A 57110-nucleotide genomic window follows, 5' to 3' on the forward strand; every position below is an offset into this window, starting at 1 on the left:
CCTGTTCGTGCTGTACCCGGCGGGGTTCGGCGAGTTCCGGCTGGCGTCGCTGTGGCTGAACCCGGATTACGTCGAAGCGGTGGTGCGCGATCCGTTCGTGCTGCTGTACGTGTCGTTCGGGGCGCTGGCCGCGCTGATCCCGGCGGTGATGCTGGCCGTGCTGTGGGCGCAGCGGCGGAGCCCGCGGCAGCTCATCGGCGTGACCGGGCGGATGCGCTGGCGGTGGCTCGGCGAATGCCTGCTGGCCGCGGTGGCCGTGTTCGCCGTGGCGTTCGCGATCTCCGCGGTGCTGACCTGGGCCGCCGGGCGCTCCAGCGGACCGGGTTTCCCGGGCTGGGCCGACTACGCGCGGATCGTGGCGCTGGCGGTCCTGATCGTGCCGTTCCAGAGCGCGGCGGAGGAGTTCGCCTTCCGCGGTTTCCTGCTCCAGACCCTGACCGCGTGGTTCCGCACGCCGTGGCCCGCGATCGTGATCACCTCGGTGCTGTTCCTGCTCGGCCACGGCTACACCGATCCGCTGGTGTGGTGCGAGCTGCTGGTGATGGCCGTCGCGATGTGCTGGCTGACGCTGCGCACCGGCGGCCTGGAGGCGGCGATCGCGCTGCACGTGGCGAACAACAGCCTCAGCGTGCTGGTCAGCGGCCTGTCCGGGGTGCCGGGCATCGAGCAGGCCGGTGACTTCGCGGTGGGCGACGTGCTGCCGTTCATCGCGGCGGTGCTGGCGTACGGCTGGTGGGTGGACCGCAGGGCGGCGCAGCGGGGGGAGTGGACCGTCACCGGCGGGCGGGTGCCGCTGAACCCGTGGTCGTTGCGCGCGGAGACCCAAGACGATCTCCGGGCCGGGGTGACGAGGTAGCCTGGAGGCAGGGACGATAGGGGACGAATCGGGCCCTTGCCGATCCTGCTAGGTAGTGCGCTCCACGGAGGTGTCAGCGGTGTCTTCCCCGTTTTCCGGCTCGGCTCGGCCGGCGCCGGGTTCACCGAGCAGCATGCCCATCCCGCCGACGGGATGGCCGATCGGCTCGTACGGCACGTACGAGGAAGCGCAGCGCGCTGTCGACCACCTCGCCGGCTCCGACTTCCCGGTCCGGGAGGTCACCATCGTCGGCGTCGACCTGATGCTCGTGGAGCGGATCACCGGCAAGCTCACCTGGGGCAAGGTGATCGCGGGCGGCGCCGCCTCCGGAGCGTGGATCGGCCTGCTCATCGGCCTGGTCATGAGCATCGCGACACCGCCCGGCACGGGCGCGCTGAGCTCGATGCTGGCCGGCCTGGGAGGTGGCGTCGTGATCGGCATCGGCTTCGCCGTCGCCGGGTACCTCGCGATGCGGGGGCGCCGGGACTTCTCCTCGGCGAGCCAGCTCGTCGCGGGCCGCTACGACGTGCTCGCCCAGCCCCGCCACGCCGAGCACGGCCGCAACCTGCTGGCCCACCTGGCGATGCGGCCGCAAACCTCCCAGTGAGCCGGGCCGGGGTCAACCGCCGTAGTGGTAGCGGCACGCGGCGATCTGGATCTGGTCTTCTTGCAGCCGGTACACGAGGCGGTGTTCGTCGGTGATCCGGCGTGACCAGAACCCGTGGAAGCCGTGCTTGAGCGGCTCCTGCTTACCGATTCCCTCATTGCCGTTCCGCTCCACGTCCTTCAGCAGCGTGTTGATCCGCTTGAGGACTTTGCGGTCTTGAGTCCGCCACCAGACGTAGTCGTCCCAGGCGTTCTCATCCCAGACCGACTTCATTCGATGAGTTCCCGAGTCGTGCCCCCGCCGTGTTCGAGGCGATCGATGGAGGCGAGCAGACGACGCGCGTTCTCCGGGCTCTTGAGCAGGTAAGCCGTTTCCTTCAGCGACTCGTAGTCATCGAGCGCGACCATGACCACTGGTTCGTGTCCGGATCGGGTGATCACCACTTCCTCGCGATCGTCGACAACGGAGTTGAGGGTCTAGGCGTACTTCGCGCGCGACTCCGAGTACGACATCGTCTTCACAAGCCACCTCCTATGCGTACGGAAAGTTGTACTCCTGGGGTGGGGCTGGGCGGAAGCGTCGGTGTCGAGCGGTGTTCCCGCGTCCTGGCCCGCTCCGCGCCACCGGCCGTCCTCACCACCGCTGGAATGCGGGTTCGCTGCGCCGATAGGGGTATTGCCGGAGTCGATCAACGCGCCTAGGTTGCTCTCACCCGCACCGGGCCGCCGGTGTGGTCCGTTGCGTGCGATGGGGCGCGGGCGTTCGGCCTCAGCCGCACCGGCGCGAGACGTCTGGGAGGCCGACGACGGTGAGGGTGCGAGAACGCGATCGGGGCGCGGTCCGGCGGGCCGTGGCGTTGGGGCTGGCGGTGGCCGCCGCGGCGGGCGTGACGGCGTGCGCGCCGCCGCAGAGCGCGAACACGGTGAACCTCTACTACGCGCCCGAGGAGAACCTGCAGACGGTCGTCGACAAGTGCAACGACCAGGCCCAGGGCCGTTTCAAGATCGTCTACCACAAGCTGCCGCGCGACGCGGACGGGCAGCGCGAGCAGATGGTGCGCAGGCTCGCCGCGCAGGACGACGGGATGGACGTCCTCGGCCTGGACACCACGTGGACCGCCGAGTTCGCGCGGGCGGGCTGGGTCCGGGAGTGGACCGGCGAGGACCGGGAGCAGGCCGAAGCGGGCACGCTCGCCGGACCGCTGGAATCCGCGCGCTACGGCGGGAAGCTGTTCGGGGCGCCGAAGAACACCAACGTCCAGCTGCTCTGGTACCGCTCGGACGTGGTGCGGACACCCCCGCGGACCTGGGACGACATGATCGAGCAGGCGCGGCGGCTGAAAGCCGAGGGCCGTCCGTCGACGATCCTGATCCCCGGCGCCCAGTTCGAGGGCTACGTGGTGCAGTACAACACGCTGCTGGCCTCCGCCGGGGGCAGGCTCATCTCCGACGACGGCACCCGCGCCGTCGTCGACGAGGGCGCGGTCCGGGCGTTGGAGCAGCTCAAGGCGCTCGCCGACTCCGGGCTGACCAGCCCGTCCATGTCCAACGCGCAGGAAGACGACATCCGGCTCGAATTCCAGCAGGGCGAGGCGGCGTTCCAGCTCAACTGGCCGTTCGTCTACCCGTCCATGCAGGAGGACGCGCCGGACGTCGCCCGCAACGTCCACTGGGCCCGCTACCCGAGTTCTGATCCGGACCGGCCAAGCAAGGTGACCATCGGCGGGTTCAACCTCGCGGTCAGCAGGTACTCGCCGCGCCCGGCGGCCTCCTTCGACGCCGCGCTGTGCCTGCGCAGCGCCGAGAGCCAGCGGTTCTCCGCGGTCGAGGACGGACTGCCGCCCACCATCGAATCGGTCTACTCCGGACCGGAGATGGCCGCGGAGTACCCGATGCGCGACACCATCCTGGAGGAGTTGCGGGATCCGGCGATCCGCCCGATCACCCCGGCGTACCAGAACGTCTCGACGGTGCTGTCGAAGCTGCTGTCCCCGGCTTCGGCGATCGACCCGCCGCGCACCGCCGAGCGGATGCGCACCGAGGTGCAGAACGCCCTCGACTCGCAGGGAGTGATGCCCTGATGTCCACGACGGACGCGGCCGGGCGCGCGGAGCGCAGGCTGGGCTGGGCGTTGTGCGCGCCGGCCGCGCTGGTGATGGTCGCCGTCACCGGCTGGCCGATCCTGTACGCGGTGTGGCTCTCGTTCCAGCGCTACGACCTGAAGTACCCCGACCAGCGCGAGTTCGTCGGCCTGGACAACTACGTCACGGTGCTCGGCAACCAGTACTGGTGGACGGCGTTCGGCGTCACCGTGCTCATCACGGTCGCCCAGCTGGTGATCGAATTCGTGCTGGGCATGGCGCTGGCGCTGATCATGCACCGGGCGCTGATCGGCCGGGGACTGGTGCGCACGGTCAGCCTCATCCCGTACGGGATCGTCACCGTCGTCGCCGCGTTCAGCTGGCGCTACGCGTGGACACCGGACACCGGGTACCTGGCGAACCTGTTCACCGACGGCGCGCCGCTGACCGAACGGGCCTCCGCGCTGGCGATCATCGTCGTCGCCGAGGTGTGGAAGACGACGCCGTTCATGGCGCTGCTGCTGATGACCGGGCTCGCCCTGGTGCCGGAGGACATGCTGGAGGCGGCGCAGATCGACGGCGCCTCGCGGTGGCAGCGGTTCACCCAGGTCATGCTGCCGGTGATGAAGCCGGCGATCCTCGTCGCGCTGCTGTTCCGCACGCTCGACGCGTTCCGCGTCTTCGACAACATCGTGGTGCTCACCGACGGGGCGCAGGACACCTCCTCGGTGTCGGTGCTGGCCTACAACAACCTGATCAAAGGACTCAACCTCGGCATCGGCTCCACGATGTCCGTGCTGATCTTCCTCGCGGTGGCGCTGATCGCGTTCCTGTTCGTGAAGCTGTTCGGCACCGCCGCGCCCGGCGCCGACGACGACGGGAGGCGCTGATGACCCGCCGTGCGAGGAAACCCGCCGACACGGCCAAGTGGACCGTGCTCAACGCGGTCGTGGTGCTCTACGCGCTGGTGCCGGTGCTGTGGATCGTGTCGCTGTCGTTCAAGACCTCCGCCGGTCTCAGCGACGGCAGGTTCATCCCGGCCGAGTGGACGCTGGAGAACTACGCGGCGATCTTCCGGACGGGGGAGTTCCTGCGCGCGCTGCTGAACTCCATCGGCATCGCGCTGATCGCCACCGCGATCGCCGTGGTCCTGGGCACCATGGCCGCGTACGCGATCGCGCGGCTGACGTTCCCCGGCAAGCGCCTGCTGGTCGGGGTGTCGCTGCTCATCGCGATGTTCCCGCAGGTGTCGCTGGTGTCGCCGCTGTTCGAGATCGAACGGGCGCTCGGGCTGTTCGACACGTGGCCCGGCCTGATCCTGCCGTACATCACGTTCTCGCTGCCGCTGGCGATCTACACGCTCTCGGCGTTCTTCCGGGAGATCCCGTGGCAGCTGGAGGAGGCGGCCACCATGGACGGGGCCACTCCGGGGCAGGCGTTCCGGAAGGTGATCGCGCCGCTGGCCGCGCCGGGCGTGTTCACCACGGCGATCCTGGTGTTCATCTTCTGCTGGAACGACTTCCTGTTCGCCATCTCGCTCACCTCCACCGAGGCGTCCCGCACGGTGCCGGTGGCGTTGCAGTTCTTCACCGGCGACTCGCAGTTCGAGGACCCGACCGGGACGATCGCCGCCGCGGCCGTGGTGATCACGATCCCGATCATCCTGTTCGTGCTGTTCTTCCAGCGCAGGATCGTCTCCGGCCTCACCTCGGGAGCCGTCAAGGAGTGAGCCGGCGGACCGTTCGTCCCACGAGAAGGGGCGAACGGTCCGTTCACTCCGGCACTGTCGATCAGGGACCTGCGAACTCTTGGACCCAGTAGTGGCCGTAGCTGCTGTTCGGGTCGAAGGCGTGCCCCACGCCGATCCGGGTGTAGGCGCAGTTCTGGATGTTCGCCCGGTGACCGGGGCTGGTCATCCACTGGTGGAACGTCGCGGCGGGCGAGGCGTTGCCCGCGGCGATGTTCTCCGCCGTCGCGCCGCTGAGCCGCGCGAGCACCCGCCCGGCGGCGTCGGAGTGGGCGAAGAAGTCGTGCACGGCCATGTCGACGGCGTGCGCCTGCGCCGAGCGTTCCAGGTCGGGGAACGGGGCCAGCGGCCCGCACCCGGCTTCGGCGCGGGCCGCGTTCGTGCGGTCCACGACCTCCGCGGTGACGACGTCCATCCGGTCCGCGTGCGCGGACGGGACGACCATCGCGGAGGCGCTCAGCAGCGCGCACAGCAGGATCGGCCGGACGGAGCCGCGCCAGCGGAAGGCGGGCGAGCCGGGCATCGACCGGGGAAGAACGAACATCCGCACCACTCCTCGAAGACAGCGGTCCCAGGTGCGGACAGTTCTAACCTGCTTTTCGGCGTGCCGGTCCGGGAATCCACGCAACGGGTGATCCGCGCTGCGCGGCGGATCACCCGAACGGGATTCGGAAAATCGTCGTCCACAGTGGACGAATCGGATCACATCTGCTGCGCGATGATGATGAACAGCGTCAGGATCCAGCCCATGATCAGAGTGGTGAGCACGGCGAGCTTGTTGGTGGCGAGACGAGTCATGGCGGTGCCTCCCGGCAGCGTGAGAAATGATCGAGAACGAGCTGTCGTCTCACGATGTGGGGGCGGCGACGCCGCAACGAGGGTCAGCGCATGGAGCCCATGCGCGGCGAGGCGGACATCGCGTCCCACATCGCGCCGGGTTTTCGCCCCCGGCGCGGCACGGGACTTCGCCCCGGAGCCACGTTCCCCGAACCGGTCACGGGCAGCCTGCGGGTGAACACCCGGCGCCCCATCGCGCTGCGACGCGGTCCGTTGAACCGCACGACGATCGGCATGGCCACCTCCTCACTTCTCCCGACGCGCACCGGAGTCAGCACGGTGGCGGTTGTTCGGCGGGAACGCTCGCGGTGGGAAACCGCGGCCGTCGAACCTCTGCGCACTACATCGCTCGAATGATCGAAAACGTTACAGCGCACCATCAGAGCCACTTGTTCCTGCGGAATATCTTGAACAGCGTCAAGCAGGCCAGCATCATCACCAGCAGCGTCGCCGGATATCCGAATTTCCACTGCAATTCGGGCATCACGTCGAAGTTCATCCCGTAGATCCCGGCGATCATCGTCGGCGTCGACACGATCGCGACCCACGCCGAGATCTTGCGCATGTCGGTGTTCTGCTGGAGCGTGATCTTGGCCAGGGTCGCGTCGACCAGCGTGGTCAGCAGCTCGTCGAAGGACGCCACCCGCTCCGAGACCGTCGTCAGGTGGTCCTCGACGTTGCGGAAGTAGGAGCGGACCTCCTCCGGCACCATCGGCGTATAGCCCTCGGCGAGCCGCTGCAGCGGCCGGGCCAGCGGCATCACGGCGCGCCGCAGCTCCATGACCTCGCGCTTCATCAGGTAGATCTGCTCGGCCTCGATCTTGGTGCGCGGAGCGAAGACCGCCGCTTCCATGTCGTCGATGTCGTCCTGGATGGCCTCGGTGACCTCCAGGTAGGTGTCCACGACGTGGTCGGCGATGCCGTGCAGCACCGCGGCGGGCCCCAGCTGCAACTGCTCCGGATCGGTCTCCAGCTGCGCGCGCACCTGCCCGAGGCTGGCGTGCTTGCCGTGCCGCACCGTGATCACGAAGTCGCGGCCGACGAAGGCCATCAGCTCGCCGCTCTCGACGATCTCGCTGGTGGCCGTCAGCTTCTCGTTGTCGATGTAGCGCACCGTCTTGAGGACCATGAACAGCGTGCTGTCGTAGCGCTCCAGCTTCGGCCGCTGGTGCGCGTGCACGGCGTCCTCGACCGCGAGCTCGTGCAGCCCGAAGGTCTCGGCCAGCACGTTGAGCTGGGATTCGTCCGGTTCGTGCAGGCCGATCCAGACGAAGCCGGTGCCCCGCTCGCGCACCTCGTCGATCGCTTCGGCGTGCGACCACGTGCCGGACAAGCGCACGCCGTCGACGTAGACGCCGCAGTCGATGACGTAAGCCGGGGGAGCGGCGGGAACCGGGGTGACTCGGCCGTTGTTGCGGGCCGCGCGGTTGCGCAGGCCGAGCGAGGGAAGGCTGGGCACGGCGACCTCCAAAGGCGGGGAATCGGATCTGGGGCGATCTCGCACACCTGGACCGCGCATCCCCGCCGGCGCAGCGGGAACCCCGAAGGGTTCCGGCGCCTGGACTTCGGCCTAGCCGCAGGCCTTCCAGGCGGGGATGCGGTTGGTACTACTCGGAAGCGCGCTATCGGCACTGCCGCTCACAATCCCTCACCTCCTTCTGTCCGCCTCGCGCATCGGCGAGGTGGTCCGGACCGGCCAACGGTTCACGATACTCGCCGTGCCCGGCCCGGTCGGCGGCGGTGCCGGGTGTGATGGGACACGGCGAAACGGGTGATTCTTAGGTTTCGGCGCACAGGGAAACTCCGTTATCCGTCCGGATCGCCCTGATCATTCTTCTTGTCGCAACGGTCCGTTTCAGTGCGGCGGGGAGGTCTTCGGGAGTTGGCCCCACTCCCGGAGGGTCTCCGCCAGGCCGTCGGTCAGCCGGTGCTCGGCGTCGAGTGTGGCCAAGGTCGCAGTATCCGCCCACATCGCGTCGGAGGCGTCGTCACCAGGGAAAAGGGCTACTTCGTTGGTCCGGCATGCGTAGTCGTGAATCTCGTAGGTACCAGTCGGAGCCGGGCGCAGCACGCGTCCGATCCACCTCCCGACGATCACGGAGAGTCCGGTTTCCTCCAGGAGTTCGCGGTGTACCGCCGAACGATCGGTTTCTCCGGGCTCCACCCGCCCACCGGGTACGGACCACTGCCCCCTGCCGGGGTCGTGGCGGCGTAGTACCAGCAACAACCTGCCATCGGCATCGTGGACGACCCCACCGACGCACCGGATCACTGGGCCGTTGGGTATGATCACGGATACGGAGGGTAGTTGATCCGGACGGTTCGGCTAGCGACTGACCCAAGTGCGGGACAATGCTGCCCTAACGCCGCCGAGTGCGGTACAACAGATCGGCAGGCGCCAGCGTGTTCAATGGCATTTCGGACGGGGTGTATCGCAGTGAACCTTAAGAAGATCCTGACCTGGGCCGGGGTCGCGTTCCTCCTCTTCTTCCTCTTCTCCGCCCCACAGCAGGCCGGTAACCTGGTGAACAACATCCTCGCCAGCCTGGAAGGAGCCGCGCAGGCGGTCATCCTCTTCATGCAGAACATCTTCGTGTAGTGCCGAAGGGCGGTTGACGTGTTCGCGCCTAGGGATCCCGACGAGTACCTGCTCGACACCGAACGCCGGGTCATCCGGCTCCGCAGACACTGGGCGAGCCTGGTCTGGGAACTGTTCGAGGCGATCGGGCTGCTCGTCGGTGTGGTGATGGTGTCCCAACTACTGCCGCAGGACACGACCCTGCCGCAGAACGTGCTCTGGTACGCGGGCCTGGTCGTGCTGCTCCGGTTCACCTATCAGGTGCTGGACTGGTACGTGGAGCGCATCGTCGTCACCGACAAGCGATTCCTGATCGCCGAAGGCATCTTCACCACGAACGTGGCGATGATGCCGATCGGGAAGGTCACCGACTTGACCTTCCAGCGGACCCTGGCCGGGCGCATGTTCGGCTACGGGACCCTGGTGGTCGAGTCGGCCGGTCAGATCCAGGCGCTCAACCGGATCGAGTACGTGCCCAGCCCCGACGAGGTGGAAGACGCGATCTCCTACCTGGTCTTCGGGGAGAAGAAGGCGCAGCAGGAGCGGTTCTCCATGCTCAAGGCCCGTCGTGCCGCGGTGGGCAAGAAGAAGGCCAAGCTTCCGAGCTGATCGGTGGCTCGCGAGCCGGGGTCGCAGGCGCTGCCTGCGGCCCCGTCCGTGTTCATGGGCTGGTGCGGGAGCCCTCGCGGGCATCGGCGAGACTGTGCGCAGCGGAAGGACGGTCGCCCGGGGCGCCGGTCGAACACCCGGTGCGGGGTTCTCGACCGAACTCGCGGGAACGGCGGGGGGATCGTCCGCCGCCGACCGCCGGGTTCAACGGAAAGGCCACGCTTGCGCATCGACCTGCACGCCCACTCCACCGAGTCCGACGGCACCGATACGCCCGCGGAACTCGTCGCCGCCGCGCTCGACGCGGGACTGGACGCCGTCGCGATCACCGATCACGACACCACGGCGGGTTGGGCCGAGGCGGCCGCGGCCGTCGCCGCCTGCACCGGTCCGCGCCGGCTGCGGGTCGTCCCGGGTGCCGAGCTGTCCTGCAGCTGCCCGGACGGCAACGGCCGCACCATCACCGTGCACCTGCTGGCGTACCTGTTCGACCCGACCTCGCCCGCGCTCGTCGCCGAGCAGTCGCGGCTGCGCGCGGAGCGGCGCGGCCGGTTGCGGGAGATGGCCGAGCGGATGGCGGCCGAGGGGTTCCCGGTGGATCCGGAGGGCTTGATGGCGGGGTTGCCGCCGGACTCGCCGGGCGGGCGGCCGCACCTGGCCCGGCAGCTGGTGCAGGCCGGTCTGGTCGCGAGCGTGGACGAGGCCTTCGCCCGCTACCTGGGCAGCAGCGGCCGGTACTACCTGCCGCGCACCGACACCCCGGTGCGGCGGGCGATCGAGATGATCGCCGACGCTGGTGGTGTGACGGCGCTGGCGCACCCCTTCGCGCGAGCCCGCGGGCCCGTGATCAACGCGGCGGTCGTGGCGGAGCTGGCCGGGCAGGGGCTCACCGGCATCGAGGTGGACCACCCGGATCACGACGAGCCGACCAGGCAGGAGCTGCGGGGCCTCGCCGCCGAGCTGAACCTGGTCCCGACGGGCAGCAGCGACTACCACGGCACCAACAAGACGATCCGGATCGGCCAGGAGACGACCGCCCCGGAATCGCTGCAGCGGCTGATCGACAAGAGCAGCGGCAGCGAGGTCTTCACCGCGGGCTGATCGGCCGGGCATCCGGCTCGCGCGGTGCGGATTCGCGGTGATCGTGCGAGTTTTCGGCGCCGTGCGGGGCGAAACTCGACGCGACGGTCCGGCTGCGTAGGGTGGGGCGAGTGCAGGGACAGCTCGGCCTCGAAGGCATCCCCGGCAAGCTCGTCCGGGTCACTCCGGCGAAACTCGCCAACTGGGACAGTTGCCCGCGCAAGTTTCGCATGACGTACCTGGACCGGCCGACGCCGTCGCGGTCCGGTGCCCGCGCCAACGCCACGCTCGGCGCGGTCGTGCACAACGCGCTGAAGGCGTTCTTCGAACTCCCGACGGCCCAGCGGACCCCCGAGAAGGCGGTGCTGTTGGTCCGGCAGTGCTGGAAGAGCGACGGGTTCGCCGACTTCGAGCAGGCCGACGAGTACCGCGGACGCGCGCAGCGGTGGGTCGCCGAGTACGTCGAGCGGCTCGGCCCCGGCGCGGACCCCGTCGCGGTGGAGCGGTGGGTGTCGGCCCCGGTGGGCACGATCATCGCGGAGGGCCGGGTGGACCGCATCGACCGGCGCGACGGTGCGCTGGTCGTCGTCGACTACAAGACCGGCAGACGCGCCGCGACCGACGAGGACGCGCGGGATTCGCGAGCGCTCGCGCTGTACGCGGTCGCCACCCGCAAGACGCTGCGCGGGGAGACCGGACGGGTCGAACTGCACCACTTGCCCAGCGGGCGGGTCGGGGCGTGGGATCACGACCAGGCCTCCCTCGATGAGCATGTGCGGGCGGCGGAGCGGTCCGCCGCGGAACTCCAGGCCGCCTCCGACACGTTCGAGGAGGGGGACGGCGGACGTGCGGCCTTCCCCCCGAAGCCCGGCGCACAATGCGCGTGGTGCGAGTTCCGGGCGCACTGCCCGGAGGGGCAGCAGGCGGCGCCGCCCGCCGCGCCGTGGGCCGGGTTGGCCGGATGAAGGACCAGAGGAACGACATGGACATGCCCCGACGAGGGCCGCAGGACGCCGCACGCGGAAACTCCGATGCCCGCCACCGGCAGGCGCAGGCGCTGCGCGGGCCGCAACGAGGCCCCGGTTACGGGGCGGGACCCGGCGCTCCCGCCGATCAGCCGGGCACGGTGCCGTTCCGCTCGTCGCGCCCACCTCGGCAGCAGCCGGTGGAGTGGTACCACGAGCAGGACGTGGACGAACGGCCGACGATCCGCCGCGCCGGGGCGGCGAGCGGTACCCGGGCCGGGACGTGGTTGCGCGGGCTGACCGGTTCGCTGGCGCTCGGCCTGCTGGTGGTGACGGTCGGCCTGCTCGGCGTGCAGATCTGGTCCACCCGCCAAGGCGAGGCCGGGCCGGGCACGAGCATGATCGTCACGCACGCCGTCGGCGTCGTGCTGGCCCTGGTGCTGCAGGCGTTCGCGGACCGCAACCGGGATCGACGCGGCGGGGCCGCGCTGCTGGGCGTGCTGATCGCCGTCTTCGGCACCCTGTGGTTCTGGTGGTGGCTCTGACGGCTCCCGCCGACGGCTGAGCGGAGTTCGAGCACCGGGCCTCAGCCCAGCGCCACCAGCGTCGCGCCTCGTTGTTCGAGCAGGGCGGGGCCCGCGGAGTCCATGCTGATCGGGCCGTCGTAGCCCTGCCGGTCCACCGGGATCACCCGCTGGCGCGCTCCGGTGAAGCGGTCCACGACGGCAATGCCTTCGGGAACGGGGACCAGCAGCTCGCCGCCGAACAGCGTCCCGGGGCCGAGCGCGCCGGGAACGGTCCACCGCGGAGCGAAGGTGGCGGCGTCCAGCGCCACGGTGGTGGCGCCGTTGTGCCAGTACAGCAGGCCGCCGAAGGTGGCCCCGGCGATGTCGCCGACCTTGTCCTTGACCTGCTGGTACTGCTCGTCGTCGAGGACGGCCACCCGGAACGGCCGGTCCGGCCCGGCGGTGGCGAGCCCGTGCCGCACGCTCTGCTCGGTGATCGTCGGATCGAACCGGTGCAGCGCGGCGGCGATCGAACGCGCGGCGCGCTGCTGCTCGGGTTCGGGGACGGGACGCAGGTTGACCGTCCAGACCCGGTCCGGGGCGACCGCCTCCACACCGGCGTCGGGGACCCGGGTCCCCTCGGCGGGCAGCGGGTACTCCGCCTCGACCCCGCCGGTGGCGTTCGCGTACACCACGAGCGAACCGCGATCGCGCAGGTAGACCACGGTCTGCTTGGTGGACACCGCCACCGCGGTCGCTTCGGAACCGTTGAGCACCGCGGTGGTGACCTCTTCCGGTTCCTCGTCGTCCTCGGGCTTGGTCTTGAGCACGCTGAGGCGCTTGGTCGGGTCGCTGGGGCAGTCCTCGATCACCGCGACCCGTTCGCTGCCGACCGCCGTCGAGTTGTAGGTGCAGTCCGGTCGGCGAAGGTTGTTCCCGGCGTTCTTCAACGCGGGCATGATCCCGTACTGCTGGGTGCGCACCAGGTCGGAGCGCCAACTCTCCAGCACCCGATCACCGGTCGCGGTCAGGTACTTGCCGTCGCTGAGCAACCGGGTGCCGAACTGGGTGTCGGAGTTGCGGGCCGGTCCGCGCACGCCGGTACCGCCGCGCAACGAGCTGATCTCGCTGCAGTTCGCCGCTTTGCGGTACACGGCCACCGCGCGGTCCCACTCGCCGCCGACCGTGCACAGCGGGAGGTCGCGGGAGTAGCGCCAGTGCTCCCGGCCGGTTTCCGGATCGTGGCCCAGGACCGTTCCGCCGTCGCCGGTCACCACGGTCGAGTCGGCGACCACCGGAACCGGCGTGGCCGGGCTGGGCGCCCGCCACAGCTCGTGGACGGAGGTGGGTGCTCCGGCGGGTGCGGACGCCACGGGAGGTTGCTCGGAGGCGGGCTCGGACAACGTCGCGCGTGCATCGCTGCGCCACCAGATGACGGCGGCGGCCGACACCACCGCCACCAGGATCAGGGCCACCGCGACGAAGTCGGACCGCGTCCGCCGTTCCGGCCGTACCACTGCACTCCTCGTTGGGCGTTCGTTGGTCTTCCGGCGTCGGCCGGGCCCTCGGTTGCTGATCGGTGCGGCGCGAGCCGCGGTGGACTCGCCCGTGCTCGGTCGGAGCTCGGGCCCGGTGCCTCCCGGCCACCGAGCCTAGCCACCCCGGCACGGCCAACGGGCCGCCCGGTCCTCGGGCCGCCCGCCGCTCGTCCTACCTCAGTCGGCGGTCGATTCGCCGCCACCGGAGCCGGAACCGCCACCGCCGCCGCGACGCCTGCGCCGCCGCTTGCGGGGAGCTTCCGCCGAGTCACCGGCGCCTTCGCCCTGCGGAGCCGACTCCGCGGGCTTCGCGCCGCTGTCCGCGCCCACGCCGCCGCGGGTGCGCCTGCGCTGCCGCGTGCGGCCACCGGGACGGGTGTCGCCCGCGGGCTCACCGGCGGACTGCTCGCCACCGCCGTTGCCGCGGGTGCGGCGACGCGGCTTGCGCGAGGAGGAGGAGCGCTTCGCGTCCTCGTCCACCTCGGCGCCCAGGCCGGCGCGGGTGCGCTTCGACAGCGGCAACCGGCCGGTCGCGTCCGCGGGGATGTTCAAGTCCTCGTAGAGGTGCTTGGACGTGGAGTAGGTCTCCACCGGCTCCGGCTTGCCCAGGTCGAGGGTGTCGCTGATCATCTTCCAGCGGGTTTCCTCGTCCCAGTCGACGAGGGTGATCGCGACGCCCTCGCGCCCCGCGCGACCGGTGCGGCCGATGCGGTGCACGTAGGTCTTCTCGTCGTCCGGGCACTGCAGGTTCACCACGTGCGTCACGCCGGAGACGTCGATGCCGCGGGCGGCGACGTCCGTCGCGACCAGGGTGTCGACCTTGCCGGAGCGGAACGCGCGCAGCGCCTGCTCGCGGGCGCCCTGACCGAGGTCGCCGTGCACCGACGCGGCGGCGAAACCGCGCTCGGCCAGCTCGTCGGAGAGCTTCTGCGCGGTCCGCTTGGTTCGCGTGAAGATCATCGTGAGCCCGCGGTCCTGGGCCTGCAGCGCCCGCGCCAGCAGCTCCGACTTGTCCATCGCGTGCGCGCGGTAGACGAACTGCTTGGTGCGCTCGTGGATCGCGTTCGCGTCGGCTTCCTCGGCGCGGATGTGCGTGGGCTGGTTCAGGAACGTGCGGGCCAGGGTGATGATCGGCCCCGGCATGGTCGCGGAGAACAGCATCGTCTGCCGCTGCTCGGGGACCATGTTCAGGATCCGCTCGATGTCCGGGAGGAAGCCCAGGTCGAGCATCTCGTCGGCCTCGTCCAGCACCAGTCCGCGGACCTTGCCGAGGATCAGGTGCTGCTGCTCGGCCAGGTCCAGCAACCGGCCGGGGGTGCCGATGACCAGGTCGACGCCCTGCTTGAGCGCGTCGATCTGCTGCTCGTAGGGCCGCCCGCCGTACACCGCGAGGGTGCGGATGCCCAGGTGCTTGCCGGCGTCGGTGAGGTCGCGGGCGACCTGCACGCACAGCTCGCGGGTCGGCACGACGACGAGCGCCTGCGGAGTGCCGTCACCGGGCACCTGCAGTCGCTGCAGCAGGGGCACGCCGAATCCCAGCGTCTTCCCGGTGCCGGTGCGGGCCTGCCCGATCAGGTCCTCGCCGCGCAGCGCGAGCGGCAGCGTGAGCTCCTGGATCGCGAAGGTGTGCTCGATGCCCGCCTCGCCCAGCGCGCGCACGATCTCCTCGTGCACGTCGAGCTCGGCGAAGGTCGGGGTGTTCGGGACGGTGCTCTCCGCGTGCAGCGGCGGCGCTTCCTCCACGGAGGGGGCGCCGCTCTCGCTGTGCTCGATCGCGTGCACGTCCTCGGTTCTGTCCGTTGTCGCGGGGGCCTCGGGGGCCCGCTCATTGCTGAGGGTCAGAGTGATCGCCTCTCTCAGTACCGGCGCGCTGCGGCCGATTCTCGGCCGATCTCGCGGTGACGCCCTCCGGCATGTTGGCCGCGGTCTGAGCCGCGTCCGGCCGCGTTGTTCGCGTGCCGCATGCTCGTGGTCACCGATGCGATGGTCGCGCGCCCCTGTTCGATCAGCGGAAATCCCGCTGCTGGTTCGGTCGGCATCGTGGCGAGGCTCACGCCGTCGCCCGCGCCTGGTAGCCGGGCACAGGTGGCGCCCACGCCCGGGCCTCCCGCACGGACCCTGGGCGACCGGCCGCTCACGGGGTGGGACCGTGGCCCGCTTCGAGCCCGTCGGGCCCGCGCGGGGAGAGGGGTCCACTGCCGGTTGCCTGATGCCTCATGGCTTCTGCGTCCGCCAGGATACCTGGTCCACACCGGATCTAGGTCGGCAATGTGCGATGAGCTTCGTGAAACGGCCCGCACGACCAGCGTCGGGGGCGGGTCCCGTGCCGCCGCGGTCCCCGCGCTCCGCGCGTGTCGGGCGCGCGCGGAGCCGACGGCGGCGGTGCGCGGCAGGTCTGCGGTGGTCCCGCTCGCGCGCTCGGGGACCCCTTAGGCTGCCGGTATGAGCGAGCTCGACCCCTCCGCAGCCGGATCCGCCGATTCCACCTACGCCGAGGGGGTCGTGGACCTGCTGGCCGCGCTCGCCTACGGCGAACTCTCCGCTTTCGACCGGCTCGCCGAGGACGCGCGCACCGCCCCCACCCTGTCCGGCCGGGCCGCGCTGGCCAGCATGGCCGCCGCCGAGATCGGGCACTACCGCCTGCTCGACGACGCGCTCGCCGGCCGGGGAGTGGCGGTGGACGAGGTGATGGCCCCGTTCGCGGAGCCGTTCGACGCGTTCAACGCCTCCACCGCGCCGCACTCCTGGCTGGAGTCGCTGGTCAAGGCGTACGTCGGTGACGGGCTCGCGGCGGACTTCTACCGCGAGGTCGCCGAGTGGCTCGACGACTCGACCCGCGACCTGGTGCTCAACGTGCTCGCCGACACGGGGCATTCCGCGTTCGCCGAGCGCGAGGTGCTGGCCGCCATCGCCGACGACCGCTCGCTGCGCGACAAGCTGACCCTGTGGGGCCGGCGGCTGCTCGGCGAGGCGGTCACCCAGGCCCAGCGCGTCGTCGCCGAACGCGACGCCCTCTCCGAGCTGATCATCACCGGTTCCGGTGATCTCACCGGCATCGTCGCCCTGTTCCGCCGCCTCCAGAACAACCACACGAAGCGGATGGCCCGCCTCGGCCTGGGCTGATCGGGGGTGCCACCCCCGACGTGTTCGCCCACGGCGAAGGCGGGTTCGGCGGGAGCTGGGATAACCTCTCGGGCGTACGCATCGGTTGCGAATTACGGAGGTCAAGCGTGGAGGTCAAGATCGGCGTCGTGGACAGCCCGCGCGAGCTCGTCGTGGCCAGCGGTCAGTCCTCGGCCGAGGTCGAGTCGCTGGTCGCCGACGCGCTGAAGACCACCGACGGGGTGCTGTCGCTGACCGACGAGAAGGACCGGCGCTACCTGGTGCCCGCCGCCAAGGTGGCCTACGTCGAGATCGGTCCCTCGGAGTCCCCGCGGGTCGGCTTCGGCGTTCAGTGATCTACCGCGATGCCCCCGGCCGGAGCTCTCCGGCCGGGGGCATCGTCGTCTTCAGGGACCTTGCAGAACGATCTTCTGATCAGTGTCTTGTCAGCGGCGCAGCCGCTGAGCAGTGACCACGCACGCAAGACGACCACCGGCGGGTTCTCAGCGGCTTCCTCGCGAGGACAGCGATTTCGCTGTGTATGGACATACATGAGAAATCGATCCCGCAGCGAGGAAGCCGCTGAGGTTCCGCTGAGCGACCCGCTAAGCAGGTCATTCTGGAAGGGCTCCTCAGAACGGTGGGCGGCCGAGGCCGGTGATCCGGTAGCGCTGCCACGGGTCCGGGTCGGTCAGCGTGCCCACCGCCTGGCCGCGCGTCGTGCGCAGCACCACGTCGGTCTTGCGCCCCCCGGCCAGCTCCGCGACGCCGTCGTGCGCGGAGATCCGGCCGTACCAGTGGAAGCGGCCGTCGATGGGCTGGAAGTGCCCGCGCAGCACCACGTCCACCGCGACCTCGTGGTCCTCGGTGAACAGCACGGCCTCGCCTTCGTACTCCTCCTCGGGGCCGTGCTCCTGATCGGTGGCGGTCGTCGATTCGCGCACGTCGGACATGCTTCTCCCTTCCGCGGTCAGCTCTCGCCGACGTCGGTGCTCGGTTCGCCGTGGTGCTCGCTGATCAGCCGCAGGCCGGTGCTCAGCTCCAGCGGTTCGTCGGGGTCGACCACGATGCCGCCGGAGCGCAGCACGCCGTCGAGGGCGTGCCAGATGATCCGGGTCAGGTAGTCGGTGAGGTTGTCCTTGCTCATCGACTGCCGTTCCAGCCACCAGTCGCCGCTGGCCTGCACCATGCCGACCAGCCCGTGCGACCACGGCTCGACGCCGCCGGAGTCCAGCCCCAGCGCGCGCAGGTATTCGCCGAGCAGCCGGGACAGCGAGTTCGCGATCTCCGTCTTCTCCGCGGTGACGGGGTCGTCGCGCACCGGTTTGTCGGCGAAGGTGCGCCGCACGACGAACCGGTAGAGGTCGGGGTACTGCTCGAGGACGCCGAGGTAGGCGTCGAGCATCCGCCGGATGCGTTCGTTCGGGCTGCCGTCGGCGGCGATCTCGGGCGCCAGCCGCTGCATCAGCAGGTCGGAGCCCCATTCGCCGACGGCCACGTACAGGTCGCTCTTGTCGTGGAAGTGCCGGTAGAGCACGGGTTTGCTGACGCCGGCCTCGGCGGCGATCTCGTCCATGCCGACGTCGGCGCCGTGCTCGCCGATGGCGCGGACGGTGGCTTCGACGAACTCGGCGCGGCGAGCTTGGCGGTGCTCGCGCCAGCGCTCCCGGCGGGCGTCGCCGCGTTCCGGTGGGGGCGACGAGGGGACGACCTTGACAGGTCGAGTGCGGTGGCTCACGCTACCCAAGGTAGCTGTTACTCGAAGTAACATGCAATACGCGGGGCGCCGGAGCCGCGCGGAGGTCGAAGGGGAGCGCCGTCATGGTCAGGACCTTGCAGGTGAACGATCGGGAGAAGACAGCGGCCCGGCTGCTGAAGTCGTCCGCGAAGAACAGCTACGACCCCGACGTCGACATCGACTGGAACGCGCCGCTGCTCGACGACGCGCCCTACATCCCGTTCCACCGCAGCAGCCTCTACGGCACCCGAATGTGGGACCGGCTGGACCACGCGCAGCGCGTCGAGCTGACCAAGCACGAGTTCGCCAGCATCGCCTCGAACGGGCTCTGGTTCGAAGTCCTGCTGATGCAGATGCTGCTCAAGGAGTTCTACGACTCCGACCCGCGCTCCGAGCACGCGCACTACGCGCTGACCGAGATCGCCGACGAGTGCAGGCACTCCACCATGTTCGGCAAGGCTGTTCGGCGCGTCGGAGCGCCCGCCTACGGCCCGGTGCCGCTGCTGCGCCACGGCGGCCGGGTGCTGCCCGCGATCCTGAAAGGCCCCTCCGCGTACGCGTCGATCCTGGTGGCCGAGGAGATCCTGGACCGGTTCCAGCGCGACCAGATGAACGACGAGACCGTGCAGCCGCTGGTTCGCATGGTCAACCGCATCCACGTGCTGGAAGAAGCACGGCACGTCACCTTCGCCCGCGAAGAGGTCATCCGGCGGATGGAGAAGTGCAACGCCGCCGAACGCGCCTGGCACCAGTACTGGACGGCGCTGGTGTCCTACGGGATCTGCTTCAGCCTGATCAACCCCAGGGTGTACAAGTCCGTCGGCCTGCGGCCGAGGGACGCGCACGCCGCCGCCTGGGCGAACCCGCACTTCCAGGACACCCTGCACTGGGGCGGCGAGAAGATCATGAGCTTCCTGGACGAGGCGGGGCTCATCGGCAAGCCCGGCATGACCTTCTGGCGCAAGTCCTTCCTGATCCGCTGACCACTACTCCAGAACAGGAAACCCGCACCGCGATGACGAGCACCCTGGACACCGACACCCTCACCACCGGCGACGGCGTGCGGCTGCGCGTGTGGGAGCACGGCCCGGCCGACGCCCCCACCACGTTGCTGCTCGTGCACGGCTGGACGCTCACCACGCACACCTGGGACCGGGTCGTCGACGCCGTGCTCAGCGAGTCGAACGTGCGCGTCGTGCGCTTCGACCTGCGCGGGCACGGGGAATCGGAGGCCGCGCCCGCCGGATCGGCCACCATCGAACGCTGCGCCGACGACGTCGCCGAACTCATCGCGCAGCGGGTGCCCACCGGGCCGATCGTGCTCGCCGGCCACTCCATGGGCGGCATGACGATCATGGCGCTGGCCGAGCGGCACCCGGAGCTGTTCGCCGCGCGGATCGCCGGGGCGGCGCTCGTCGCGACCTCCAGCGGCGACCTGGCCGCGCCCACGCTGGGGTTGCCCGCGCCGATCGCCTCCGTCGCGCACCGCGCCGAACTCGGCGTGCGCGGCGTGCTCGCCAAGTCCGCCGGCAAGCGGCTGAGCAGGAACTCCCGCCCGCTGCGACCGGGCATGCGGTGGCTGCTGTTCGGCGCGGGCGCCGAGCGGCAGGACGTCGCCGACAGCGCGGACTGGGTCGCGGCCTGCAACCCGTCGAACCTGGCGGGCTTCCGCAAGTCGCTGGCCGAGCACGATCGCGCGCACGCGCTCGCCGCGCTGCGATCGATCCCGGTGGTGGTGCTCGCGGGCTCCGCGGACCGGCTCTGCCCGCTGCCGCACTCCCGGCGCATCGCCGACGCGCTGCCGCACGCGCGGCTGCTGGTGTACTCGGGCGCCGGGCACATGCTGCCGATGGAGCGCACCGACGAGGTCGCAGACCGCATCACCGAACTGGTCGGAGCCGCAGACCGGAGTTGAGTGCCTGCCTTCGCTCCCGCGTTCTGCGTTGGGGTCGGGTGGCGGAACCTCAGCGCTCTTCTCGCTGCGGGATCTTTTTCCCAAGTGGCTCCGCCACGAGGGAAAAAGCCGTCCTCGCGAGAAGGGCGCTGAGAACCCGCGGCGGTGCCGGTGGGCATGGTGGTCGCTGCTCAGCGGCTTCGCCGCTGACAAGAAGAGGTTTGCACCGGGGCAGGTGCTAGGAGGCCGAGCCGTGTGGAGATCGCGGCTCGGCCTTCGTCGTCTTTCGGTGGTCAGCCGTTCTGCAGCGGGAAGCCCGCCAGGCCCTTCCACGCCAAGGTGGAGATGAGGCTGATCGCCTCGTCGCGCTGCACCGACTCCGTCTCGTCCAGCCAGTAGCGCGCGGTGACCTGGCTCAGCCCGACCAGGCCGAACGCCAGCAGCCGCGCGCGTTCCGAGTCGAGGCCGGCGTCGGCGGTGACGGCCTCCGCGACCGCGTCCACGCAATCCGACAGCGCGCCGTCCACGGCCTGGTCGACGGCCGGTTCGCCCCGCAGGTCCGATTCGAAGACCAGCCGGAAGGCCTGGCCCTCCCCGTCGACGAACTCGAACAGCGCGCCGACCGCGGCGCGCACCCGCTGCTTGTTGTCCGGGGTGGTCTCGATGGCCTCCCGGACGCGGCGCACCAGCTCGCCGCCGTGCATCTCCACCAGCGCCAGGTACAGCTCGAGCTTGCCGGGGAAGTGCTGGTAGAGGACGGGTTTGCTGACCCCGGCGTGCTCGGCGATGTCGTCCATCGCCGCCGCGTGGTAGCCGTTGGTCACGAACACGTGCTGAGCCGCCGTGAGCAGCTGTGCTCGGCGGGCGTCGCGGGGCAGCCGAACGCCTCTGCTCGGCTGCGCGGTCTCCGTCATGCCTGCCCCACCCGTCCTTCCGTGACACCTGCTGGGCGCTCCAGCCGGGGAAGCACAACCTTACTCGCCGGTAAACTCGGTCTCGACCACATCCGGCGGTTCGTCGCCCTCCCGGGGCATGCTGGGGGCATGCGGACGAGAACACGTCGCCTCGACGCATCGCGGTCGAGCGGCGAGCTGACCAGGGTTCCGATGCCCGCCGACGCCGTCGAGACCCACCTCTCCGGCGTCCCCGCGCCCGGTCGGCAGGTGCCGCTGATCACGGGATTCGGCCCGGCGACCGTGCACGTCCGGGACACGCCCGGCTCCGAGGACGGGATCGCGGTGTACCTGCACGGGCTCGCGGGTTCCGCCACGAACTGGACGGACCTCGCGGCATCGCTCGCGCCGCACCTGCGCGGGATCGCCGTGGACCTGCCGGGGTTCGGGCTGTCCGAACCGCCGGACTGGTTCGACTACAGCTGCGAGCAGCACGCGCACGTCGTGATCCGGCTGCTGGAGGAGTCGCTGACGGGCGCGGTGCACCTGTTCGGGAACTCGTTCGGCGGTGCGGTGGCCGTGCTCATCGCGGCGCGCCGCCCGGACCTGGTGTCGTCGCTGACGCTGATCTCCCCGGCGATGCCGGACCTGCGGCCCGATCCGCGGCGGCTGTCCGATCCGCGCATCCCGCTGGCCTGGTTGCCGCTGCTCGGGCCCGCGGTGCGGCGGCGGCTCGCGGCGGTGCCGCCGGGCGAGCGCGCCCGGAAGCTGCTGGAGCTGTGCTTCGCCGACCCGGCGGCGGTGCCGGACGACCGGCTGCGGCTGGTCGTCGAGGAGTTCCGGGAACGGGCGGACTTCGCCTGGGCCGAGGCGGCGCTCGGGCGCACCACGACCGGACTGATGTGGTCCTGGCTGTCGCCGCCGTGGCGTTCCCCGTGGAACCTGCTGCCGGAGGTGGCGGCGCCCGGCCTCGTCGTGTGGGGCGCGCAAGATCGCGTGGTGAGCGTCCGGAAGGCGCCGCGGACCGCGCGGGAACTGCGGCGCGGACGACTCCTGGTGCTGCCGCGCACCGGCCACGTAGCGCAACTGGAGCATCCGCGGGTGGTCGCGGCGGCCGTGATCGGGATGCTCCGGGAGGTCGAAGTCGACCGTTGGTGATCACCGAGAGCCGAATCGGGTGATCTTTGTCGGGTGTACCGGACATCGCAGGCCACAGCCTCGCTGCCCACGATCGCGCTATGGCAGGCTTGTACCGTGCCGCGCCCTCCGAGACGATCCCGTGACGCCACCCCCGGCCACTCGGATGCGGCGGACGGAGCCGCACCGCACGCGCGGCGCCGACCGCGCCCGGACGAGCCGCTCGCGGCGTCCTGGCGCCCGTTCGACGAGCGCGACTACGACATCGACGAGCCGGAGCGCCCGCGGCGCGAACGGCGCGGCGCCTGGTCGCTGTACGGGTGGCGGATCTACGCCGTCCCGCTGCTGGTCGTGGTCACCGCGCTGGCCGTGTTCGAGTCCGTGGACCCGGGGTCCGAGCAGCTCGGTGAGGCCGGGCCGGGAACGCACCTGCAAGCGCCGAACGTGCCCGAGGCGCCGGTGGTCACCGAGGCTCCGCCGGGGCAGACCTACGACGCGGACATGTTCTCCGCCGAACTCCCGCCGGGCTCGCCCGTCCCGGAGGTCGGCGGGCGCACCTTCGACGTGCTGCCCGGTGCCTCGCCGAAGGTCGGCACCGGCGGCGACCTGTACCGCTACACGGTCGAGGTCGAAGTCGGCGTGCGGCTGGAAGAGGGCAACGACTCCTTCGGCAGGCTCACCCAGCAGACCCTCGCCGACCCGCGCAGCTGGACGAACCCGGAGGCGGGCGACATCGCGCTGCAGCGGGTCGACGGCTCGGCCTCCCCGGACTTCCGGGTGACGCTGGTCAGCCAGAACACGGCCAGGGAGATCTGCGGCTACGGCAGCGGGCTGCCGTTCGACACCTCGTGCCGCATCTCCGACCGGGTCTACATCAACGCGGCCCGCTGGGTGCGCGGCGCGGTCGCGTTCGAAGGCGACATCGGCACCTACCGGCGCTACGCGATCAACCACGAGGTGGGCCACGTCTTCGGCAACGGGCACGTGCCGTGCGGGCAGCAGGGCGGCCTGGCGCCGGTGATGATGCAGCAGACGTTCAGCACCGCGAACAACGAGCTGCACGAGCTGAACAAGGCCGTGCCGCAGGGCACGGAGATCCCCGCCGACGGCTACGTCTGCAAGTACAACGCGTGGCCGTTCCCCGTCGGCGGCAGCGGCCGCTGATCTCCCCGGCCCGCGGAAACGTGCGCGCGGCCACTCCGTTCCCGGATCGTGGGAGTAATTTGGGAGGCGGGAAGACGATCCGCCACTCTGGCGTTGCACCTTTCGCGCCGGTTCGGTTCCACCGATTCCGGGCGCGGACGCTCGTCGCCTCCGCGGAAGCGGAGAACGGCGAGGTGAGGACCACTGAGGAGGAGCTGGGAGATGTCCGGCGATTCAGCCCAGGCAACGACGCTCCCGCCGCTCGTTGAGCCGGCGGCGGAGTTGACCAAGGAAGAGGTCGCGCGCTACAGCCGCCACCTGATCATCCCGGATGTCGGGATGGACGGGCAGAAGCGGCTGAAGAACGCGAAGGTCCTGGTGATCGGTGCCGGTGGCCTCGGCAGCCCGGCACTGCTGTACCTGGCCGCGGCCGGTGTCGGCACGATCGGCATCGTCGAGTTCGACGCCGTCGACGAGTCGAACCTGCACCGCCAGGTCATCCACGGCCAGTCCGACCTGGGCAGGCCGAAGGCGGAGTCGGCGCGCGACTCGATCGCCGAGATCAACCCGTTCGTCAAGGTCAACCTGCACCAGACGTACCTGTCCTCGGACAACGCGCTGGGCATCTTCGCCGACTACGACCTGATCCTGGACGGCACGGACAACTTCGCCACCCGGTACCTGGTCAACGACGCCGCGGTGCTGGCGGGCAAGCCCTACGTGTGGGGCTCGATCTTCCGCTTCGAAGGCCAGGTCAGCGTGTTCTGGGAGGAGAAGGGCCCGAACTACCGGGACCTGTACCCCGAGCCGCCGCCGCCCGGGATGGTGCCGTCCTGCGCCGAAGGCGGCGTGCTGGGCATCCTGTGCGCCTCCATCGGTTCGATCATGGTCACCGAGGCGGTCAAGCTCATCACCGGCATCGGGGAGACCCTCGTCGGCAGGCTGATGATCTACGACGCGCTGGAGATGAGCTACCGGACGGTCAAGATCCGCAAGGACCCGAACGCGGACAAGATCACCGAGCTGATCGACTACGAGGCGTTCTGCGGCGTCGTCTCCGACGACGCGCAGCAGGCGGCCGTGAACAGCACGATCACGCCGCGCGAGCTCAAGGACAAGTTCGACCGGGGCGACAAGTTCCAGCTGATCGACGTCCGGGAGCCGCACGAGTACGAGATCGTCAAGATCGACGGCTCCACGCTGATCCCGAAGGACCGCATCCTCTCCGGCGAGGCGCTCGCGGAACTGCCGCAGGACCGGCAGATCGTGCTGCACTGCAAGTCCGGCGGACGCTCCGCCGAGGCCCTCGCGGCGCTGCACAAGGCCGGGTTCTCCGACGCCGTGCACGTCGGCGGCGGAGTCCTCGGATGGGCCAACGAAGTCGACACCAGCCTGCCTACTTACTGATCGTTCCGGTCTTTTTGCTCGGGTGGTCGGGTGGCGGAACCTCAGGTGTCTTCTCGCTGCGGGATCTTTTTCCCAAGTGGCTCCGCCACGAGGGAAAAAGCTGTCCTCGCGAGAAGACACCTGAGAACCCGCGGGTGAGGACTTCTCGACGTGGGCTATGTGCTTCGCACATACAGGCACGGTCTTCGGCCGCAAGGCAGACTTCGCTTCGCTCGTCCACTGCACGGCTTCGCCGCAGAGGCACGGTCTTCGGCTGTGAGGCAGGCTTTGCTTTGCTTGCCCACTGCACGGCTTCGCCGTTAAGCACGGCCTTTGGTCGCTTGGTAGGCAGGGCGCTTTGGTCGGGTGGGGTGGCTGGTTCTGTTGGTGTGTGGGGTAGAAGTGCAGGTCGCTCGGGTTGATGGGTGGCGCTGTGCGGCTGTTCCTTCCGGTCCGGTTCCTGTTGGGGGCCGGGCCGGTCGTCGTTTCGGGGGGTTCGGGAGCGGGAGATCACGATTCGCTTCGGGGCATGATCTGCGGAGTGCCTGACCCCCATTCGGGGATCTCCGAGGTAGCGTCTGCGCCGTGACTGGAACTCCGGAGCCGCCCCCGCCGCACGTGCGCGCGGCGTTCGGTGCGCGCGGGGAGGACGCCGAACTGCTCAACGGTGGCGTCGCCTGGCGCTGCGGTGAGGTCGTGCTCAAACCGGCCGCGAACACCGCCGAAGCCGCCTGGGTGGCGCAGACCCTCGACCTGTTGGAACCGGACGAGGTGCGAGTGGGCAGACCGGTCCGCTCCACCGACGGTCGCTGGGTGGTGTCCGGCTGGTCCGCGAGCCGCGACATCACGGGACGTCCGGAGCCGCGCCACGACGAGGTCGTGGCCATGTCGCTGCGGCTGCACGCCGCCAGCAGCGTGCTCACCCGGCCCAGGTTCGTCGACGCGCGGCAGGACATCTACGCGCTGGCGGACCGGATGTCCTGGGGCGAAGAGGACTACCCGCTGCCGCTGGACAAGGGCGGCAGGCTCTACGACGTGCTCGCCGGATCGCGGCGCCGGACGCAGCTGCGCCCGCAGGTGGTGCACGGCGACCTGTTCGGCAACGTCCTGTTCGCCGGCAACGCGCCACCCGGAATCATCGACTTCGCCCCGTTCTGGCGACCCGCCGAATGGGCGGCGGCCGTCGCGGTGATCGATGCGCTGTCCTGGGGCGGTTCGGACGCGGCGATCGTGGAGCGCTGGTCGCACCTGACGGACTGGCCGCAGGCGCTGCTGCGGGCACTGCTGTTCCGGCTCGCGGTGCACGCGCTGCACCCGCGTTCCACGACGGCGTCGCTCGGCGGCCTGGAGCACGCGTCGCAAATGGTCCTCGAAGTCCTCTGATCCCGGCGTCGCACCTCGGCCGCGCACCCGGTCCGCCGCGCGGTGCCGTGGGGGTGTGACGATGGGCGGGTGGCAGAGACCGTCGACGACACCGGACCGCTGCGCGGGTTCACCGCGGGGATCACCGCCGAGCGCAAGGCGGGTGAGCTGGGCGCGCTGCTGGAGCGGCGCGGCGCGGCGGTGCGCTACGCCCCGGCGATGCACACGGTCCCCGTCCACGACGACGGCGAGCTGACCGCGGCGACCGAAGCGGTGCTGGAGCGGCCCGTGCAGCACGTGGTCGCGGTGACCGGCACCGGGTTCCGCGGTTGGCTCGAATCGGTGCAGGCCCAGGGCTCGGGGGAGCGGCTGCTGGAACACCTGGGCCGGGCGGAACTGCTCGCGCGGGGAGCGAAAGCGCGCGGAGCGATCCGCGGTGCGGGGTTGCGCGAGTCGTTCACCGCGCCGACGGAGGAGGTCGCCGACATCCTCGCCCGGCTGCTGGAGACCGGCGTCGCGGGCGAACGGGTCGTCGTGCAGCTGCACGGTGATCCGATGACGGACTTCCGGGAGCGGTTGCGCGCGGCGGGCGCCGAAGTGCTGCCGATCGTGGTGTACCGCTGGACGGACCCCGTGGACCTGCCCGCGCTGGACCGGCTGATCGACGAGGTCATCGCGGGCGAAGTGCACGCGCTGCCGCTGACCAGCGCGCCGGCCGCGACGAACTTCTTGGCCCGCGCGGAGCGGACCGGCCGCGGCCCGGCGCTGCTCGCGGCGCTGCGCGGCGTGTTCATCGCCTGCGTCGGCCCGGTCACCGCGGCCCCCATCGCCCGAGCCGGGCTCCCGCACGCGATGCCGGAGCGAGCCCGCACGGCCGCGCTGGTCAAGCTGGTCGCCGACGAACTCCCGACCTTCCGCCCCTGACCCCGAGCGAACCGTCACGGTGTGGACGACTCCTGCAATTTCGCGAGAAGTCGAACCACCCGACCGAGATGAACCCCGTGTTCCGAGCCGGGAACGACCTCTCTGATCAGCCGAGACGGGTTGTCCACAGGGGGTGTCCGACACGCCGGAGCGTTCGATTTCGCGAGAAATCGCGGGTCTGCGCGGGGTGTGCGGATCAGGGGCCGGACCAGCGGTAGCGGCGCATGTTGATGCGGGCTCCGTCGGCGAGGACGCCCTCGCCGCGGAGCAGTTCGAGCTGGCGCTGCCGCAGGTGCTCGGCGATGGTGCCGTCGGAGCGCAGCACCCGGTGCCACGAGATGTCCGCGCCGTCCTCCGCGAGGATCCGGCCGACGAGCCGCGCCGACCGCAGCCCCGCGAGCTCCGCGACGTCGCCGTAGGAGAGCACGGAACCGGGCGGGATGGCGGCGACCACGGCTCGAACCCGTTCCAGCGTTTCCTCGTCCACGGGTGCAGTGTTCCAGAACGGCCGACGTCACCGGTGGGAGCCGGACGAACCGCTATTACAAGCGGCGGATGCCATCGAGCACTGCCTGCAGCAGGTCGTAGTCGGGTTCGCGCAGCGGCGTGAGCGGCACGCTGAGATCACCGCTGTCGAGCAGGTCGGACACGAGGACCTTCGCCACCACCAGCGGGATCTCCAACGCCGCGGCCAGATCCTCGACCGACCTCGGCTGCGCGCACAGCAGCAGGATGCGTTCGCGGTCGGCGTCCCACTCGTCCGGGGCGGCGGGTTCCGGCGCGGCCACGACGAGGGTGGCGCGGTCCAGCTCGGCGGCTGCGGCGTGGGTGCGGCCGCGCGTCATCGCGTACGGCCGCACCAGCGGACCGGCCGCGCCGTCGCGCCAGCCCCCGGTCGCCGCCCGCCGGGAGGTCACGTCGCCGTCGGGGTCAGCCGGGAGCGGGGTGCGGCCTCGATGGCCCGCCCCGCCTGCTGGACGAACAGGTTGATCTCGTAGGCGATGAGCCCGACGTCGGCGTGCTCCTCGCCGAGCAGCGCCAGGCAGGAGCCGTTGTCGGCGGCCGTGACGAACAGGAACGCGTGGTCCATCTCCACCACGGTCTGCCGGATGGAGCCGCCGCCGAAGCGGTGCCCGGTGCCGCGGGCGAGGCCGTGCAGCGCGGAGGCCGTCGCCGCCAGCGCCTCGGCGTCCACTGTGGACAGTTCGGGCGAGCACTCGACCACCAGGCCGTCGGTGGACAGCACGACCGCGTGGCGGGCCCCCGCGACGCGGTCGACCAGATCACCCAGCAACCGGCCGAGCTCGAATTCGGTCGTGGTGCTCGTGTGCCGCACTGCGCATCCCCTTCACTCGTCGGTCGTGCTCGCGTCCGGGTCGGCGGGCCTGCGGCCCCGGTCGGTACCCCGCTGGATGGCCGACATCAACGCCCGGATCTCCGCGGCGGAGCGGGATCCGGATTCCGCCCGCCGTTCGTCCTCGTCCGATTGCTCGCGGGCGAGCTCCGGCGCGAGGTTGGCCTGCTTGCGGCGGCGGGGGAGCGGAACCGCGGCTTCCTCGGGTTCCGACCCCGGATCGCCGTCCGGGCCGTTCGTGCTGTCGTCGGTGCTGTCGTTCGTGGTCGCGTCGCCATTGCCGGGCGACGCGGTGTCGGTGTTCGTGATCGGCCGGTGGCCGGTGGGATCGGTGGTCGCCGGATCCGCGTCCGCAGGCCAGGTGACCTGGTCCGCGTTCCCGGCGGGATCCTCGGTCGGCCATGCCGCGTCGAGCGCGGATTCGTGCTGAATTCCGGGCTCGATCGGTTCCCCTCCGTCCGAACGGTAGCCGCGCTCCGCCGACGAGTCGTCGCCCGAAGCGGTGACGTCGGCTGAACGCTCGGGTGGCGTCCGAACCGGCTCGGAGTCCGCGTCCTCGGCCGCGGCGTCCGTTGGGTCCGAATCCTCCGTGTCGGGCGGCCAGGAGTGGTCGTCGGTGGTGAGTTCTCCGTCCGCGGCACCGGATTCCGGCTCGGGGACGTCCGGAGCGGGCTCGTCGGAGCCGATCGCTTCGAGTTCCGGGTCCGTGGTCTCGATGCTCGACGTGCTCGGCGTGGCGGGAACGTCGGACACCGCAGCGGAGTCCGCGTCGTCGGTGGTCGTCTCGTCGGAGTCCGTCTCGCCGGTGGCGGGGGAACTCCCGTGCTCGTCGTTCGCCGACGTGAACGGGTCGAACGCGGCGCGATCCGCCTCCACCGGCTCGTCGGCGACGTCCGCGAGGTCGACGGATTCGGCCGCGGCATCGGCGGTCGCCGTCTCGTCCGGCTCGTGCCGCGGGTCGTCCCCGGAGGCCGACCGCACCCTCGGGAGCTGGGAGGTGTGCGCCTCGCCGGGATCGGGCTCGATGGGCTCCACGATCAGCTTCGCGGGCACCAGCACCGTCGCCCGGGTACCGCCGTAGGCGGAGGTGCGCAGCTCCACTCCGATGCCGTGGCGGTCGGCGAGCCGCGCCACCACGAACAAACCGAGCCTGCTGTCCGAGCGCAGCGCCATCGCGTCGAACTCCGGCGGGCCCGCCAGCATCGCGTTCGCCGCTTCCCGGTCGGTGTCGGCGATGCCGAGGCCGCGGTCCTCGACTTCGATCACCACGCCGCGGGCGACGGTGTGGCTGTGCACGTTCACCCGCGATTCGGGCGGGGAGAAGGACGTCGCGTTGTCCAGCAGCTCCGCCAGCAGGTGCACCGTGTCGGCGACCGCGTCGCCGTGCAGCGCCAGATCCGGCGGTCGCTGCACGCGCACCCGCGCGTAGTGCTTCGTCTCGGCGACCGCGCTGCGCAGCACGTCGGCGAGCTCGATGGGGCGCGACCACCGGCGGCCCGGCTGCCCGCCGCCGAGGATGATCAGGTTCTCGGCGTTGCGGCGGGCGCGGGTGGCGAGGTGGTCGAGGCCGAACAGCAGGGCCATCCGGTCCGGGTCCTGCTCCTCGCGCTCCAGGCGGTCGATCATGGTCAGCAGCCGGTGCACCAGGGCCTGGCTGCGTCCGGCGATGCCGAGGAAGACGGTGTGCACGCCCTCGCGGGCCTGCGCTTCCTGCACGGCAGCGGACACCGCGGTGCGCTGGGCGGTGTTGAAGGCCTCGGCGACCTGGCCGATCTCGTCGCGGCCGTAGTCGAGGTGCGCGACCTCGCGGTCGATGTCGACGCGCTCGCCGCGGCGCAACCGGGCCACGATCTCCGGCAGCTGCCCGCCGGCGAGCAGCAGGGTGTCGTCGCGGAGCCCGTTGAGCCGCCGGGACAGGCCGCGGGACACCCGCAGCGCGACGAGGATCGCGAGCAGCACGATCAGCAGCGCGACGACGCTGCCGATCGCGACCTGGATCAGGTTGCGGTCGCCCGCTTCCAGCCCGGCGGCGGCGGTGCGCTGCGCCTGCGTGGAGGCCAGCGTGGTGAGGTCGTCGGTGACGAGGTCGCTGGTGGTGAGCCAATCGGTCGCGTCGATGGCCGGTGCGTCGTCGTCCGGGCTCCACGGCCCGAGCTCGACGATCTGGTCCTCCAGCTCGGTGAGGTGCCGGAAGTGCGGCGTTGAGATGATCTTGGTGTACCGCGCCCGCACGTCGGGCGGGGCGGACGCGGCGCTGGACTCCAGCTCCAGGTGGTAGGCGCCGGTCAGGTGCGCGAACGCCCGGTGGTCGGCGGGCGTGAAGGTGCCGGTGCGCAGCCCGTCGGAAGCGAGCGACGCGGCTCGCGCCATCCGGTCCGCGGCGGTGAAGAACGCGTCGGCGCGCAGTCCGCCCTGGGTGACCGCGGAGTCCGGGAACAGCCGGGCCTGCGATTCGAACAGCGCGGAGCCCGCGTCGACGAAACCGTTGTAGTAGCCGTGGATCTGGGCCCGATCGGCCTGCATGCCGTCCACGCGGGCCCGCATCACGGGCAGTTCCGCGATGACCCGGTTGAGCGCGCGCATCCGGGCGGCGACCTCGTCCGGCGCCTGCTGCAGCGTCGGGTCCGCGGCGTCGCGCATCGCGGTCAGCGCCCGGTCGGTCGCCTCGCGCTGCTTGCCGAGCCGTTCGCCGGCGGAATCGGGGGCCGCGGCCTGCAGCAGGCTCAGCGTGCGTTCCTTCTGCGCGGAGGCCAGCACCCGCATCGCGGGCAGCGACACGTCGCGCACGCCGGAGGCGATGCCCCGCAGGTGGAACCCGTTGTAGAGGGTGATCCCGCTGATGATCGACCAGAGCACCAGCAGCGCGATGCCGGGTATCAGGACCACGCCGTAGAGGCGATCGCGGATGCTGCGGCGGCCTTTGCGCCAGTCATCGAGCTTCTGCACTACGTCCCACCCGTGTGTGCCGGTGCGCGCGACGGAGCGCGTCGCGGCGGTCTCGGCGGCATGCGAAGCACCACGCCGTCGGGCGAGGTGTCGTGCTGAGGGAGACGGGTTTGCGGGGTGTGGCGATCGGACGCTCGCGTCCCGGTCCCCCCGATTCGCTTTTCCCGCATGAAACCGCAGGGATTTTAGCACGCCAAGATCAACTGGTGGAACGGCGGATCAGCATTGCGCCGTACGCCCCAACGGAAACTGGGACGCACGGCGCAATGGAGCGTGGAGTTCGAGGGCGACAGCCCTCGCACCTTCATTCTCTTGTCAACGCCCGACCGGCGAAGCCTGTCCGCCCACCCCGAAAGCACCTTGCGGCGTAGCCGTGCCTTGGGCGGCGAAGCCAGCCTGCCTCGCGGCCGAAGGCCGTGCCTCGCGGCGAAGCCGTGCCTCGGACGAGCGAAGCGAAGTCTGCCTGGAGGCGAAGCCGTGCCTGTATGTGCGAAGCACATAGCCCACGTCGAAAAGCCCTCACCGGCGGGTTCTCAGTGAGCCTCTCGCGAGGACGGCTTTTTCCCTCGTGGCGGAGCCACTTGGGAAAAAGATCCCGCAGCGAGAGGCTCACTGAGGTTCCGCTACCCGGACACCAAAGCAGAACGAGCCCGACAATCAGCCAGCAAACCCGGCAACGATCGAGGAGAACTCCCACGGCTGCTGCTCGGCGCCGCTGCAGCTGCTGACGTCGCCGCTGCCGTCGCAGGGCCGGTCGCGGTTGACCGACCAGAAGGTGAACCGGCCGAGGCCCTTCTCCTTGGCGTAGTCGGCCATCTTCTGGAACGCGGCCACGTCGACGTGCTCGGCGGGCTGGTCGGTGTTGCCGTTCATCGACGAGATGCCGACGTGCGCGTAGGCCGCCGCGTCGTCGTAGCCGAAGGCCGTCTTGACCTGTTCCTTCAGCGCGTCGGTCGTGGTGATCGTGTCCTGCGCCATGTCGGTGCCGTTGAAGTCGAACGGCATCTGCGTCCACACGTCGATGTCGGCGCCGATCTCGGCGGCCTTGGCGATCATGGCCTTGCCGTTCTCGTTCGGCCCGGTGGTGGTGGTGCCGAACGTGACGACGGTCTTGAGGCCGGGGTTGGCCTCCTTCGTGATCTTCAGCGCTTCGATCACGCGGTCCCGGGAGGCGGGGGTCTCGACCTCGGTGGATTCGATGTCGATGTCGATGGCCTTGAGGCCGTAGGCGTCGATCACCTTCTGGTAGGCGCCCGCGAGGGACTGCGCGTCGGTGCAGACCTCGCCGAGCTTGTTGCCGCTCCAGCCGCCGATCGAGGGGATCACGTCGCCGCCGCCGGCGCGGATCTCGTCGATGGTTGCCTTGTCCTGGCCGTCGAGCGGACGGGTGCCGTCCCAGGCGGGGTTGCAGCTGCCGTCGGCGTTGATGAACGCGAGCGTGAAGTCCTTGATGCCGGTCGCGCCCTGCACCTCGGACGGCGCCGGCGGGTTGCCCCAGCCGTTGTAGAGGTAGGGCGAGGCCGCGACGGGGCTCTCGGCCTGGGGCGCGACGTCCTGCTTGGCGCTCAGCGCGGGAACGGCGGTCAGGGTGGCCGCACACGCGACGGCGACACCGGTACCGGCCAGGGTGAGCATGTTCTTGCGGAGCTTGCCCACTGGTCCTCCTTCGGGGATCTTGTTCGCCACGGCGGGGATTCGTGGCTCAGCGGGACTTTCCCAGAACCTGAAATTGGTTCGTACCACCAAAAGGAACATCGGCGTGCTCCCTCTGGGGTCTTGGCGTGTTTTCTCTGTCGCTTTCTGTATCAGCCCTGGCCAGCGAATTGTGGAGTCCACAGAGGAGTTTTTGCGCCGCGTTCACAGCAGAATGTGAACGGCGTGGGAAATTACCGTTATTCCGGCTCGCTCGGCCCGGCCTGCGCGATCGGTGTCGGTGCGGCGTGATTCCATCGTGGCCGTGCCCGCCCCGAACAGGACCTCTCCCCGCGAGCCGGCTCGCCGCGAGTCGGCCCCGCGCCGCGCGGCGCCGGTGCTCGTCCGCCGGCCCGGCGGCGAACGACGGCTGGACTGGGACGAGCCCGCCCGGCGGGTGCTCGACGCCGGCGGCGGCGGTTTCCTGCGCGTCCTCGGCGGACCCGGCAGCGGGAAGACGACCTTGGTGGCCGAGGTCGCCGCCGACCGGATACTGCGCCACGGCGTCCCGCCGGAGAACGTGCTGGTGCTGACCTCCGGCCGGGCCGCGGCGACCCGGATGCGGGCGCAGATCACCCGGCGGCTCACCTCCGGCGACGGGCTGCGCACCGCGCAGGAACCGTTGGTGCGCACCGTGCACTCCTACGCGTTCGCGGTGCTGCGGCTGCAGGCGGTGCTGACGGAGGCGCCGCCACCTCGGATGCTCACCGGGCCGGACCAGGACGCACTGGTCCGCGAACTGCTCGAAGGCGACCTGGACAACGGCGCGCCGGACTGGCCGGACTCGCTGCGCGCCGCGCTGCCGGTGGAGGCGTTCGCGGGTGAGCTGCGCGATCTGCTGCTGCGCGTGGCCGAACGCGGCGCCGGACCGCGCACGCTGATCGAGCTGGGGCAGCAGCACGGCCGCCCGGAATGGGTGGCCGCGGGCGGATTCGGAGAGCAGTACGAGCAGGTCACCCTGCTGCGCGGCGGCGGGCACGGCGGCGCGGAGCTGGACGCGGCGGAACTGGTCGCCCAAGCCCTGCTGGCCTTCGACACCGACCCGGAGCTGCTGGCCGCGGAACGCGACCGGGTGCGCTACCTGCTGGTCGACGACGCGCAGCACCTGGACCCGCAGCAGTTCGAGCTGATCCGCAGGCTCGGCGAGTCGGCGCACGAGTTCCTGCTGGCCGGGGACCCGGACCAGGCGGTGTTCTCCTTCCGCGGTGCCGATCCGAGCGCCCTGACCGGCGCCGAACCGGACCGCACGGAGGTGCTCACCACCGGCCGTCGCATGTCGCCCGCGGTGCACACCGCCGTCGGCAGGCTGATCCAGGGCCTGCCGGGCGCCGGGCCGCAGCGCGCGCTGCGGCCGCCGGACGGCGAGGGCGGATCGGTGCAGGTGCGGTTGCTCGGCACCCAGGCGCAGGAGGCGGCGTGGGTGGCCGACCAGCTGCGCCGCGCGCACCTGCTGGACGAGGTGCCGTGGTCGGACATGGCGGTGATCGTGCGCTCCACCGGCCAGTCGCTGCCGGTGCTGCGCCGCGCGCTGCTCGCGGCGGGCGTGCCGCTGGTGCTGCCGGTGGACGACGTGCCGCTGGCGCACCGCACCGCGATCCGCCCGCTGCTGACGCTGCTGCACTGCGCGGCGAGCCCCCCGGCGCTGGATCCGGACGCGGCGGAGGCGTTGCTGTCCTCCTCGCTCGGCGGCGCCGATCCGTTGGCGCTGCGGCGGTTGCGCCGCGGGCTGCTGCGATTGCAGAAGGCCACCGGGGAGCAGAAGTCCAGCGGCGAGCTGCTGGTGGAGGTGCTGCGCGACGGCGACCGGCTCGCGGGCCTGGAGGACGCCGCCGCCCGACCGGCCCGCAGGCTCGCGGCGCTGCTGTCCACCGCCACCGAGGTGATCGGCAAGGGCGTCGAAGAGGCGTTGTGGCGGGTGTGGAAGGCCAGCGGCCTGGAGCAGCGCTGGGTGTCGGCGTCCGAACGCGGCGGCATCGCCGGGGCGCAGGCCGATCGGGACCTGGACGCGGTGGTCGCGCTGTTCGACGCCGCCGCGCAGTACGCGGACCGCAAGCCCGGTTCGGACGTCGTCGGTTTCGTCGACGAGCTGCGCAAGCAGCGCATCACCGGCAGCAGCCTGGCCCCGACCGCTCCGGCCGGGGACGCGGTGTCGGTGCTGACGGCGCACGCCTCGGCGGGCCGGGAGTGGGAGGTCGTGGCGATCCCCGGCGTGCAGGAGGGCACGTGGCCCGACCTGCGGCTGCGCGGTTCGCTGCTGCACACCGGGCGCTTGGTGGACGTGCTCTCCGGCGTGGACGAGCAGGAGCGGGTGTCGGCCACCGCGCCGCTGCTGGCGGAGGAGCGACGCCTGCTGCTGGTCGCCGCCGGTCGCGCGCGGCGGTCGCTGCTGGTGAGCGCGGTGCGCGGGGAGGACGAGCAGCCGTCCCGGTTCCTCGACGAGCTGGAGGGGATCAGCACCGACGTGGAGCAGCAGCGGCCGTTGCTGCGCCCGGAACGCGGCCTGGTGCTGGGTGAACTCGTCGCGGAGCTGCGCCGGGTGGTCTGCGACGGCGAGGCCAAACCGGGTCGCCGGGAGCGGGCCGCCGAGCAGCTCGCGCGGCTCGCGGTCGCCGGAGTTCCCGGCGCGGACCCGGACGGCTGGTACGGCCTGCCGGAGAGCTCCACGGCGGCTCCGCTGGTGGAGCAGGACGAAGCCGTCAAGGTCTCACCCTCCACTGTGGACGTGTTGAGCAAGTGCCCGCTGCGGTGGATGGTGCAGCGCCACGGCGGCGAGGACGCCGCCGAACTCGCCTCCGTCACCGGAACCCTCGTGCACGCCCTCGTCGAGAAGGCCGCCGAAGGCGCCGACCGCGAGCAGTTGCGGGAAGCGCTGGACCAGGCGTGGAAGTCCGTCGACGCCGGAGCGCCGTGGTTCTCCCGCCACGAGCGGCGCCGGGTGGAAGGCATGCTCGACGCGTTCGTCGGCTGGCTGGAGAGCTCCCGCGCCGAGCTGACGCAGCTCGGCGTGGAGCGGGACCTGGACCTGGAGGTGCCGAGCCGCGAAGGCGGTCCGAAGCTGCGGTTGCGCGGCCGGGTGGACCGGCTGGAAGCCGACGGCGACGGCAGGCCCGTCGTCGTGGACGTCAAGACGAGCAAGTCCGCGGTGAGCGCCGACGACGCGCAGGAGCACCCGCAGCTGGCGGTCTACCAGCTCGCCGCCGCGCTCGGCGCGTTCCAGGGCGGCGAAGCCGCGCCGGACGCGCTCACCGAGCCCGGCGGGGCGCGGCTGCTGTACGTGGCGAAGTCCTCCCGGCAGGGGCCGTGGACCGAGCGGGCGCAGGACGGCCTCGACGAGGACCGGCTGCGGGTGTGGCTGGACGTGGTGCACGACGCGGCGGCCTCCAGCGTCGGCCCGGCCTACGTCGCCGCCGAGAACTCCGACTGCCCCCGCTGCCCGGCCCGCCCGTCCTGCCCCATCCACCCGGAAGGCCGCCAAGTCGGCCAGTGACGGGCGGTATGGCCTGCGTCACGATCGGCTCGCTAACCTGTGATCCAGGGCGACGGCTCGATCAGCCGTGCGCGGGTCGATCGCGAAGAGGTGGTCGCTATGACCGACGAGCTCGCAGGCAAGACCATCGGCGAACGCATCCAGATCATCCGGGAGCGGCGCGGCAAATCCCGCCCTGTCGTGGCGGGTCTGGTCGGCAGGTCGGCGGAATGGCTCAAAGCCGTGGAGAAGGGCCGACTGCACACGCCGCGCTGGGAGAAGCTCGTCGAGCTCGCGGGAGCGTTGGGCGTGCGCGACGTCTCCGAGCTCACCGGAAGTGCCACGACGACCGGTTCGACGGAACGCTGCTCGCACGATGCCGTTCCCGCGCTGCGCGAGGCGATCGAAGAAACGGCGTTGACCGTGTCGGCGGAGTCGGCTCCGGCCCCGGCCGCGTTGCTCGACCGGACCGCCGACGCCTGGGCTTTGTGGCATTCGTCCGCGACACCGCGGAAAGCGGTCGGCGCGGTGCTGCCGCAGATCATCCGCGATGGTCGCCGAGCGGTCCGGGTGCTCGACGGTGCCGAGCGGCGGGAAGCGCACATCGCTTTGTCCGCCGCGTACGCGCTCGCGGAGCAGGTGCTCGCTTGGGTGTCCGACTCGGCGTTGTTGTGGCTGGCGGCCGACAGGTGCATGACTTCGGCGGAACTGGCGGACGATCCCGTCGCGCTGGCCGGATCCGCGTGGGTGCTGGGCAACGTGTGGCGCGCGACCGGGCGCGAGGACGACGCCGTGCGACTCGTGGACGACGCGGCCGCGCTGCTGGAACCTCGACTGGACGAGGCCGATGATTCGGTTCGCGCGTTGTGGGGAGCGTGCCGGTTGCACGGCTCGATCACCGCCGCGCGGATGGGACGCGAAGGTGACGCGCTGCGCAGGCTGGACCAGGCCCAGGCGATGGCGAAGAGGCTGCCCGCCGACTACGCGCACCCGTGGACCTTGTTCGGCCGTGCCAACAGCGCGGTGACCTCGGTATCCGTCCAGGTCGACTTGCACCGGTCGGCCGGCGCGATCGACGCCGCCGAACAGGTCGACCCGGAATCGGTGCCGTCGGTGGACCGCCGAGCTCGGTTGTGGCTGGAAACGGCTCGCGCTTACCACCAGCGCAAGGATCGCGCCGCGACGTTGCACGTCTTGCAGCGCGCGGTGCGCGCAGGCGAGGAATCGATGCGGTGCCACCCGGTGGCCAGGGAGATCGCCGGTGACCTGGTCACCTCAGGCGGCGGGATGATCCGCGCCGAAGCGCGCCACCTGGCGCAACGACTGGGAGTGATCGTCTAGCACTCTCGGTGAGGCATGTTCTGTGCCCCACCGCGCGGGGGTTGCGAACGTTCCCCGAACCCTTCGGCTTCGGGCCGAACATGACGGCATGAGCGAATCCGCAGTTCCGTCCCCGCGTCCGATCCGCGTCCCGGTGCGGTACCGCACCGGGGAAGCAGGGGAGACGAGCCGCGTCGTGCACATGGCCGTGTGGACGTCCTCGGCGGTCTACCTCGCGATGTGCGGCGCGGAGCTCGACGGGCATCGGGCTGAGGTCGTCGTGAGCGGAATGCCTTGCATGCCTTGCGTTCGCGAGCTCGCGCTGCGCGAGGACCGTCCGGACCGAAGCGGTCGGGCGGTGGTGGCCCCCGCGGATTTCCGCCTGCCCGGGTAGGCGGTGCGACCCGGTTCGTCGTCGTGACCCCCCGACCTGGCGGCGAGCCGCGCCCGGCCGGTGACCGCACCCCTCCGCGGTCCCGGCCGGGCATCCACCCGGCGAACGCGGAGTGATGTTCGCGGTCGGCTCAGGGCGGGTTCTCGAAAGATGACGCAGCGTGCGGCTACTTTGGTGGGGGTTCGGAATCGAAAGGGGAGTCATGGCGCAGCACTCGAACGGCCTGCACCACCACGGATACGTCGAACGCTCCACGCTCTCGCACGCGTTGAGCGCGGCGGAGCGGCGGATGCTCGATCCCGACGAGGTCATGCACTCACCGGAAGAGGTCGCGGCCTGGCTCGCGGGCACCTTGCGCGCGGCGATGGGGTTGACCGAGGACGAGGTCGGGTTCACCGACGAGACCGAGATCTGGCTGACCGAGTCGCGTCGCGGCGAGACGATCGTGACCGGGCTCAACGACGGCCCGACGATCACCGCCGAGGCCGTCTACGACAGCAACTGCGAGTGCGAGCGCCAGCTCAAGCCCGTCCCCCCGTCGAAGAAGCGCCGCTGAGCGAAGTGGGCCGGGCGCCGGTCGGGCCGGTCGTGGCGGCGTGCTACAACCGGCGCTGACCTGCCGGAACAGCCTGGAGTGGAGCGACGCTTGCCCGAACGGATCAGTCCGCACCGCATCGCGCAGGGGCTGGGGCTGCACCCGCCGACTCCGGAGCAGGCCGCGGTGATCGCGGCGCCCGCCGAACCGGCGCTGGTCGTGGCGGGCGCGGGCGCGGGCAAGACCGAGACGATGGCGGCCCGCGTGGTGTGGCTCGTCGCGAACCGGCTCGTCACCCCCGAGCACGTGCTCGGGTTGACGTTCACCCGCAAGGCCGCCCGGCAGCTCGCGGACCGGGTACGGGCCCGGCTGCGCAGGCTCGCCGGGTCCGGGCTGCTGGACGAGGTGGACCCGAGCGGGCTCCTGCGCAACCAGGTGCTGGCCGAAGAGCCGACAGTGCTGACCTACCACGCCTACGCGGGCCGGCTGGTCGGCGAGCACGGGCTGCGAATCCCGGTGGAGCCGGGCGCGCGGCTGCTCACCCAGACCGCGTCCTGGCAGCTCGCGCACCGCGTCGTGTCGACGTGGACGGAGGACCTGGACACCGAGAAGGTTCCCTCCACCGTCACCGGGTACCTGCTGTCGCTCGCCGGTGAGCTGGCCGAGCACCTGGTGCGGCCGGATCAGCTGCGGGAGCACGCCGAACGGCTGTGCCGGACCATCGAGGACGCGCCGCGGGCGAAGCGGCAGCGCGCCGAACTCCCCCAGGACCTCACGAAGATCATCGCCGCGCAGCGGTTGCGGGCCGCCCTGCTGCCGCTGCTGGAGACCTACGCGCAGCAGAAGCGGCGCGAGGCGGCGATGGACTTCGCCGACCAGATGTCGCTGGCGGCGCTGCTGGCCACCGACCACCCGGAAGTCGTCGCGGGCGAACGGGAACGCTACGGCGCGGTGCTGCTCGACGAGTACCAGGACACCGGCCACGCGCAGCGGGTGCTGCTGCGGGCGCTGTTCGGCGGGGTGACCGCGGGAGCCGACCCGCTGCCCGTCACGGCCGTCGGCGACCCGGCGCAGGCCATCTACGGCTGGCGCGGGGCGAGCGCGGCGAACCTGCCGCGGTTCACCACCGACTTCCCCCGCGCCGAGGACGGCGAACCGGCACCCGCGCGGCGCTACGGCCTGCTGACGAGCTTCCGCAACCCGCCCGAGGTGCTCAGCCTCGCCAACGCCGCCTCCGAACCGCTGCGCGCCGCCGGGCTGGAGGTCGACGAACTGCGCGCCCGCGACGGCGCGGGAGCCGGGGACATCCGCGCCGCGCTCGTCGAGGACGTGCGGGTGGAGCGCGACTGGGTCGCCGACCGGATCGCCGAGCAGTGGCACGCGGTGCTCGACGAGAAGGGCTCCCCGCCGACGTCGGCGGTGCTGGTGCGGCGCCGCTCCGACATGGCGGGCTTGGCGGGCGCGCTGCGCGAACGCGGGCTGCCGGTGGAGGTCGTCGGCCTCGGCGGACTGCTCGACGAACCCGAGGTGCGCGACCTGGTGAGCGCGTTGCGGGTGCTGGTGGAACCGCTGGCCGGTTCCGCCGCCATGCGGTTGCTGACCGGTGCCCGCTGGCGCCTCGGTGCCGCCGACATCGCCGCGCTGTGGGACCGGGCTCGGCGGCTCGGGCCCGCCGCGGAGGAGACCGGTCCGGACTCGGTCGACGACGTGCTGCCGGGGGAGCACGCGGAACAGGCCGGGCTGGTCGACGCGCTCGACGACCCCGGCCCGCCGGAGGCCTACTCGGCGGCGGGCTACGAGCGGATCCGGTCGCTCGGCAAGGAATTGGTGCAGCTGCGCCGCAGGCTGGACCAGCCGCTGCCGGAGCTGGTGGCCGACGTCGAGCGGACCTTGCTGCTCGACATCGAAAGCCTCGCCCGCCCGGCCGGGGCGGGACGCATCCACCTGGACGCGTTCGCGGACGTGGTCACCGACTTCGCCACCGCCAGCCCCTCCGCGCCGCTGTCGGCGCTGCTGGACTACATCACCGCCGCCGAACGAGCCGAGGACGGGCTGGAACCGGGCGAGGTCGAAGTGGCCGAGGACCGGGTGCAGGTGCTCACCGTGCACGCCGCGAAGGGCCTCGAATGGGAGGTCGTCGCGGTCCCGCACCTGGTGGACCAGGTCTTCCCCGGCCGCAGGCACTCCGGGTCGTGGCTGACCTCGGTGACCGAGCTGCCCGCGACGATGCGCGGTGACTCCCAGGACCTGCCCGCGCTCGACCTGGACCGGCTCACCGGAATGGACCGCAAGGAGATCAGCGACGAGCTCAAGCGCCACGACGGCGAGTTCGAGGACCGGCGGCTCACCGAGGAGCGGCGGCTGCTGTACGTGGCGCTGACCCGGTCCGAACGGGTGCTGCTGCTGTCCGGGCACTGGTGGCAGGAGGGCGGCAAGAAGCCGAAGGGCCCGTCGGACTTCCTCACCGAGCTGGCGGACGTGCTGCGCGGGACCGGCGCCGGCGACATCGGCCGGTGGGTGGAGGAACCGGCCGACGACGCGGAGAACCCGCTCGCGGACGCGTTGCGCTCGGTGGAGTGGCCGGCGGATCCGCTGGGGCCGCGGCGCAGCGCGGTGGCCGCCGGTGCCGATCTGGTGCGGGCCGCGATGGTCGCGGCGCGAACCGAACGGTCCACTGTGGAGTCCGGCGGGGTCGAGCGCGCGGCGGATTCCGTTCCGCCGCAGGGCGATTCCCCCGTGCCGCCGGGTCACCAGCCCGAGCCGCCACCCGACGACGCGGAGTACCTGCCGCCGGACGAACCGCCGGACGACGAGGAGCCCCCGCCGCCGGAGGACGACCCCGGTCCGCCGCCGGACGACGCGGACTCCCCGGACGACGAGTCGGAACCGCCGGTGGACGCCGAAGACGACGAGCTGAGCTGGGCCCGCGACGTCGACGTGCTGCTCGCCGAACGGGAAGCGGCGGCGCAGCGCCGCGAACACGTCGTGCTGCCCGGACACCTCTCGGTGAGCCGCCTCGTCGAACTAGCCGCCGACCCGGAAGCCCTCGCCCGCAGGCTGCGCCGCCCGCTGCCGATGCCGCCCAACCCGATGGCCCGCCGCGGCACCGCGTTCCACGCGTGGCTCGAACACCGCTTCACCTCCAGCGCGCTGCTCGACCTGGACGAACTGCCCGGCTCCGCCGACGAGACCGCCCCGCCGCAGGACGACCTCACCGGGCTGCAAGACGCGTTCCGCCGCGGCTCCTGGGCCGACCGGGTGCCGCACAAGGTGGAGGTGCCGTTCGAGACCCAAGTCGCGGGAATCGTGCTGCGCGGCCGGATGGACGCCGTGTTCGCCGACGCCGACGGCGGCTGGACCGTGCTGGACTGGAAGACCGGCGCGGTGCCCGCCGACGACCAGGTGCCCGCGCTCGCCGTGCAGCTCGCCGCCTACCGGCTCGCCTGGGCGGAACTGGCCGGCGCGCCGCTGGAGAAGGTCCGCGCGGCGTTCCACTACGTCCGTCACGACACCACCCTGCGCCCGGCCGATCTCTTCGACGCGGATGGACTCCGCGAACTGATCGACTCCGTTCCGGACTCCGGGAGGTTCTCCGGGTGACCTGCGTAGTGGGCCGGGTGGCGGAACCTCAGCTGCTTCCTCGCTGCGGGATCATTTTTCCAAGTGGCTCCGCCACGAGGAAAAATGCTGTCCTCGCGAGGAAGCAGCTGAGAACCCGCCGGTGGTGACCTTGCTCAAGCTGGTCACTGCTCAGCGGCTTCGCCGCTGACAGGAGAATGACCAAAAGATCATTCTGCGCGGACCCCTTGGGGGCCTCTGCGACTCCTCGTTGCGGGGTCGATGCACTGTCGAGGTTCTGTGGTTGGCGACATGGCGTAGATCCACACCTTCGTGTGGCGGATCTTGTGGTCGCCCGTTCGGACGCATGACGATGCTCGGGATGGAGCAGAACACGGAGTGGAAACTCAACACGCCGCCCGAAGCCGAGGTGCTCGTCGACACCGACGTGCTGTCGCTGCGGGCGCCGCTGGTCCGGGTGCACCGCGACGACACGGGCACCTGGTCGTTCAGCGGACCGGAAGGTGAAACCCGGCCCACCAAGCGCACCATGCTCAGCGCCGTCGTCGGGGCCTGGCCGCACGTGGCCGCGCTGTCCGACCTCGACGTGGGCGGCGGCGTCGTGTGGTCCTGGGCGAAGCACGGCTGGGCCGGTGAGTTCGAGTGCCGCTGCGGCAACTGCGACCAGCCCGTCGCCGCCGACCTCGACCGGCGCACCTGGCCACCGGACCTGCACCCCAACACCCTGATCAGCGTGGAGAAGACCACGCTGTCCGGGCAGGTGCCGCTCACCGACATCCTGTCCACGCCAGGCGGAATCGCGTTCCTGGGCCCAGGCGACCACCGCCGCACCAGCGAACTGATGACCCCCGTAGCCGTGGCCAACGTGATCCGCCGCTGGCCGCACACCATGCAAGCACTGCGAGCCGCCAAGGAAGGCCGAGGCCTCGGCTGGAACCCCCACGGCATGAACTGGCACGAATACGTCCTGGCCTAACCCCAGGCCCAATACCTCGCGGCCAAATGCCCGCCGTGCGGCCGAAGGCCGTGCCGTGGGCGGCGAAGCCAGCCTGCCTCGCGGCCGAAGGCCGTGCCTGTATTCGCGCAGCGAATAGCCCACGTCAAGAAGCCGACCACCGGCGGGTTCTCAGCGTTCTTCTCGCGAGGACAGCTTTTTCCCTCGTGGCGGAGCCACTCGGGAAAAAGATCCCGCAGCGAGAAGGACGCTGAGGTTCCGCTACCCGGACACCCCAGCAACACGAGCCGTGGAAGCAATCCCTAAAGCCGACCTTCCACGCACCACCGCAACCACACGCCCACCGGGGAAGGCTCTAAAATCCGACGCCACGCACCAAGCCGAGCGGGACTCCACAAACCCAGCCACACACCCAAACCGGGCAGGCTCTAGACCCAACCCCCACGTCAAGCCGAACCCGACTCCACAACCCATCCCCACGCCAACCCGGGCGAGATCAGGCAGTGGGGTTTTCGGCTAGTTCTGGGTCTCGTTGGAGGACGAGGGAGTACAGCACTTCTTGGAGCCAGCGGCCGAAGAGGGAGGCGCCGAATTCGGGGGAGCGGTCCTCCGGGGGGAGCAGCACTTCGGACGGTTCCGCGCCGTGGTCGGCGACGACGCCGACGCCGTAGTAGTCCAGTTCGGTCATCGGCCAGGGGCGGTAGGGGTGGCCGCGCGGCAGCACCACGCTGCACGGCGCGAGCGTCATCAGGTTCCCGCAGGCGCGCAGGCCGTACTTCGCCTTCCGCACCGGGACGAGGATGCCCACCACGTCGACCGCGGCCAGCGGCAGGTGGTCGTGCATGGACGGCTGCGACCAGGACCGGAACCACAGCGGATCGTCCTCCGGGGCCCAGCCGTGCTCGCGGCGCCACAGGTGCACGTCGCGCCGAACTCGGGTGACGGCGGCGAAACGGGTTCCGAGCACCTCGACGTGCGGGACGAGGAGTCCCTTCCAGCCGAGGGCGTCGGCGGCGTGCTCAAGCTGCTGCACTGGGAAATGGTAAACCTGCCGCCCCGTCGCGGACTACGTCCGGTGGCTATTTCGTTGCGCTGGAGCGAACTCGCCACGCCCACGCGATCAGCGGAAGCTGCAGCGGCAACCTGCCGTACGCGATGGCCCGCTGCGGCAGGGGTTTCCGCCGGTAGTCCAGCGCCATCTGCACGTTCGCGGGGAACACGCCGACGAACAACCCGGCGGTGAGCAGCCCGCCGAAGCGGCGCCACTTCGGGTGCGCCACCGCCGCCGCGCAGCCGAGCTCGGCGACGCCGGACACGTAGGTCCAGGTGCGTGCCGAACCGGGCAGCTGCTTCGGGACGATGCTGTCGAACGGCTTCGGCTTCGCGAAGTGCAGCACGCCCGCGGTGGCGAGGACACCGGCGAGCAGGTGCGCTGAACGGGGGAACGACATGCGCCGCAGCGTTGCACGGTGCGGTGCCGGGCGGCAATGGCGGAGTGACGCGCGCGGCTCAGGAGGCCTTGCGGTGTGCCGCCGCCGAGCGGGTTATGTTCAGCGTCATCGTCAGCACGCTCAGCCGGAATCGGAGGAATCGTGTCCGAAGGCGGGAAAACCGGAGGTTCGCTGTGGTGAGTCCGAGCCGGGCGAGCCACCTCATCGGCGGGCGGTTGCGGAACCCGATCACGGAGCGGCTCACCGACCGCCCGGATCACACGCTGGTCGGTGTCATCCGGATGCCGGAGGTCACGATCAGCCCGGTGCGCTCCATCGTGCGCCGGATCATCGGCGCGGGGCTCGCGCTGGCGGTCACCGTGGCCATCGTCTACATCGGCCGCGACGGCTACCGGGACACCGCGGGCGGCGAGCTGAGCCTGCTCGACGTGGTCTACTACGCCACGGTGTCGCTGTCGACGACCGGGTACGGCGACATCACCCCGGTCAGCCCGCTCGCCCGGCTGGTGAACGTCCTGGTCATCACTCCGCTGCGGGTGCTGTTCCTGATCGTGCTGGTCGGCACCACGCTCGAAGTGCTCACGGAACGCTCCCGGCAGGCACTGAAGATCCAACGCTGGAGGACGAAGGTGCGCGACCACGTGGTCGTCATCGGTTACGGGACGAAGGGCCGCTCGGCGGTCACCGCGCTGCTCGGCGACGGTGCCGATCCGCAGCGGATCGTCGTCGTGGACACCGATCACGCGGCGCTGGAAACGGCGTCCTCGCTGGGGCTGGTCACCGTGAACGGTTCCGGCACCCGTTCCGACGTGCTGCGCGTCGCGGGCGTGACGCGGGCGCGCGCCATCGTGGTCGCCCCGGCCCGCGACGACACCGCGGTGCTCGTCACGCTGACCGCGCGGGAACTGGCGCCGAAGGCGCAGCTGGTGGCCGCGGTGCGGGAAGCCGAGAACGTGCACCTGCTGCGCCAGTCCGGCGCCGATTCCGTGGTGGTCTCCAGCGAGACCGCGGGCCGGCTGCTGGGGATGGCGACGTCCACGCCGTCGGTGGTGGAGATGTTCGAGGACCTGCTCACCCCGGACGTGGGCCTGGCGATAGCGGAGCGGGAGGTCGACCCGAAGGAGGTCGGCGGCTCGCCACGGCACCTGCCGGACATCGTGCTCGGCGTCGTGCGCGCCGGTGAGCTGTACCGGGTGGACGCGCCGGAGGCCGACGCGATCGAGGACGGCGACCGGCTGCTCTACGTCAAGAAGGTCACCCCGGCCGAGTCCTGACTTCCGGCGAAAACCGCCCGTCACGGCGAAACCTCGGGCCATGCAAGCTTTTTCCGGCGTTCTGGGACCATTGCGGTGTGAGGCGACGAGGCGGTTCGGCATCGGTGGCGCTGATCCTGGTGGCGCTCGGTCTGCTCGGGGTCATCGTGGTGGCGTTGTCCTGGTGGCGGCTGCCGAACGTCGGTTCCTCGGACGGCGAGATGCGTGCCGCCACGGCGAAGGTGATCGAGTCGGCGCCGTGCGGCCCGTCCGCGCGCGGCGATCTGGTCGAGGTCCGCGTCGACGGCGAGACGCGGCAGCTGCGGTTGGACGGCTGCGGGCACACCTCGGGCCAGACCATGCAAGTGCAGATCCCCGCCGACGGCGGCGAACACGCGGTGCGCGCGGGCGAATCCGACGACAGCGGCGGCTTGCACGCCAGGGCGAGCTGGGTGCTGTCCACCCTGGCCGCGATCGCGGGCGGCGGCTACGCCCTCCTGATCACCCGCCCTCGCGCGTTGAGCTGAGCACCTGCTCCCCGGCCGGTCCTTCCTCGATCGAGGAGCTCCGCGCGATCGGATCTTCCCCGTTCCGCACCGCGCGCGAGACGGTCTCTGGCACCATCCCGGTTGATCAACACACCAACCTGGGGAGGTTGTCGATGACAAGAACAACGGTGCTGCGTTCGCGTCTGGCACTGGTGTGCGCCGCCGTCGGCCTGGTGGGCGTGCTCGCCCCGGCCGCGCAGGCGACCGCTGCTCCGGCGGCGGATCCGGCGCGCGTGGTCGCCGAAGCCGGGCAGACCCCCGCGGCGACCGTGCAGGCCTACTACGACGTCAACCTGCTGGCCGCTCCCGGGGCTTCGGACGTCGTGGGATTCGTCCGGGCCGGAACTCTCCTGGAGAGCCCGAACGGCAACGTCAACGGTGCTTGGTACCCCGGGACGACCTGTGGCGACCACATGGACGGCGACACCTGGGCAGAGGTGTACGTGCCCGGAACGCAGCGGTTCGGCTACGCGCCTTCCTACTGCATCATGTAGTTCTCGCCGACCCGCGGGTCGAGGTCGGTCCGCGACCGGCTCGGCGCGTGGCGGGCGGGGCACACCGTCCGCCACGCGACCGTCGGCTCAGTCCACCTGGTCCGGGGTGGCGATCCACGTGTTGCACTCGGTGACCCGGTTCTTGTAGAAGCCCTGGTCGATCCACGCCGTGTTGGTGGCGATGCTGCCGTGGTCGGGCTGGGCGTTGTACTCGTCGCCTCGCCCGCGCGAATCGGTGAGCGCGGCGAAGATGATGTCGTTGTGCACGCCGCCGTTCTGCAGCGAGGCCAACGCCATCCCCTCGTAGCAGGTCGCCTGCAGCTCCGAGCGCCGCGTCAGTTCGAGCCCGACCGGGCTGGTGCCGTTCGCGTCGTAGGACGCCGCCGTGTACGCCTGGTTGATGCCGCTCATGCTCTGCACCGCGTGCCCGAATTCGTGCGCGAACTGGCCGAGGAAGACACCTGCGTCGGTGCGCCCCTCCTTGTCGGCGTAGTAGCGCGCCGTCATGTAGATCGTGTTGTTGCCGGGGCAGAACATGGCGGTCTGGTCCCAGGTCCGGGTGCCGCAGGGGCTCTCCACGGTGCCGTCGATGGTGAGCACGGACGGCATCCGGACCGGCAGGTTCGCCTCCTGCAGGGCGGGCGCCCACATCGCCATCAGGCAGGGCAGCGCGGCTTCGTAGAACGCGGCCTGCGCGGCCGTGTCGGTGGCGAACGGCGGCAGCGGGCAGGGCGTGTTCACGGCGCCGTTGCCGGGAATGTTGATCGGGTTGTCGCCGAGCGCGGCGACGGGACGCGCGGCCGGCGCGTACCCGCTGCTCGGGGCCGTGGTGGGCGCGGCGCTCGACGACGGGGTGGAGCTCGGCTCGCTCGACGTCGTCGGCGCGGCCGAGGTCCGCGAATCGTTGGCCGAACCGTCACCGGTCTCGTGCACCGGGGTCTCGTAGTCGGACGCGTCCGTGCCGGACCGCGTCAACGCGCTCACGCCGACGGTGCCCGCGCCGAGCAGGAACAACCCGGTGATCACCAGGGCGACGATCACGCCGGGGCCGGTCTTGCGGGGCTGCGGCGGCGGAGCGGACGACGGGTCGTGGCCCTGCTGCCACGGCGGCGGCGGACCCCAGTTCGGCGGCTGGGCCGGCGGCGGCAGCTGCGGGGGCAGGTAGTGCGGCTGCCCCTGGCCCGCCTGCTGCGGCCCCTGGTACTGGGCCGGAGGCTGGTGGTGCGGCAGCGGTTGCGAAGCCGGTGGCGGGCCGACCGGACGCTCCCCCCACGGGGGTTGCGACTGCGGTGGTGGCTGCGTCATTGACCGATCTCCCGGCTTCACCGACGACTGGAGCGCACCGAGCTTAGCGGTGCCGGGACCGGCGTTGGTCCACCGATCAGTCCACATCGGAGGTGCGCGGTGATCGCCCTCCGGTGCGGTCCTGACGCGGCCGGAGCTTAGCCAGGCCCGGCTATCGTTCGGGCCGTGTTGCGGAAATCGGGCCTCGCCGTCCTGCTGCTCGTGGTCGCCGCGCTGATCGGCCTCCCCGCGACCGGCCGGTCCGTGCCCGAGCCGATGCGTCCGCCACCTGCTCAGCCGGTGAACGTGCTGCCCGGCACCCTCGCCACCGACGTGCGGGTCAAGCTGCAACGCAACGGCGAGCTCACCGTCGCCGAACGGATCACCGTTCCGGACGGTCCGCCGGTGCACCGGACGATCCCGCTGCGGCAGCGCACCGGAGGCGGCATCGACCGCGTCTTCGCGCTCAGCGACGTCCGGGTCGACGGCGGCCGCATCGAGATCGGGCCGGACGCGGCCCGCTTGACCCTGCCGCCCGGCGAGGTGGCGTTCGACTACACCGTGCGCGGAACCGTCGCCGGGATCGGAGACCTGCAGGAGATCCGCTGGCAGCTCTCCGGGGGCTGGGACCTGCCGGTGGACCGGGTGTCGGCGTCGTTGCTCGTTCCGCAGGTGCCGCAGGACATCAGCTGCCTCGCAGGCCCGGTCGGCGGTCACGAGCGCTGCGACGGCTTCGAGATCGACCGCGCCCGGCAGGTGCGGGTCCTGCAGTTCGGGCTCGCCGCGGGTGAACGGATGGACCTGTCGCTGCGGGTGCCCGCCGGCGCCGTGCCGTCGAACGCGATGACCGAGCGGCGCTTCGACCCGGCCTACGCGTTCTCGCTGACACCCGCCGTCGGGACTGGTCTCGTGGGTGCGGCGCTGCTGCTGATCGGTGCTTTCGGGGTCCTCCGGCGGTTGCGGGTCCGCGACCGCCGGATGTCGGCCGCGGCGTCCGGGCCCGTCGAGGTGCTGATGACCACCGCGGACGGCACCACGGCCTTCGCGTCGCCGGACGGCGTGCTGCCCGGCCAGCTCGGCACCGTCGCCGACGAACGGGTCGACCTCGTCGACGTCGCCGCCACCGTCGTCGACCTGGCGGTGCGCAACTACCTCGGGATCGAGGAACTCGACGGGGACTGGCGCATCGCGCGCCGCAACGCCACGGACTCCGGGCTGCGCGAGCACGAACGCGCCGTGCACGACCTGCTCGTCGGCGACCGGGAGCAGGTGCTGGTCTCGGAACTCGCGGGCCGCAACCTCGCGCCGGTGCGCGACGCGCTGTACGCCGACGTCGTCGCCGACGACTGGTTCACCCGCAGGCCCGACGCCGAACGCAACCTGCTCTGGTGGGGCGGCGTCGGGATCGCCGCGGCGGGAGCGCTGCTCACGGCGCTGCTGGCGCTCACCGGACCGTTCGGCCTGCTCGGCGCGGCCGTGGTCGTCGTCGGCGGAGTCCTCACCGCCGCCGCCCGGCTCGTGCCCGCGCGAACGGCGCGGGGGAGCGTGCTGGCCGGGCAGATCCACGGCCTGCGCGAGCACCTGCGCACCGCGTCCGCGGCGGACGTTCCGGCGGTCGACCGGGAGACGGTGTTCTCCCGAGCGCTCCCGTACGCGCTGGTCCTCGGGGAATCCGAGCGGTGGCTGGCGAAGTTCGCCCCGCCCGACCCCGGCGGTGCGCCCGGCCCGCACTGGTACGCCGAACGCGGCGCTCCCGCGGACCTCGCGCGCTTCCGGGAGGCCTTCCCCGCGTTCGCGGCGGCGCTGTGCGCCGCGCTCGGAACGCGCAGACGTTCGCCGGGTTCGCCCGAACCGGTGACCGATGACGTGGCGTCGCGCTAAGGTGATCGACGTTCGTCGGGGGAGATCAGTGGAGTCCAGAGGGGCCTGGGGATGACGAGTGCGGAGGCCGGCGGGTTCGCGGCGGCGAAGGAAGGTCTGAAGGCGGTCAGCGCCCAGACCCAGTCGATCAACCAATCGGTCGGCGCGGGCATGCTGTCCCTGGACCCGGAGGTCGCGGAAAAGGCCGCGAAGCGCGTCGAGGAAGAGATCCTCGAGTTGCGACAACTGGCGAGGAAGATCAACTCGCTGAGCCTCGTCAAAGGGTTGGGGAACTACCCGGACGGCCAGCAATTGGCGCAGCGCTTCCAGGACAAAGCGACTGATGCGGATGCTGGTGCATTCGCCTTGATTCGTGCGCTCCAGGAAGAACTGCAGAAACAGGCGGATGCGTTTCGGGGAGCGGCCCGGGACTACCGTGCGACCGACGAGCAGAACGCCGACGATCTCAGGCGAGGTATGCAGTGAAGAAGAGCTCCCGGACAGTTTCCACGACGGCCGCAGGTTTCGCCTTGTTGGCGTTGTCGTCGTGCGCGCTCGGAGACTCTGGTCCCGATGGCGGCAGTGGAAACGACGCGGCACCGCCGTCGGAAGCGCAGGGAACAGGGCTTGCGGACTTCGACCCTTGCACGTTCTTCAAGCCGGACGAGCTGACTTCGTTCGGAGTGGGGACGCAGGCCGAGGACTTCACGCTCGTGAGCTTCCAGCCTGGATGTTCTTGGACCGGGCAAGACCTTGACCTTGTCCTGCAGAAGAATGCAGACGAGACCGTCGATAGCTTGAGCAAGGGCGCTTGGGACGAGTTCACCAAAATTGACGTAGCCGGCCGCGAAGCTGCTCGAGTCGTGCCTGCAGGTGCTACTGGCCAAGGGATCTGCAACACGGTCGTATCCACTGGCGGGGGAGTGGCGCTCTACCAGCTCACCGCAGCGATGCGTGACACCCTCGCTGATCCGTGCGGCGAGATCGAAAAGATCGCCAACCAGACCGCGTCTCGTTTGCCAGCTTGATTTTGGGGGAACGTGGGGTTTTCCAGCACGGTCGACAAGACGTCGCGCTAAGGTGATCGACGTTCGTCGGGGGAGATCAGTGGAGTCCAGAGGGGCCTGGGGATGACGAGTGCGGAGGCCGGCGGGTTCGCGGCGGCGAAGGAAGGTCTGAAGGCGGTCAGCGCCCAGACCCAGTCGATCAACCAATCGGTCGGCGCGGGCATGCTGTCCCTGGACCCGGAGGTCGCGGAAAAGGCCGCGAAGCGCGTCGAGGAAGAGATCGAGGCGCTTCAGGGGTTGTACAGCCGAGCGTTGGCCCTGCAGCGCGTCAAGGGCCTCGGGGACTATCCGGACGGCCAACAGTTGGCGAAGCGCTTCCAGGACAAGGCCGTTGATGCGGAAGCCGGAGCTTTGCCGCTGATTCGCTTGTTGCAGGGCGAATTGGTCAAGCAGGCGGAAGCGTTCCGCGGGGCTGCCAGAGATTACCGTTCCATTGACGACCAGAACGCCGATGACCTTAGTCGAGGTATTCAGTGAGCAAGTTTGTCCGATCCCTTGTCGGCGCCACCATGGGTGTAGCGCTCGTCGGCCTTTCCGGATGCGCGCTCAACGCGGGCGGCGATTCAGGAGGCGACGCGCAACCCACAGGGCCGGGTGCGGAGGGGTCGATCGAGACTTTCGACCCGTGCAAGTTCTTCGAGCCGAATGAGTTGACGGGATGGGGTCTCCCCGCGCAGAGCGAACCCTTCGAGGGGGTCAGCTTTGAGCCGGGCTGCACGTGGGCCGGTGGCCAGATGTCCCTCGTCCTGCAGAAGAACGTCGACGAGACGGTGGAATCGTACGAAACCAGCGGAAGCTGGGAACGGTACGAGAAGAAGACCATCGGCGGGCGCCCGGCTGCTCTGGCGAACGTGCCCGGCGGCGGTAGCACCGGAGGTTGCACGGTTCTGGTCGATGCCGGTGGCGGCGTGGCGATCTACTCCGTCTCCGGAAAGCTCACCGATTCGGTGGACGCATGCGCGGAAACCGAAAAGATCGCCGATCAGACCGCGTCTCGTTTGCCAGCTTGATTTGGGGGAATCATGGGGCTGTTCAGCACGATCGACAACGCGGGTTCACGGATCTTCGGCTACGAGAGCGACGCCGAGGAGCAGCGACGCGAGCAGGGCGAAGAGGCGAACCGGATAGCGCAGCAGCAGCAGGCTCAGCTGGCGCAGCAGAACTCCGGGATGAGCGTCAACGGCTACGACAACCCGGCGATCACGGAATGCGTGAACTGGGGCGGTTTCGACCACGCGCAGATCTACCGGACGAACCAGGAGTCGATCGACCAGGGCAAGGTCGGCGAGGTCGCGCAGGCCTGGACCGAGTTCGCGAAGGCGCTGCGGGAACGCGGCGAGAACTACGGCAGGGACCTGCAGCAGATCGTCGAGGGCGGGTGGCAGGGCGCGGCGGCCGACAGCGCCAAGGAGGTCGGCAAGCCCGCGTCCGACTGGATGAAGGCCAGCGCGGACGCCTTCGAGGTCACCGGCAACAACCTCAACGCCGCAGGTGAGGCCGCCGGTCAGGCCAGCAAGATGGTGGAGAAGCCGGAGGGCTTCAGCTGGGGTTCCGCCGCCGCCTCCGCGATCCCGTTCGGGGCCGCGGGGGCTGGTATCAACGCGCTCTCCCAGATGGAGGAGCGCGAGCAGGCCGAGCAGGCCGCGCGGGAGACGATGGGCCGGGTCTACAGCCCGACTCTCTCCCAGGTCGACGCGAAGATGCCGCAGTACACGGCGCCGGACGGCAGCACGAAGGAGCCGCCACCGGCGACCCCGCCGCCCGGTACGGATTGGGGCGGCGGTCCCGGAGCGGGCGGCCTCGGCGGCGGGCCGGGCTCCGGTATCGGAGGTGGCACGCCGTCCGGGCTTCCCGGTGGCGGTTACGGCGGTTCCGGTCTGCCGGGCGGTGGCTACGGCGGCGGTTCCGGCGGTCCGGGAAGCGGTATCGGCGGTGGCGTGCCCACCACGCCGTCCGGCAGCGGCAGCCAGTGGGCCGGACAGCCCGGCGGACCGGGCATCGGTGGTCCCCCCGGTGGCGGCGGGATCGGAGCCGGTGGTGCCGGTGGCGGTGCGGGCGGCGGGCTCGGCGGCATGGCGGGCGGACTCGCCGGTGGCCTCGCCGGTGGCGCCGGTGCGGGCGGCATGGGCAAGGGCGCCGGTGGCGTCGGCGCGGGCGGCCGGGCCGGTATCGGCGGCGCGGGCGCGGGCGCGGCAGGTGGCGGCGCCGGTGCGCGCGGAGCCGGTGGTGGCCGAGGCGGCATGGGCGGCGGCATGGGTGGTGCCGGCCAGCGCGGCCAGCAGGGCGAGGACGCCGAGCACGAGCGCCCGTCCTGGCTGGAGGAGCACGACGACATCTGGATGAACGACATGCCGAAGACCGCGCCGCCGGTGCTGGGCGAGTGATTCACCGCCGACCGGCATCGGGGGCCGGTCGGCCACCGGGACCGGTCGGCGGTTCGGCATCTGCACTTCACAGGGGAGAGAAACGCAGTGACCGCTTTGGGGTCTTGGCAGTTGCCGCCGGTGCACCTGGACGTGGCGCTCAAGCACCTGCGGATCGACCGGCTGACGTTGCCGCTGACCAGCAAGTCCGCCGGGTACACCGCGGAGCAGTTCAGCCGCGTGGCGAAAGCCGAACTGGACCGCATGTACGCGAGCGGTGCCGTCGTGGACGACGAGATCGCGCCGCCGCTCGCCGAGGCGCTGAAGGTGCTCGCCACGCCGTACCTGTGGGTCGATTCGATCTGGTTCCCGACGGTCGGCGCCGACCACTGCTGGCGCGCGCTCGCCGTGTTCACCGAGGGGAATCGGGTCGTGCTGGGGGTGCAGTCGCCCAGCGCGGACCCGAAGCGCGGTGGCCTGGTGACCGTCGAGGTGCACGAGAACGTGCCGCTGCCGCAGGTCCTGCTGGCCACGCTGCCCCCGGCGCGGGTCGGCGGGCAGGGGCCGGTCCGGGTTCCGCAGGCGTCGTTGCAGCGGCAGCCGCAGCCGGACGACTTCGGGCAGGCGAGCATGATGCGCTCCGCCACCGAGGAACGCGGCAGCACCGGGGACCGGCAGGTCCGGCTCTACGAGACGATCGGCAAGGCCCCGCACCAGCGCATCGGGCAGCTCTCGGCGAACCTGCGCGACCGGTACGGGCGCAGGCGGCGGTCGACCGTCGTGTCCTGGTTCGACAACCTGGAGCCGGACGGACGGTACTTGAACCGGGTCGAGCGCGGGAGTTCGGGCGAGCAGGTCTTCGCGCTCGTCCCGGCCGACGCGCGCACCATCGGCGTCGAGATCGACTCGCTGATCGCCCAGGTCCGCGCCTGATCCTCGGTGTTCGCGCAACGGCGAACGCCCTCCGCGCGCCGCTCACCGCGAGTGCCCGTCCGCGCGACGTTCCGCCACCGGACCGCGCCGGGCGCGGCCGGCGCGGGCACGTCCGAGCAGCGCCCTGGCCTGCGATGGCGCACGGCCGAGTCCCCTCCTGCGCGGCGCGGACGCCGCGGTCGCGGCCCGCGGCGGTGAGCACCGAGCGCAGCGAAGGGGGTACGCACAGCGTTACGTTGCGCACGTAGGCTGCGAGGCATGGTCGAACCCCCACTGCATCGCGTTACCCTGCCGAACGGGCTGCGCGTCGTGCTCGCGCCGGACTCGGCGCGGGGCGCCTCCGGTCAAGCCCCCGTCGTGGGCGTCAGCGTGCACTATGACGTGGGCTTCCGCTCCGAGCCGGAAGGCCGCACCGGATTCGCGCACCTGTTCGAGCACCTCATGTTCCAGGGCAGCGAGAGCCTGGAGAAGCTCGCGCACTTCCGCCACGTCCAAGGCTCCGGCGGCACCTTCAACGGTTCGACGCACCAGGACTACACCGACTACTTCCAGGTGCTGCCCTCGGCGGCGCTGGAGCGGGCGCTGTTCCTGGAAGCCGACCGGATGCGGGCCCCGAAGCTCACCGAGGAGAACCTCCGCAACCAGGTCGACGTGGTGAAGGAGGAGATCCGGCTCAACGTCCTCAACCGCCCCTACGGCGGGTTCCCGTGGATCCTGCTGCCGCCGGTGCTCTACTCCACGTTCGCCAACGCGCACAACGGCTACGGCGACTTCACCGACCTGGAGCAGGCGACCGTCGAGGACTGCGCCGCCTTCTTCGACACCTTCTACGCGCCCGCGAACGCGGTGCTCACCATCGCCGGTGACTTCGACGTGGACCGGGCCACCGAACTGGTGCACAAGCACTTCGGCGACGTCCCGGCCCGCGAGGTGCGCCCGCGCCCCTCGTTCGCCGAGCCGTTGCCGACCGAGCAGCTCACCGGCGTGCACGCCGACCCGCACGCGCCGCTGCCCGCGATCGCGCTGGGGCACCGGCTGCCGGACCCGGTCGGCGAACTCGACCAGTACCTGGCGAACATCGTGCTGGCCGCGGTGCTCACCGACGGCGACGCGTCCCGGTTGCAGCAGCGGATGGTCTACCAGGACCCGCTGGTCGTCGACGTGCACGCGGGCTGCGGCCTGATGGGCGCGCCGCTGGACGCGCGCGACCCGGACACCTTCACGCTCACCGCGATCCACACGCCCGAGGTGGAGCCGGAGCGGGTCGTCGCCGCCGTCGACGCGGAACTGGAAGCGCTCGCCGCGACCGGGCCCACGGCGGAGGAGCTGTCCCGCGTCACGTCCCGCTGGGCGGCGTCGCTGCACCGCGAACACGACAGGGTCGTCTCCCGCACGCTCGACCTGGGCAGCACCGAGCTGATCCACGGCCGCGCCGAGCTCATCTCGGAGCTGCCGAAGCGGATCGCCGAGGTCGGCGCCGAGCAGGTCGCCGCCGCCGCGAAGGCCCTCTCCCCGGACTCGCGCGCGACCCTGCGCGTGCAGCCCGACTCGAACTCCGCCGGAGGTGCGGCATGACCCAGGCCCCTCACCGCAGCGCCGAGGAGATCGGCCGCACCGAAACCGGTCCGCGACCGCTGCCGCCGCTGGGCGAACCCCGCCCGCTGCGCACCCCGGAGGTCGTGGACGCCACGCTGCCCAACGGGTTGCGCCTGATCGCGGCCCGCCACGGCGTGGTCCCGATGGTCGAAGCCCGGCTGCGCATCCCGTTCGCGGGCGAGGACGCGATGCACCCGGCGACGTCCGAGGTGCTCGCCGAGACGATCCTGACCGGCACCGCCGCTCGCGACCGGGTGCAGGTCGACACCGACCTCGCCGCCGTCGGCGGCGAACTGCACGCGGTGGTCGACCCGGAGCGCCTCAGCTTCATCGGCAGCGCCCTGTCCAGCGGGAAGGGCACGCTGCTGGAGGTGCTGGCCGACGCCCTCACCGGCGCCGCCTACGCCGCCGACGAGGTCGCCGGTGAGCGGGACCGCCTGGTGGAGCGGCTCGCCGTGGCCCGCTCGCAGCCGCGCGTCATCGCGCGCGAGGAGCTGCAGCGGCACCGCTACGGCGACCACCCGTTCGTCCGCGAGGTGCCGCAGGCCGCCGACGTCGGGCAGGTCACCCCGGAGGCCGTGCGCGAGCTGCACGCCGGCGCCGTGCTGCCGCGCGGCTCCACGCTGGTGCTCGTCGGCGACCTGGACCCGCACACCATCGTCGACGAGGTGACGCGGATCCTGGCGCCGTGGGATTCGGCCGTCGCCGCCACCGAGCTGCCGGACCTGCCGGAGCTGCGCGGCGGGGACGTGCGGCTGGTGCACCGCGAGGGCGCCGTGCAGTCGCAGCTGCGGATGTCCGCGCAGGGCCTGCACCGCACCGACGAGCGCTACCCGGCGCTGCAGATCGCGAACCTCGGCTTCGGCGGCTACTTCTCCTCCCGGCTGGTGGAGAACATCCGCGAGGACAAGGGCTACACCTACGGCGCGCACTCGTCCTTCGAGTTCACCCGCGGCAACGGCACGATCCTGGTCGACGCAGACACCGCCAGCGAGGTCACCGCGGCCGCGCTGCTGGAGATGCGCTACGAGTTCGGCC

General features: G+C 71.1%; 54 protein-coding genes and 2 pseudogenes (2 of these 56 cut by a window edge). 37 read left to right on the plus strand and 19 right to left on the minus strand.

The window, feature by feature from the left end; all coding sequences use genetic code 11:
• Together BJ969_RS30725 and BJ969_RS02730 are read left to right on the plus strand one after the other, a co-directional pair.
• Window positions 1-856, plus strand: the 3' portion of a protein-coding gene (locus BJ969_RS30725) for a CPBP family glutamic-type intramembrane protease (RefSeq protein ID WP_184476989.1). Its footprint begins 161 nt before the window's first position; the window shows 856 of its 1017 coding nt (coding positions 162-1017); its start codon lies beyond the left edge, outside the window; the stop codon is at window positions 854-856.
• A 79-nt stretch (window positions 857-935) separates the two neighbouring features.
• On the plus strand, window positions 936-1463 hold the full coding sequence (locus tag BJ969_RS02730) for a general stress protein (protein ID WP_184476991.1): 528 nt from the start codon (window positions 936-938) through the stop codon (window positions 1461-1463).
• A gap of 12 nt (window positions 1464-1475) precedes the next feature.
• Here BJ969_RS02730 and BJ969_RS02735 read toward each other — a convergent pair whose 3' ends face one another.
• On the minus strand, window positions 1476-1736 hold the full coding sequence (locus BJ969_RS02735; RefSeq protein ID WP_184476993.1) for a Txe/YoeB family addiction module toxin: 261 nt from the start codon (window positions 1734-1736) through the stop codon (window positions 1476-1478).
• Window positions 1733-1924 (minus strand): annotated as a pseudogene (locus BJ969_RS29950) (type II toxin-antitoxin system Phd/YefM family antitoxin); the annotation flags it as partial. The gene BJ969_RS02735 and the pseudogene BJ969_RS29950, both read right to left, overlap by 4 nt.
• Before the next feature lie 347 nt (window positions 1925-2271).
• Here BJ969_RS29950 and BJ969_RS02745 point away from each other — a divergent pair.
• The 3 genes from BJ969_RS02745 to BJ969_RS02755 are packed head-to-tail and all read left to right on the plus strand — an operon-like array spanning window position 2272 to window position 5272.
• A complete protein-coding gene (locus BJ969_RS02745; protein WP_425503516.1) occupies window positions 2272-3543 on the plus strand; it encodes an ABC transporter substrate-binding protein in 1272 nt (423 codons plus the stop codon).
• Entirely contained in the window at window positions 3543-4433 is an 891-nt protein-coding gene (locus tag BJ969_RS02750) for a carbohydrate ABC transporter permease (RefSeq protein WP_184476997.1), read from the plus strand. The genes BJ969_RS02745 and BJ969_RS02750 overlap by 1 nt, the downstream gene beginning before the upstream one ends.
• On the plus strand, window positions 4433-5272 hold the full coding sequence (locus BJ969_RS02755; RefSeq protein ID WP_184476999.1) for a carbohydrate ABC transporter permease: 840 nt from the start codon (window positions 4433-4435) through the stop codon (window positions 5270-5272). The genes BJ969_RS02750 and BJ969_RS02755 overlap by 1 nt, the downstream gene beginning before the upstream one ends.
• Window positions 5273-5333: 61 nt before the next feature.
• Here the strand turns inward: BJ969_RS02755 and BJ969_RS02760 are convergent, their stop codons facing one another.
• The 4 genes and pseudogenes from BJ969_RS02760 to BJ969_RS30730 all read right to left on the minus strand — a co-directional run.
• Window positions 5334-5834 (minus strand): CAP domain-containing protein, encoded by a 501-nt coding sequence (locus BJ969_RS02760; protein ID WP_184477001.1) that lies wholly within the window; start codon window positions 5832-5834, stop codon window positions 5334-5336.
• Between the two features lie 337 nt (window positions 5835-6171).
• Window positions 6172-6363, minus strand: coding sequence for a hypothetical protein (locus tag BJ969_RS02765; RefSeq protein WP_184477003.1), 192 nt, complete (start codon window positions 6361-6363; stop codon window positions 6172-6174).
• 143 nt (window positions 6364-6506) lie between these two features.
• Window positions 6507-7586: a magnesium/cobalt transporter CorA gene (gene corA / locus BJ969_RS02770; protein ID WP_184477005.1), complete on the minus strand. Its 1080-nt coding sequence runs from the start codon at window positions 7584-7586 to the stop codon at window positions 6507-6509.
• Window positions 7587-8096: 510 nt separating this feature from the next.
• Window positions 8097-8420: pseudogene (locus BJ969_RS30730) on the minus strand (NUDIX domain-containing protein); the annotation flags it as partial.
• Between the two features lie 144 nt (window positions 8421-8564).
• Here BJ969_RS30730 and BJ969_RS02780 point away from each other — a divergent pair.
• From BJ969_RS02780 to BJ969_RS02800, 5 genes are all read left to right on the plus strand, one after another.
• Window positions 8565-8726 (plus strand): hypothetical protein, encoded by a 162-nt coding sequence (locus BJ969_RS02780; protein ID WP_184477007.1) that lies wholly within the window; start codon window positions 8565-8567, stop codon window positions 8724-8726.
• A gap of 18 nt (window positions 8727-8744) precedes the next feature.
• The gene (locus BJ969_RS02785; protein ID WP_184477009.1) at window positions 8745-9314 is read left to right on the plus strand and encodes a PH domain-containing protein; all 570 of its coding nucleotides are present in this window, start codon (window positions 8745-8747) and stop codon (window positions 9312-9314) included.
• Between the two features lie 222 nt (window positions 9315-9536).
• Window positions 9537-10415 (plus strand): PHP domain-containing protein, encoded by an 879-nt coding sequence (locus BJ969_RS02790; RefSeq protein WP_246456662.1) that lies wholly within the window; start codon window positions 9537-9539, stop codon window positions 10413-10415.
• Between the two features lie 110 nt (window positions 10416-10525).
• A complete protein-coding gene (locus BJ969_RS02795; protein ID WP_184477012.1) occupies window positions 10526-11359 on the plus strand; it encodes a PD-(D/E)XK nuclease family protein in 834 nt (277 codons plus the stop codon).
• A gap of 23 nt (window positions 11360-11382) precedes the next feature.
• Window positions 11383-11904: a hypothetical protein gene (locus BJ969_RS02800; protein WP_184477014.1), complete on the plus strand. Its 522-nt coding sequence runs from the start codon at window positions 11383-11385 to the stop codon at window positions 11902-11904.
• Between the two features lie 41 nt (window positions 11905-11945).
• Here the strand turns inward: BJ969_RS02800 and BJ969_RS02805 are convergent, their stop codons facing one another.
• On the minus strand, window positions 11946-13382 hold the full coding sequence (locus BJ969_RS02805) for an Rv3212 family protein (RefSeq protein WP_184477016.1): 1437 nt from the start codon (window positions 13380-13382) through the stop codon (window positions 11946-11948).
• A gap of 198 nt (window positions 13383-13580) precedes the next feature.
• Complete coding sequence (locus BJ969_RS02810; protein ID WP_343071188.1) at window positions 13581-15185, minus strand: DEAD/DEAH box helicase; 1605 nt, start codon at window positions 15183-15185, stop codon at window positions 13581-13583.
• 660 nt (window positions 15186-15845) lie between these two features.
• On the opposite strand from BJ969_RS02810, the gene BJ969_RS02815 reads away from it, so the two are divergent.
• Together BJ969_RS02815 and BJ969_RS02820 are read left to right on the plus strand one after the other, a co-directional pair.
• The gene (locus BJ969_RS02815; RefSeq protein WP_184477018.1) at window positions 15846-16526 is read left to right on the plus strand and encodes a ferritin-like fold-containing protein; all 681 of its coding nucleotides are present in this window, start codon (window positions 15846-15848) and stop codon (window positions 16524-16526) included.
• A gap of 107 nt (window positions 16527-16633) precedes the next feature.
• The gene (locus tag BJ969_RS02820) at window positions 16634-16861 is read left to right on the plus strand and encodes a DUF3107 family protein (protein ID WP_184477020.1); all 228 of its coding nucleotides are present in this window, start codon (window positions 16634-16636) and stop codon (window positions 16859-16861) included.
• Between the two features lie 276 nt (window positions 16862-17137).
• Here the strand turns inward: BJ969_RS02820 and BJ969_RS02825 are convergent, their stop codons facing one another.
• Window positions 17138-17458 (minus strand): DUF4873 domain-containing protein, encoded by a 321-nt coding sequence (locus BJ969_RS02825; protein WP_184477022.1) that lies wholly within the window; start codon window positions 17456-17458, stop codon window positions 17138-17140.
• A gap of 17 nt (window positions 17459-17475) precedes the next feature.
• Entirely contained in the window at window positions 17476-18243 is a 768-nt protein-coding gene (locus BJ969_RS02830) for a TetR/AcrR family transcriptional regulator (protein ID WP_343071189.1), read from the minus strand.
• A gap of 83 nt (window positions 18244-18326) precedes the next feature.
• Between BJ969_RS02830 and BJ969_RS02835 the strand changes: the two genes are divergently transcribed.
• Both BJ969_RS02835 and BJ969_RS02840 read left to right on the plus strand, forming a co-directional pair.
• On the plus strand, window positions 18327-19226 hold the full coding sequence (locus BJ969_RS02835; RefSeq protein WP_184477026.1) for an AurF N-oxygenase family protein: 900 nt from the start codon (window positions 18327-18329) through the stop codon (window positions 19224-19226).
• Window positions 19227-19258: 32 nt separating this feature from the next.
• Window positions 19259-20158, plus strand: coding sequence for an alpha/beta fold hydrolase (locus BJ969_RS02840; protein ID WP_184477027.1), 900 nt, complete (start codon window positions 19259-19261; stop codon window positions 20156-20158).
• Between the two features lie 272 nt (window positions 20159-20430).
• On the opposite strand, the gene BJ969_RS02845 is transcribed toward BJ969_RS02840, so the two are convergent.
• Complete coding sequence (locus BJ969_RS02845; protein WP_184477029.1) at window positions 20431-21051, minus strand: TetR/AcrR family transcriptional regulator; 621 nt, start codon at window positions 21049-21051, stop codon at window positions 20431-20433.
• A 129-nt stretch (window positions 21052-21180) separates the two neighbouring features.
• On the opposite strand from BJ969_RS02845, the gene BJ969_RS02850 reads away from it, so the two are divergent.
• The 5 genes from BJ969_RS02850 to BJ969_RS02870 all read left to right on the plus strand — a co-directional run bounded on the left by BJ969_RS02850 (window position 21181) and on the right by BJ969_RS02870 (window position 26982).
• Window positions 21181-22188 (plus strand): alpha/beta fold hydrolase, encoded by a 1008-nt coding sequence (locus tag BJ969_RS02850; RefSeq protein ID WP_246456664.1) that lies wholly within the window; start codon window positions 21181-21183, stop codon window positions 22186-22188.
• Window positions 22189-22284: 96 nt separating this feature from the next.
• Complete coding sequence (locus BJ969_RS30735; protein ID WP_184477031.1) at window positions 22285-23331, plus strand: DUF3152 domain-containing protein; 1047 nt, start codon at window positions 22285-22287, stop codon at window positions 23329-23331.
• A gap of 201 nt (window positions 23332-23532) precedes the next feature.
• Window positions 23533-24717: an adenylyltransferase/sulfurtransferase MoeZ gene (gene moeZ / locus BJ969_RS02860; RefSeq protein WP_184477033.1), complete on the plus strand. Its 1185-nt coding sequence runs from the start codon at window positions 23533-23535 to the stop codon at window positions 24715-24717.
• Between the two features lie 564 nt (window positions 24718-25281).
• A complete protein-coding gene (locus BJ969_RS02865) occupies window positions 25282-26079 on the plus strand; it encodes a TIGR02569 family protein (RefSeq protein ID WP_184477035.1) in 798 nt (265 codons plus the stop codon).
• Window positions 26080-26148: 69 nt separating this feature from the next.
• Window positions 26149-26982, plus strand: a complete 834-nt coding sequence (locus tag BJ969_RS02870; RefSeq protein WP_184477037.1) for a uroporphyrinogen-III synthase — start codon at window positions 26149-26151, stop codon at window positions 26980-26982.
• A gap of 196 nt (window positions 26983-27178) precedes the next feature.
• On the opposite strand, the gene BJ969_RS02875 is transcribed toward BJ969_RS02870, so the two are convergent.
• The 5 genes from BJ969_RS02875 to BJ969_RS02895 form a co-directional block, all read right to left on the minus strand.
• A complete protein-coding gene (locus BJ969_RS02875; protein WP_184477039.1) occupies window positions 27179-27469 on the minus strand; it encodes an MGMT family protein in 291 nt (96 codons plus the stop codon).
• Between the two features lie 55 nt (window positions 27470-27524).
• A complete protein-coding gene (locus tag BJ969_RS02880) occupies window positions 27525-27899 on the minus strand; it encodes a DUF742 domain-containing protein (protein WP_343071190.1) in 375 nt (124 codons plus the stop codon).
• Window positions 27896-28318 (minus strand): roadblock/LC7 domain-containing protein, encoded by a 423-nt coding sequence (locus BJ969_RS02885; protein ID WP_184477041.1) that lies wholly within the window; start codon window positions 28316-28318, stop codon window positions 27896-27898. Before BJ969_RS02885 ends, BJ969_RS02880 begins: the two co-directional genes overlap by 4 nt.
• A gap of 12 nt (window positions 28319-28330) precedes the next feature.
• Window positions 28331-31282, minus strand: a complete 2952-nt coding sequence (locus tag BJ969_RS02890; RefSeq protein WP_184477043.1) for a nitrate- and nitrite sensing domain-containing protein — start codon at window positions 31280-31282, stop codon at window positions 28331-28333.
• A 657-nt stretch (window positions 31283-31939) separates the two neighbouring features.
• Window positions 31940-32938, minus strand: a complete 999-nt coding sequence (locus BJ969_RS02895; RefSeq protein WP_184477046.1) for a glycoside hydrolase family 18 protein — start codon at window positions 32936-32938, stop codon at window positions 31940-31942.
• A gap of 373 nt (window positions 32939-33311) precedes the next feature.
• Between BJ969_RS02895 and BJ969_RS02900 the strand changes: the two genes are divergently transcribed.
• The 6 genes from BJ969_RS02900 to BJ969_RS02925 all read left to right on the plus strand — a co-directional run bounded on the left by BJ969_RS02900 (window position 33312) and on the right by BJ969_RS02925 (window position 43244).
• Window positions 33312-36461, plus strand: a complete 3150-nt coding sequence (locus BJ969_RS02900; RefSeq protein ID WP_184484704.1) for a PD-(D/E)XK nuclease family protein — start codon at window positions 33312-33314, stop codon at window positions 36459-36461.
• A gap of 99 nt (window positions 36462-36560) precedes the next feature.
• On the plus strand, window positions 36561-37781 hold the full coding sequence (locus tag BJ969_RS02905; protein ID WP_184477048.1) for a helix-turn-helix domain-containing protein: 1221 nt from the start codon (window positions 36561-36563) through the stop codon (window positions 37779-37781).
• Between the two features lie 88 nt (window positions 37782-37869).
• Complete coding sequence (locus tag BJ969_RS02910; protein WP_184477050.1) at window positions 37870-38154, plus strand: hypothetical protein; 285 nt, start codon at window positions 37870-37872, stop codon at window positions 38152-38154.
• Between the two features lie 202 nt (window positions 38155-38356).
• Window positions 38357-38710 carry a hypothetical protein gene (locus tag BJ969_RS02915; protein ID WP_184477052.1) on the plus strand — a complete coding sequence of 118 codons (354 nt, stop codon included), beginning with the start codon at window positions 38357-38359 and terminating at the stop codon, window positions 38708-38710.
• 90 nt (window positions 38711-38800) lie between these two features.
• Entirely contained in the window at window positions 38801-42289 is a 3489-nt protein-coding gene (locus BJ969_RS02920) for an ATP-dependent helicase (protein WP_221315691.1), read from the plus strand.
• A gap of 340 nt (window positions 42290-42629) precedes the next feature.
• Window positions 42630-43244, plus strand: coding sequence for a hypothetical protein (locus BJ969_RS02925; RefSeq protein ID WP_246456665.1), 615 nt, complete (start codon window positions 42630-42632; stop codon window positions 43242-43244).
• A gap of 475 nt (window positions 43245-43719) precedes the next feature.
• Here the strand turns inward: BJ969_RS02925 and BJ969_RS02930 are convergent, their stop codons facing one another.
• A complete protein-coding gene (locus BJ969_RS02930) occupies window positions 43720-44256 on the minus strand; it encodes a hypothetical protein (protein WP_184477056.1) in 537 nt (178 codons plus the stop codon).
• 46 nt (window positions 44257-44302) lie between these two features.
• The gene (locus BJ969_RS02935) at window positions 44303-44674 is read right to left on the minus strand and encodes a DoxX family protein (protein ID WP_184477058.1); all 372 of its coding nucleotides are present in this window, start codon (window positions 44672-44674) and stop codon (window positions 44303-44305) included.
• 281 nt (window positions 44675-44955) lie between these two features.
• Between BJ969_RS02935 and BJ969_RS02940 the strand changes: the two genes are divergently transcribed.
• From BJ969_RS02940 to BJ969_RS02950, 3 genes are all read left to right on the plus strand, one after another.
• Window positions 44956-45948: a potassium channel family protein gene (locus BJ969_RS02940; RefSeq protein WP_246457381.1), complete on the plus strand. Its 993-nt coding sequence runs from the start codon at window positions 44956-44958 to the stop codon at window positions 45946-45948.
• Between the two features lie 77 nt (window positions 45949-46025).
• Complete coding sequence (locus tag BJ969_RS02945; RefSeq protein WP_184477062.1) at window positions 46026-46454, plus strand: hypothetical protein; 429 nt, start codon at window positions 46026-46028, stop codon at window positions 46452-46454.
• Between the two features lie 134 nt (window positions 46455-46588).
• Window positions 46589-46969: a hypothetical protein gene (locus BJ969_RS02950; RefSeq protein WP_184477064.1), complete on the plus strand. Its 381-nt coding sequence runs from the start codon at window positions 46589-46591 to the stop codon at window positions 46967-46969.
• Window positions 46970-47056: 87 nt separating this feature from the next.
• On the opposite strand, the gene BJ969_RS02955 is transcribed toward BJ969_RS02950, so the two are convergent.
• Complete coding sequence (locus tag BJ969_RS02955) at window positions 47057-48274, minus strand: neutral zinc metallopeptidase (RefSeq protein WP_184477066.1); 1218 nt, start codon at window positions 48272-48274, stop codon at window positions 47057-47059.
• A 165-nt stretch (window positions 48275-48439) separates the two neighbouring features.
• Between BJ969_RS02955 and BJ969_RS02960 the strand changes: the two genes are divergently transcribed.
• From BJ969_RS02960 to BJ969_RS03000, 9 genes are all read left to right on the plus strand, one after another.
• Complete coding sequence (locus BJ969_RS02960) at window positions 48440-50134, plus strand: DUF2207 family protein (RefSeq protein WP_343071191.1); 1695 nt, start codon at window positions 48440-48442, stop codon at window positions 50132-50134.
• Window positions 50135-50185: 51 nt separating this feature from the next.
• On the plus strand, window positions 50186-50599 hold the full coding sequence (locus BJ969_RS02965) for a hypothetical protein (RefSeq protein WP_184477068.1): 414 nt from the start codon (window positions 50186-50188) through the stop codon (window positions 50597-50599).
• Window positions 50596-51141, plus strand: a complete 546-nt coding sequence (locus BJ969_RS02970; protein ID WP_184477070.1) for a DUF3558 family protein — start codon at window positions 50596-50598, stop codon at window positions 51139-51141. Before BJ969_RS02965 ends, BJ969_RS02970 begins: the two co-directional genes overlap by 4 nt.
• A 102-nt stretch (window positions 51142-51243) precedes the next feature.
• Window positions 51244-51657, plus strand: coding sequence for a hypothetical protein (locus BJ969_RS02975; RefSeq protein ID WP_184477072.1), 414 nt, complete (start codon window positions 51244-51246; stop codon window positions 51655-51657).
• Window positions 51654-52190 carry a DUF3558 family protein gene (locus BJ969_RS02980; protein ID WP_184477074.1) on the plus strand — a complete coding sequence of 179 codons (537 nt, stop codon included), beginning with the start codon at window positions 51654-51656 and terminating at the stop codon, window positions 52188-52190. The genes BJ969_RS02975 and BJ969_RS02980 overlap by 4 nt, the downstream gene beginning before the upstream one ends.
• 12 nt (window positions 52191-52202) lie before the next feature.
• Window positions 52203-53564, plus strand: a complete 1362-nt coding sequence (locus tag BJ969_RS02985; protein WP_184477076.1) for a PPE domain-containing protein — start codon at window positions 52203-52205, stop codon at window positions 53562-53564.
• 87 nt (window positions 53565-53651) lie between these two features.
• Window positions 53652-54476, plus strand: a complete 825-nt coding sequence (locus tag BJ969_RS02990; protein ID WP_184477078.1) for an ESX secretion-associated protein EspG — start codon at window positions 53652-53654, stop codon at window positions 54474-54476.
• A 258-nt stretch (window positions 54477-54734) separates the two neighbouring features.
• The gene (locus tag BJ969_RS02995) at window positions 54735-56051 is read left to right on the plus strand and encodes a M16 family metallopeptidase (RefSeq protein WP_184477080.1); all 1317 of its coding nucleotides are present in this window, start codon (window positions 54735-54737) and stop codon (window positions 56049-56051) included.
• Window positions 56048-57110 carry the 5' portion of a M16 family metallopeptidase gene (locus BJ969_RS03000; RefSeq protein WP_184477082.1) on the plus strand. Its footprint extends 305 nt past the window's final position, so the window shows 1063 of its 1368 coding nt (coding positions 1-1063); it begins with the start codon at window positions 56048-56050; its stop codon lies beyond the right edge, outside the window. Before BJ969_RS02995 ends, BJ969_RS03000 begins: the two co-directional genes overlap by 4 nt.

It is taken from the genome of Saccharopolyspora gloriosae (genome assembly GCF_014203325.1).
GTDB lineage: Bacteria > Actinomycetota > Actinomycetes > Mycobacteriales > Pseudonocardiaceae > Saccharopolyspora_C > Saccharopolyspora_C gloriosae.

What these genes read in the sequence shown, in the direction of transcription:
- BJ969_RS02905 (WP_184477048.1), top strand. Translation starts at nt 36,561, where the DNA reads ATGACCGACGAGCTCGCAGGCAAGACCATCGGCGAACGCATCCAGATC.
- BJ969_RS02950 (WP_184477064.1), top strand. Translation starts at nt 46,589, where the DNA reads ATGACAAGAACAACGGTGCTGCGTTCGCGTCTGGCACTGGTGTGCGCC.
- BJ969_RS02935 (WP_184477058.1), bottom strand. Translation starts at nt 44,674, where the DNA reads ATGTCGTTCCCCCGTTCAGCGCACCTGCTCGCCGGTGTCCTCGCCACC.
- BJ969_RS02825 (WP_184477022.1), bottom strand. Translation starts at nt 17,458, where the DNA reads ATGTCCGACGTGCGCGAATCGACGACCGCCACCGATCAGGAGCACGGC.
- moeZ (WP_184477033.1), top strand. Translation starts at nt 23,533, where the DNA reads ATGTCCGGCGATTCAGCCCAGGCAACGACGCTCCCGCCGCTCGTTGAG.
- BJ969_RS02750 (WP_184476997.1), top strand. Translation starts at nt 3,543, where the DNA reads ATGTCCACGACGGACGCGGCCGGGCGCGCGGAGCGCAGGCTGGGCTGG.
- BJ969_RS02850 (WP_246456664.1), top strand. Translation starts at nt 21,181, where the DNA reads ATGCGGACGAGAACACGTCGCCTCGACGCATCGCGGTCGAGCGGCGAG.
- BJ969_RS02800 (WP_184477014.1), top strand. Translation starts at nt 11,383, where the DNA reads ATGCCCCGACGAGGGCCGCAGGACGCCGCACGCGGAAACTCCGATGCC.
- BJ969_RS02735 (WP_184476993.1), bottom strand. Translation starts at nt 1,736, where the DNA reads ATGAAGTCGGTCTGGGATGAGAACGCCTGGGACGACTACGTCTGGTGG.
- BJ969_RS02835 (WP_184477026.1), top strand. Translation starts at nt 18,327, where the DNA reads ATGGTCAGGACCTTGCAGGTGAACGATCGGGAGAAGACAGCGGCCCGG.
- BJ969_RS02755 (WP_184476999.1), top strand. Translation starts at nt 4,433, where the DNA reads ATGACCCGCCGTGCGAGGAAACCCGCCGACACGGCCAAGTGGACCGTG.
- BJ969_RS02765 (WP_184477003.1), bottom strand. Translation starts at nt 6,363, where the DNA reads ATGCCGATCGTCGTGCGGTTCAACGGACCGCGTCGCAGCGCGATGGGG.
- BJ969_RS02815 (WP_184477018.1), top strand. Translation starts at nt 15,846, where the DNA reads ATGAGCGAGCTCGACCCCTCCGCAGCCGGATCCGCCGATTCCACCTAC.
- BJ969_RS02985 (WP_184477076.1), top strand. Translation starts at nt 52,203, where the DNA reads ATGGGGCTGTTCAGCACGATCGACAACGCGGGTTCACGGATCTTCGGC.
- BJ969_RS02940 (WP_246457381.1), top strand. Translation starts at nt 44,956, where the DNA reads ATGCCGGAGGTCACGATCAGCCCGGTGCGCTCCATCGTGCGCCGGATC.
- BJ969_RS02840 (WP_184477027.1), top strand. Translation starts at nt 19,259, where the DNA reads ATGACGAGCACCCTGGACACCGACACCCTCACCACCGGCGACGGCGTG.
- BJ969_RS02845 (WP_184477029.1), bottom strand. Translation starts at nt 21,051, where the DNA reads ATGACGGAGACCGCGCAGCCGAGCAGAGGCGTTCGGCTGCCCCGCGAC.
- BJ969_RS02975 (WP_184477072.1), top strand. Translation starts at nt 51,244, where the DNA reads ATGACGAGTGCGGAGGCCGGCGGGTTCGCGGCGGCGAAGGAAGGTCTG.
- BJ969_RS02995 (WP_184477080.1), top strand. Translation starts at nt 54,735, where the DNA reads ATGGTCGAACCCCCACTGCATCGCGTTACCCTGCCGAACGGGCTGCGC.
- BJ969_RS02925 (WP_246456665.1), top strand. Translation starts at nt 42,630, where the DNA reads ATGGAGCAGAACACGGAGTGGAAACTCAACACGCCGCCCGAAGCCGAG.
- BJ969_RS02915 (WP_184477052.1), top strand. Translation starts at nt 38,357, where the DNA reads ATGGCGCAGCACTCGAACGGCCTGCACCACCACGGATACGTCGAACGC.
- BJ969_RS02910 (WP_184477050.1), top strand. Translation starts at nt 37,870, where the DNA reads ATGAGCGAATCCGCAGTTCCGTCCCCGCGTCCGATCCGCGTCCCGGTG.
- BJ969_RS02760 (WP_184477001.1), bottom strand. Translation starts at nt 5,834, where the DNA reads ATGTTCGTTCTTCCCCGGTCGATGCCCGGCTCGCCCGCCTTCCGCTGG.
- BJ969_RS02955 (WP_184477066.1), bottom strand. Translation starts at nt 48,274, where the DNA reads ATGACGCAGCCACCACCGCAGTCGCAACCCCCGTGGGGGGAGCGTCCG.
- BJ969_RS02965 (WP_184477068.1), top strand. Translation starts at nt 50,186, where the DNA reads ATGACGAGTGCGGAGGCCGGCGGGTTCGCGGCGGCGAAGGAAGGTCTG.